This window comes from Candidatus Xenohaliotis californiensis (assembly GCF_963930935.1).
In the GTDB taxonomy this organism is placed as follows: domain Bacteria; phylum Pseudomonadota; class Alphaproteobacteria; order Rickettsiales; family CAWVOK01; genus Xenohaliotis; species Xenohaliotis californiensis.
On sequence record NZ_CAWVOK010000006.1, the window covers coordinates 1 to 57,671 of the forward strand.

51 protein-coding genes and 1 tRNA gene (1 of these 52 running past the window's edge) are annotated in these 57,671 nt (G+C 31.2%); 25 read left to right on the top strand and 27 right to left on the bottom strand.

Annotated elements, in window-relative coordinates; genetic code table 11:
* Nucleotides 1-755 precede the first annotated feature (755 nt).
* Together AABI72_RS00640 and AABI72_RS00645 are read right to left on the bottom strand one after the other, a co-directional pair.
* Nucleotides 756-1,502, bottom strand: a complete 747-nt coding sequence (locus AABI72_RS00640) for an ABC transporter ATP-binding protein (protein WP_338363431.1) — start codon at nucleotides 1,500-1,502, stop codon at nucleotides 756-758.
* Nucleotides 1,499-2,275: an ABC transporter permease gene (locus AABI72_RS00645; RefSeq protein WP_338363433.1), complete on the bottom strand. Its 777-nt coding sequence runs from the start codon at nucleotides 2,273-2,275 to the stop codon at nucleotides 1,499-1,501. Before AABI72_RS00645 ends, AABI72_RS00640 begins: the two co-directional genes overlap by 4 nt.
* A 275-nt stretch (nucleotides 2,276-2,550) precedes the next feature.
* On the opposite strand from AABI72_RS00645, the gene radC reads away from it, so the two are divergent.
* The 6 genes from radC to terL all read left to right on the top strand — a co-directional run bounded on the left by radC (nucleotide 2,551) and on the right by terL (nucleotide 6,551).
* Nucleotides 2,551-3,213: a RadC family protein gene (gene radC / locus AABI72_RS00650; RefSeq protein ID WP_338363435.1), complete on the top strand. Its 663-nt coding sequence runs from the start codon at nucleotides 2,551-2,553 to the stop codon at nucleotides 3,211-3,213.
* A 110-nt stretch (nucleotides 3,214-3,323) separates the two neighbouring features.
* Complete coding sequence (locus tag AABI72_RS00655) at nucleotides 3,324-3,764, top strand: hypothetical protein (RefSeq protein ID WP_338363437.1); 441 nt, start codon at nucleotides 3,324-3,326, stop codon at nucleotides 3,762-3,764.
* Nucleotides 3,765-3,771: 7 nt separating this feature from the next.
* Entirely contained in the window at nucleotides 3,772-4,137 is a 366-nt protein-coding gene (locus AABI72_RS00660; protein ID WP_338363439.1) for a hypothetical protein, read from the top strand.
* 1 nt (nucleotide 4,138) lies between these two features.
* Complete coding sequence (locus AABI72_RS00665; protein ID WP_338363442.1) at nucleotides 4,139-4,687, top strand: hypothetical protein; 549 nt, start codon at nucleotides 4,139-4,141, stop codon at nucleotides 4,685-4,687.
* 15 nt (nucleotides 4,688-4,702) lie between these two features.
* Complete coding sequence (locus AABI72_RS00670; protein ID WP_338363444.1) at nucleotides 4,703-5,164, top strand: hypothetical protein; 462 nt, start codon at nucleotides 4,703-4,705, stop codon at nucleotides 5,162-5,164.
* Nucleotides 5,154-6,551 carry a phage terminase large subunit gene (gene terL, locus AABI72_RS00675; protein ID WP_338363447.1) on the top strand — a complete coding sequence of 466 codons (1,398 nt, stop codon included), beginning with the start codon at nucleotides 5,154-5,156 and terminating at the stop codon, nucleotides 6,549-6,551. The genes AABI72_RS00670 and terL overlap by 11 nt, the downstream gene beginning before the upstream one ends.
* A gap of 1,051 nt (nucleotides 6,552-7,602) precedes the next feature.
* Here the strand turns inward: terL and AABI72_RS00680 are convergent.
* The 9 genes from AABI72_RS00680 to AABI72_RS00720 form a co-directional block, all read right to left on the bottom strand.
* Nucleotides 7,603-7,737, bottom strand: coding sequence for a hypothetical protein (locus tag AABI72_RS00680; protein ID WP_338363449.1), 135 nt, complete (start codon nucleotides 7,735-7,737; stop codon nucleotides 7,603-7,605).
* 121 nt (nucleotides 7,738-7,858) lie between these two features.
* Nucleotides 7,859-8,605, bottom strand: a complete 747-nt coding sequence (locus AABI72_RS00685; RefSeq protein ID WP_338363451.1) for an ABC transporter ATP-binding protein — start codon at nucleotides 8,603-8,605, stop codon at nucleotides 7,859-7,861.
* Nucleotides 8,592-9,443 carry an ABC transporter permease subunit gene (locus tag AABI72_RS00690; protein ID WP_338363453.1) on the bottom strand — a complete coding sequence of 284 codons (852 nt, stop codon included), beginning with the start codon at nucleotides 9,441-9,443 and terminating at the stop codon, nucleotides 8,592-8,594. Before AABI72_RS00690 ends, AABI72_RS00685 begins: the two co-directional genes overlap by 14 nt.
* Before the next feature lie 10 nt (nucleotides 9,444-9,453).
* Entirely contained in the window at nucleotides 9,454-10,419 is a 966-nt protein-coding gene (locus tag AABI72_RS00695; protein ID WP_338363455.1) for an ABC transporter substrate-binding protein, read from the bottom strand.
* Between the two features lie 18 nt (nucleotides 10,420-10,437).
* Nucleotides 10,438-11,271 carry a phytanoyl-CoA dioxygenase family protein gene (locus AABI72_RS00700; protein WP_338363457.1) on the bottom strand — a complete coding sequence of 278 codons (834 nt, stop codon included), beginning with the start codon at nucleotides 11,269-11,271 and terminating at the stop codon, nucleotides 10,438-10,440.
* Between the two features lie 3 nt (nucleotides 11,272-11,274).
* On the bottom strand, nucleotides 11,275-11,580 hold the full coding sequence (locus AABI72_RS00705) for a YerC/YecD family TrpR-related protein (protein ID WP_338363459.1): 306 nt from the start codon (nucleotides 11,578-11,580) through the stop codon (nucleotides 11,275-11,277).
* Between the two features lie 887 nt (nucleotides 11,581-12,467).
* The gene (locus AABI72_RS00710; RefSeq protein ID WP_338363461.1) at nucleotides 12,468-13,592 is read right to left on the bottom strand and encodes a putative peptidoglycan glycosyltransferase FtsW; all 1,125 of its coding nucleotides are present in this window, start codon (nucleotides 13,590-13,592) and stop codon (nucleotides 12,468-12,470) included.
* A 243-nt stretch (nucleotides 13,593-13,835) separates the two neighbouring features.
* Entirely contained in the window at nucleotides 13,836-14,345 is a 510-nt protein-coding gene (locus AABI72_RS00715) for a hypothetical protein (protein ID WP_338363463.1), read from the bottom strand.
* 32 nt (nucleotides 14,346-14,377) lie between these two features.
* The gene (locus AABI72_RS00720; RefSeq protein ID WP_338363464.1) at nucleotides 14,378-14,917 is read right to left on the bottom strand and encodes a hypothetical protein; all 540 of its coding nucleotides are present in this window, start codon (nucleotides 14,915-14,917) and stop codon (nucleotides 14,378-14,380) included.
* Nucleotides 14,918-15,878: 961 nt separating this feature from the next.
* Between AABI72_RS00720 and pdhA the strand changes: the two genes are divergently transcribed.
* The gene (gene pdhA, locus AABI72_RS00725; protein WP_338363531.1) at nucleotides 15,879-16,850 is read left to right on the top strand and encodes a pyruvate dehydrogenase (acetyl-transferring) E1 component subunit alpha; all 972 of its coding nucleotides are present in this window, start codon (nucleotides 15,879-15,881) and stop codon (nucleotides 16,848-16,850) included.
* Here pdhA and AABI72_RS00730 read toward each other — a convergent pair.
* The 3 genes from AABI72_RS00730 to ileS all read right to left on the bottom strand — a co-directional run bounded on the left by AABI72_RS00730 (nucleotide 16,828) and on the right by ileS (nucleotide 21,294).
* Nucleotides 16,828-17,442, bottom strand: coding sequence for a cell cycle transcriptional regulator TrcR (locus AABI72_RS00730; RefSeq protein WP_338363465.1), 615 nt, complete (start codon nucleotides 17,440-17,442; stop codon nucleotides 16,828-16,830). The genes pdhA and AABI72_RS00730 overlap by 23 nt on opposite strands.
* A 230-nt stretch (nucleotides 17,443-17,672) precedes the next feature.
* Nucleotides 17,673-18,083, bottom strand: coding sequence for a nucleoside deaminase (locus AABI72_RS00735; protein ID WP_338363466.1), 411 nt, complete (start codon nucleotides 18,081-18,083; stop codon nucleotides 17,673-17,675).
* Between the two features lie 7 nt (nucleotides 18,084-18,090).
* Nucleotides 18,091-21,294 carry an isoleucine--tRNA ligase gene (gene ileS / locus AABI72_RS00740; protein WP_338363467.1) on the bottom strand — a complete coding sequence of 1,068 codons (3,204 nt, stop codon included), beginning with the start codon at nucleotides 21,292-21,294 and terminating at the stop codon, nucleotides 18,091-18,093.
* Nucleotides 21,295-21,771: 477 nt separating this feature from the next.
* On the opposite strand from ileS, the gene AABI72_RS00745 reads away from it, so the two are divergent.
* The gene (locus AABI72_RS00745) at nucleotides 21,772-22,506 is read left to right on the top strand and encodes a pseudouridine synthase (RefSeq protein WP_338363468.1); all 735 of its coding nucleotides are present in this window, start codon (nucleotides 21,772-21,774) and stop codon (nucleotides 22,504-22,506) included.
* Between the two features lie 92 nt (nucleotides 22,507-22,598).
* On the opposite strand, the gene AABI72_RS00750 is transcribed toward AABI72_RS00745, so the two are convergent.
* Complete coding sequence (locus tag AABI72_RS00750) at nucleotides 22,599-23,957, bottom strand: ParB/RepB/Spo0J family partition protein (RefSeq protein ID WP_338363469.1); 1,359 nt, start codon at nucleotides 23,955-23,957, stop codon at nucleotides 22,599-22,601.
* A 352-nt stretch (nucleotides 23,958-24,309) separates the two neighbouring features.
* On the opposite strand from AABI72_RS00750, the gene AABI72_RS00755 reads away from it, so the two are divergent.
* Nucleotides 24,310-25,074 (top strand): hypothetical protein, encoded by a 765-nt coding sequence (locus AABI72_RS00755; protein ID WP_338363470.1) that lies wholly within the window; start codon nucleotides 24,310-24,312, stop codon nucleotides 25,072-25,074.
* Here the strand turns inward: AABI72_RS00755 and AABI72_RS00760 are convergent.
* From AABI72_RS00760 to AABI72_RS00770, 3 genes are all read right to left on the bottom strand, one after another.
* Nucleotides 25,071-26,597 carry an Rne/Rng family ribonuclease gene (locus AABI72_RS00760; protein WP_338363471.1) on the bottom strand — a complete coding sequence of 509 codons (1,527 nt, stop codon included), beginning with the start codon at nucleotides 26,595-26,597 and terminating at the stop codon, nucleotides 25,071-25,073. The two genes, AABI72_RS00755 and AABI72_RS00760, sit on opposite strands and share 4 nt — an antisense overlap.
* A 574-nt stretch (nucleotides 26,598-27,171) precedes the next feature.
* Nucleotides 27,172-27,750, bottom strand: a complete 579-nt coding sequence (locus tag AABI72_RS00765) for a hypothetical protein (RefSeq protein WP_338363473.1) — start codon at nucleotides 27,748-27,750, stop codon at nucleotides 27,172-27,174.
* Nucleotides 27,751-28,981: 1,231 nt separating this feature from the next.
* Complete coding sequence (locus tag AABI72_RS00770; protein ID WP_338363475.1) at nucleotides 28,982-30,028, bottom strand: efflux RND transporter periplasmic adaptor subunit; 1,047 nt, start codon at nucleotides 30,026-30,028, stop codon at nucleotides 28,982-28,984.
* Nucleotides 30,029-30,161: 133 nt separating this feature from the next.
* Between AABI72_RS00770 and metK the strand changes: the two genes are divergently transcribed.
* From metK to AABI72_RS00800, 6 genes are all read left to right on the top strand, one after another.
* Nucleotides 30,162-31,430 (top strand): methionine adenosyltransferase, encoded by a 1,269-nt coding sequence (gene metK / locus AABI72_RS00775; RefSeq protein WP_338363477.1) that lies wholly within the window; start codon nucleotides 30,162-30,164, stop codon nucleotides 31,428-31,430.
* 761 nt (nucleotides 31,431-32,191) lie between these two features.
* Nucleotides 32,192-32,971, top strand: coding sequence for a type IV secretion system protein (locus AABI72_RS00780; protein WP_338363478.1), 780 nt, complete (start codon nucleotides 32,192-32,194; stop codon nucleotides 32,969-32,971).
* The gene (locus tag AABI72_RS00785) at nucleotides 32,955-33,740 is read left to right on the top strand and encodes a TrbG/VirB9 family P-type conjugative transfer protein (RefSeq protein WP_338363480.1); all 786 of its coding nucleotides are present in this window, start codon (nucleotides 32,955-32,957) and stop codon (nucleotides 33,738-33,740) included. The genes AABI72_RS00780 and AABI72_RS00785 overlap by 17 nt, the downstream gene beginning before the upstream one ends.
* Before the next feature lie 7 nt (nucleotides 33,741-33,747).
* Complete coding sequence (locus AABI72_RS00790) at nucleotides 33,748-35,205, top strand: TrbI/VirB10 family protein (RefSeq protein ID WP_338363481.1); 1,458 nt, start codon at nucleotides 33,748-33,750, stop codon at nucleotides 35,203-35,205.
* A 3-nt stretch (nucleotides 35,206-35,208) separates the two neighbouring features.
* On the top strand, nucleotides 35,209-36,201 hold the full coding sequence (gene virB11 / locus AABI72_RS00795; protein ID WP_338363533.1) for a P-type DNA transfer ATPase VirB11: 993 nt from the start codon (nucleotides 35,209-35,211) through the stop codon (nucleotides 36,199-36,201).
* 92 nt (nucleotides 36,202-36,293) lie between these two features.
* Nucleotides 36,294-38,312, top strand: coding sequence for a type IV secretory system conjugative DNA transfer family protein (locus AABI72_RS00800; protein WP_338363482.1), 2,019 nt, complete (start codon nucleotides 36,294-36,296; stop codon nucleotides 38,310-38,312).
* 72 nt (nucleotides 38,313-38,384) lie between these two features.
* Here AABI72_RS00800 and AABI72_RS00805 read toward each other — a convergent pair whose 3' ends face one another.
* Nucleotides 38,385-38,666: a hypothetical protein gene (locus AABI72_RS00805; protein ID WP_338363484.1), complete on the bottom strand. Its 282-nt coding sequence runs from the start codon at nucleotides 38,664-38,666 to the stop codon at nucleotides 38,385-38,387.
* 9 nt (nucleotides 38,667-38,675) lie between these two features.
* Nucleotides 38,676-38,972 (bottom strand): hypothetical protein, encoded by a 297-nt coding sequence (locus AABI72_RS00810; protein ID WP_338363486.1) that lies wholly within the window; start codon nucleotides 38,970-38,972, stop codon nucleotides 38,676-38,678.
* Between the two features lie 656 nt (nucleotides 38,973-39,628).
* Between AABI72_RS00810 and ftsH the strand changes: the two genes are divergently transcribed.
* Nucleotides 39,629-41,572: an ATP-dependent zinc metalloprotease FtsH gene (ftsH, locus tag AABI72_RS00815; RefSeq protein WP_338363488.1), complete on the top strand. Its 1,944-nt coding sequence runs from the start codon at nucleotides 39,629-39,631 to the stop codon at nucleotides 41,570-41,572.
* Here the strand turns inward: ftsH and dnaB are convergent.
* A complete protein-coding gene (gene dnaB / locus AABI72_RS00820) occupies nucleotides 41,569-43,044 on the bottom strand; it encodes a replicative DNA helicase (protein WP_338363491.1) in 1,476 nt (491 codons plus the stop codon). The genes ftsH and dnaB overlap by 4 nt on opposite strands.
* Before the next feature lie 367 nt (nucleotides 43,045-43,411).
* Between dnaB and AABI72_RS00825 the strand changes: the two genes are divergently transcribed.
* On the top strand, nucleotides 43,412-43,741 hold the full coding sequence (locus tag AABI72_RS00825; RefSeq protein ID WP_338363492.1) for a hypothetical protein: 330 nt from the start codon (nucleotides 43,412-43,414) through the stop codon (nucleotides 43,739-43,741).
* Here AABI72_RS00825 and rnc read toward each other — a convergent pair whose 3' ends face one another.
* Both rnc and AABI72_RS00835 read right to left on the bottom strand, forming a co-directional pair.
* Nucleotides 43,742-44,440, bottom strand: a complete 699-nt coding sequence (gene rnc, locus AABI72_RS00830; protein ID WP_338363493.1) for a ribonuclease III — start codon at nucleotides 44,438-44,440, stop codon at nucleotides 43,742-43,744.
* Between the two features lie 6 nt (nucleotides 44,441-44,446).
* The gene (locus tag AABI72_RS00835; protein WP_338363495.1) at nucleotides 44,447-45,307 is read right to left on the bottom strand and encodes a TAXI family TRAP transporter solute-binding subunit; all 861 of its coding nucleotides are present in this window, start codon (nucleotides 45,305-45,307) and stop codon (nucleotides 44,447-44,449) included.
* Between the two features lie 280 nt (nucleotides 45,308-45,587).
* Here AABI72_RS00835 and AABI72_RS00840 point away from each other — a divergent pair.
* Nucleotides 45,588-45,664 (top strand) — tRNA-Pro (locus AABI72_RS00840).
* A gap of 78 nt (nucleotides 45,665-45,742) precedes the next feature.
* On the opposite strand, the gene AABI72_RS00845 is transcribed toward AABI72_RS00840, so the two are convergent.
* Both AABI72_RS00845 and secF read right to left on the bottom strand, forming a co-directional pair.
* Nucleotides 45,743-45,907, bottom strand: coding sequence for a hypothetical protein (locus AABI72_RS00845; RefSeq protein ID WP_338363496.1), 165 nt, complete (start codon nucleotides 45,905-45,907; stop codon nucleotides 45,743-45,745).
* Nucleotides 45,908-46,213: 306 nt separating this feature from the next.
* Complete coding sequence (gene secF, locus AABI72_RS00850) at nucleotides 46,214-47,089, bottom strand: protein translocase subunit SecF (RefSeq protein ID WP_338363498.1); 876 nt, start codon at nucleotides 47,087-47,089, stop codon at nucleotides 46,214-46,216.
* Between the two features lie 101 nt (nucleotides 47,090-47,190).
* On the opposite strand from secF, the gene AABI72_RS00855 reads away from it, so the two are divergent.
* From AABI72_RS00855 to AABI72_RS00865, 3 genes are all read left to right on the top strand, one after another.
* Nucleotides 47,191-48,180 (top strand): polyprenyl synthetase family protein, encoded by a 990-nt coding sequence (locus AABI72_RS00855; protein ID WP_338363501.1) that lies wholly within the window; start codon nucleotides 47,191-47,193, stop codon nucleotides 48,178-48,180.
* 81 nt (nucleotides 48,181-48,261) lie between these two features.
* Entirely contained in the window at nucleotides 48,262-49,302 is a 1,041-nt protein-coding gene (locus AABI72_RS00860) for a hypothetical protein (protein WP_338363502.1), read from the top strand.
* Between the two features lie 11 nt (nucleotides 49,303-49,313).
* On the top strand, nucleotides 49,314-50,525 hold the full coding sequence (locus AABI72_RS00865; protein WP_338363504.1) for a PstA family ABC transporter permease: 1,212 nt from the start codon (nucleotides 49,314-49,316) through the stop codon (nucleotides 50,523-50,525).
* 183 nt (nucleotides 50,526-50,708) lie between these two features.
* On the opposite strand, the gene AABI72_RS00870 is transcribed toward AABI72_RS00865, so the two are convergent.
* Complete coding sequence (locus tag AABI72_RS00870) at nucleotides 50,709-51,758, bottom strand: hypothetical protein (RefSeq protein WP_338363506.1); 1,050 nt, start codon at nucleotides 51,756-51,758, stop codon at nucleotides 50,709-50,711.
* A 119-nt stretch (nucleotides 51,759-51,877) separates the two neighbouring features.
* Between AABI72_RS00870 and AABI72_RS00875 the strand changes: the two genes are divergently transcribed.
* From AABI72_RS00875 to AABI72_RS00885, 3 genes are all read left to right on the top strand, one after another.
* On the top strand, nucleotides 51,878-52,576 hold the full coding sequence (locus AABI72_RS00875; RefSeq protein WP_338363508.1) for a hypothetical protein: 699 nt from the start codon (nucleotides 51,878-51,880) through the stop codon (nucleotides 52,574-52,576).
* A gap of 4 nt (nucleotides 52,577-52,580) precedes the next feature.
* Entirely contained in the window at nucleotides 52,581-53,000 is a 420-nt protein-coding gene (locus AABI72_RS00880) for a hypothetical protein (protein WP_338363510.1), read from the top strand.
* A gap of 83 nt (nucleotides 53,001-53,083) precedes the next feature.
* On the top strand, nucleotides 53,084-54,748 hold the full coding sequence (locus tag AABI72_RS00885) for a hypothetical protein (protein ID WP_338363512.1): 1,665 nt from the start codon (nucleotides 53,084-53,086) through the stop codon (nucleotides 54,746-54,748).
* A 383-nt stretch (nucleotides 54,749-55,131) separates the two neighbouring features.
* Here AABI72_RS00885 and sdhA read toward each other — a convergent pair whose 3' ends face one another.
* The gene (sdhA, locus tag AABI72_RS00890) at nucleotides 55,132-56,922 is read right to left on the bottom strand and encodes a succinate dehydrogenase flavoprotein subunit (RefSeq protein WP_338363515.1); all 1,791 of its coding nucleotides are present in this window, start codon (nucleotides 56,920-56,922) and stop codon (nucleotides 55,132-55,134) included.
* A gap of 164 nt (nucleotides 56,923-57,086) precedes the next feature.
* Here sdhA and AABI72_RS00895 point away from each other — a divergent pair, with 164 nt between their 5' ends.
* Nucleotides 57,087-57,671: the start of an NADP-dependent isocitrate dehydrogenase gene (locus tag AABI72_RS00895; protein WP_338363517.1), read on the top strand. The gene runs 885 nt beyond the window's last position; the window shows 585 of its 1,470 coding nt (coding positions 1-585); the start codon lies at nucleotides 57,087-57,089; its stop codon lies beyond the right edge, outside the window.

Below are 57,671 nucleotides of genomic sequence, written 5' to 3' on the forward strand. Positions count from 1 at the left end.
TTAAGAGTTTAGTTGTTTGCTATAGAAAGAATTTACTATACATTTTAAGAAGACTATTGGAAGTCCTATGGACAAGGATATTGTTTAATTAATGCTAGAGAAGCATCTTTAAGAAAGCTGAGAAATATTCTACAAAAATATATTTATAAAGATAATATTATTGTTACTGTAGTAAGCACTATAATTTGTAATATGAGCTAGTATTTTCTATTCAACAGAATCTAAAGCAATAAGTGAAACACATTAATTTATAAAACATTGTGTTGCATTGGAAGATTTTGCCTAAATAACAAAGTTAATTTCAAATGGTTCAATGCTTTCTAATAATACTCTATTCATTAAAATATTAATTAGTTTATTAGTGAGATGTAAATATAATTACCATTTACTGTGATTTTTGTGTTTATAATTTTTTATTATTTATAGTATTTCATTTATTTTATAAATGAAAGAGCAAAATAATAACACCAAGCTAAACAGTTATGAGCTTGCTATTAAAAAATAATCACTAAACTTAAAAATATGCACACAATCTTGCTGATAGGTCAACACTTGTGGTTTGTGCATTGAAATAATTCAAACCATTATTCTCTTTGGAAAATTTTTTATAAAATACATTATTCTGTCACTAGTGCCCAGACCTTGATTTTTTTTGATAAAATTATTTTTTAATGGAAAAGCAGTATATAGTTGCTATATGATATTAATCATATTTGCAAGATTTCTCTTAATAGAGATTAATGTTTAACCTATTGTTAAATATTACCACTATACAGCAGTTTTTTGGTCAGCTCATCTTTAGCATTATGTATTTCCATTGTTGGACCATACCATGATATACCTCCTTTATTTAGAACAGCTATCTTGTTTGCTATCCTACAGGCACTTTTAATGTTATGTGTTATTGTTATGGTTGTCATTTTGTTGGTGCAATGATTAATTATTAGCTTGTCAATTGTTTCTGTTAAAATTGGATCAAGACCAGTTGTTGGCTCATCAAGAAAGATTATTTCTGGTTTTTTGGCAAGTGCACGAGCCAAAGCAACTCTTTTTTGCATCCCACCAGACAATTCAGATGGGTATAAATCCATAGTTTCATCCTCAAGACCAACCATTTGTAAATGTTGCTGTGTTATTTGTTGCATTTTTGATTTTGTTAAGCGTTGATAGTTGTTGAGACCAAAGCATATATTTTGTTTAACATTTAGACTGTCAAACAATGCACCACCTTGAAACAAAACACTCATTTTGCTCATAATGTTGTTGAACTCTGATTCTTTTAAGTTGTTGGTTATTTCTTTGCCATTAACAAGAATTGATCCTGTATCTGGTTTTAGTAATCCTATCATAAGCTTTATTAGTACAGACTTTCCACTACCAGAGCATCCTAGCACTGCTAGTGATTCACCTTTGTTGATATCAAGACTAATGTTATTAATGACATATTTATGCTTGATACTAAAAGATTTGTAGATGTTGTTTATAGATATTTGTGGAATCATAAGAAAAATATAGATGTTGTGATATAGTTACTTATTAATATTAGTGTTGATGAATAGACTAGTGAATTAGTGGTTGCATTTCCTACACCTTTTGCACCCTTTGTGCACTCATTACCACAATAGCAGCCAATTGTGGTAATAATAAAGCCAAATATTACAGCTTTTACCATGCCCAGCAGAACATCTCTTATTTCTAAAAATTTAAAGCTGTTTTGTATATATAAACTAGCATTAAAACCAAGTTTGTGTGTAGCAACTAAGTATCCTCCATATATACCAATTATATTTGTTATTAATACTAGAATTGGTAATGATATTATACCTGCAGCTATACGTGGTGCATATAAATAGCGATATGGACTAGTTGATAGTGTTCTTAATGCATCAAGTTGTTCTGTAACTTTCATTGTTCCAACTTCTGCAGCTATTGCAGAGCTCACCCTGCCAGCAACCATTAATCCACCAATTACAGGTCCAAGTTCTCGAGTTATTGATATTGTTACCACAGCTGCTATTGAGCTTTCTGCATGAAATCGTGCAAACCCTGAGTATGTTTGCAAAGCTAGTACTGCTCCAGTAAATATTGCTGTCATTCCTATAACTGGTATAGAGTAGAAGCCAATGTTTATAATAGCAAACCACAGTTCTTTTACATAAAATGGTGGTGTTAGTAAATATCTTAGGCTTTTTATGGTGAATGAAGTTTTTTTGCCAGCTATGCTGCATAATATGAGTGCACCATGGCCAATTTTGCTTAGGGCGTTAAGAATCATAAAGTTTGACACTATTTAATATTACTGTACTAACCTAAATATTGATAAAAAAATAGGCATAATATTGTTTTACCATTTTTTAGTTAAATTAATAGAAAAATCAGCATAGGTAATTAATTTGTTATTATAGCTACAGATAATTTGTTTCTAAGTATAGAGTTATATAAAAAATTTGTACTCATGTGTTAAGTGTGTATTAGATATAGTAATTAGCATGGCAATAATTTTGTTTACAATGTATTATAGTATTCAACATATAAATTCAATAATTTTGTATGCATATTGGTCATCGTAAACGTTTACGTAATCGTTTGCTTAACAGTGGTGGTATTGCATTGGAGGATTATGAATTGCTAGAATTGTTGTTGTTCAATGCATTACCAAGACGTGATACAAAACTAATAGCAAAACAATTATTGAAAGATAAAAAATCATTACGTGATTTATTTACTCAGAGTGAAGTTAACGATTTAATGATTAGTGGCTATAGTAGTGTTGTGCAGGCATCTATTATTTGTGTTGCTGAGATTGTGAAACGTGTTATTAGTGGTTCTTTAAAAAAATATAGTGTTTTTAACAATTGGAGGCAGATAATGGACTATCTGATAATTGTTATTGGCAATAAAGATATTGAGTGTTTCTATGTAATGCTTTTAGGAAGTGGCAATAAGTTGATTGCAGAGGATTATTATACTGGAACAGTATCAAAAGTGATGATTTATTATCGTGAGGTGTTGAAGAAAGCTATATCTTTAAATGCTGTTGGTATAATTGTTGCACATAACCATCCAAGTGGGTCAGTAGATCCATCTAAAGAAGATATTGAGTCAACTAAGGCATTGGTCAAGATGTGTCAAGTTTTAGAGATCAAGGTACTTGATCATGTAATAGTTAGTGGTAATAAATTCTTCAGTTTTAGTGCAGTTGGTTTACTTTAATTAATTATTGTCTTCAGTTTTAGTGCAGTTGGTTTACTTTAATTAATTATTGCTTACTGATTGGGTTATTCATTTTTAGAATTATGATATAGGCATTTATGGTATATATTATGGTTGATGAAATAACTCCAAATTTGAAACTACATTATTTATTTAGTCATCAAAGTCAGAAAGAAGTTTTTATTAATAAAAACTTTAAATTAATAGATAATGCTTTTTCTGGAAGTGGTACTAATAATGTAGCTGTGAATACTGGTTTTAGGATATATGTAGTAGTTTCTGATGCTGGTCATGTAATTTCTAATTTTGGCTCAGTAACTGTTAGTGCTTATTCCAAAACAAAAGGCCTTTATAGTGTTGAAATAACTGGTGGTGCAGCCTTTGATCGTTCTAAAGGTTTATTTATTAGTGCATATGTCAACGATAAGATTAGTTTGCCATATATGACTAATGTTATTTTTTCTCCAAGCAAGATAGATGTATATATATTTCATTCCAGAGATGGTAAGTTGGAGCCCATGAATGCCATGTTTAGCTTAATGTGTGGGTAGATTCATCATGAGTAGTGAGATTGAAGTGGTCAATAAGCTGGATTCATTGCTAGAAAAAGCATTGAGGCGTTTTGAAAATGATATTGACAGTATGATAAATCGTAAGATTTTATCTTTTAATGAAATCTTTGAAAAGGAAATAAGAACTATAGTTTCTGATTTGTATAAGCTGAGCATGCAATCTGCTGCTAATAATATTGTTGCACAATTAGGTGATGATGCATGGCTTAAAGAAATAGTACGAATAGTGTTTCATATTGCATTTGGTGTTGATATTGGGGGTAGCACTGGTCTTGCTGCTGCACGTCAGAGTCAACCAGGGGCAAAACAGATAGTACGTGATGTATATAATACTATTTTTTATATGGTGTGATATGTTGTTTATTGATAAAAATATTAATGATAGTGATAAAAAAAAATGGGTGACTGAGCCAATTATATCCAAGTTGTTAGGAATAGTAGCAGATAGTCAGCCAAATATTGATAAAATTGCAGATTTATCAGAGGCATTATTGTCTATTTGTGATTACGTAGAGCAATACACAGGTAGGGCAATAGTAAAAAAAACTATTACTGCTAGTGTTAATAGAAGAAACTCAGCTTTATTTAGATTACCATATCAACCTATAATTAGCATACAAAGCATTTCCAAGAAATATAAGGAAAATAAGATCCAGAGTTTACAAATACCATTAGATATAACTAATTCTACTAATTACTTAAAGGGTTATTTATCTAATTTGATGAATGATGAAATACTTACAGTTGTTTATATTGCTGGTTATAGTTCATTAAGTGAAGTGCCCTCATCATTACAGTATGCACTAGTAGGGCATTTGTATAAATTTTATTCAACTCGTCTTATGTTGCCACCAGATGAAAGTGTGGCAGTTTATAATATGTTTCGTTGTGTTTCTATTTAAATATGGGGTGTGTGAGTGGTTTATTATTTAGATGAATTGAAAGATTATTTAGTTAAAGAATTTGAGACAAAGTTGAATCTTAGAACAATTAACATGCCACTTGGTACAAAAAAGAATTTGATGCCATATGCTACAATTAATACTGGCAAAATAACTTTATGGCAATATGTTATTGGCGGCATTGGTATGAAGCATGCATTATTTATTAATTTTTTTGATAATGTTGTAAATTTTGAATCATTTAAGGCTCTTGTGTTTGGTGCAGTGGATGTGTTGCTGTCATTAGACAATATGCTGGCAATGGAAATAGGCAATCCATTAATTAGCCATGAGATAAAGAAAGTAGATTTTGTTTCTTGCTCTACAGATACTTTAGCAGACAGTGGGTTAGTAAGAGGCAGTATTGCTGCAGATATTTTTGCTTTCCGCAAGAATTGTGTGGAAAATATGTTAGATATGGCAGGCAATGAAAACTAGGAATTTTAATAGTAAGATTTTTGTAAATGCTCTGTTGCGTAGTGATTTAAAGAGTTTTATTATAAAGTCATTCCAAACTATTAATCCTGGGGTGCAATATTTAGATAATTGGCATATAGATATTATAGTAGATTATCTTAATGCTTTAAGTAGTGGACAGTTTTCAAGATTGATTATTAATATACCACCTCGTTATCTTAAATCTCTTTGTGTAAATGTTGCATGGAGTGCTTGGTTGTTAGGCATTAATCCTGCAAATCGTATTATATCAGCAAGTTATTCTGAGAGGATTGGCACTATACATTCATTAAACACTAGATATATAATGCTCTCAAATTGGTATCATGGTATTTTTCCAGATGCAATTTTACTTAAAGATCAGAATGAAAAGTCTAATTTTCGTACTACTTCACATGGTTTTCGTATAACAACTTCAGTTTTTGGCTCAATTACAGGTGAGGGTGGTGATTATTTGATTTTGGATGACCCTATAAATCCAGCACATTGTCATAACACAGGTGTCTTAAAAAATACTGTTGACTGGTTTGAGAGAGTATTTATGACTAGGATTAACAATAGGAAGAAAGGTGTGGTTGTATTGATTATGCAACGTTTAGATCAAAATGATTTAAGTGGTGTGCTGTTAAAAAAATGTGGTTGGGAGAGTTTAAGTCTGCCTTTGGTGAGTAAAAAAGATTGTTCTATTGCAATTGATAGTAAGATCTATAAACGAAAAGCTGGTGAATTATTGCATGAAAGTTATCAAGATGCAGAAGTGGTGCATAAACTTAGGCAAGAGGTTGGGAGTTATAATTTTGCAGCACAATACCAGCAAGATCCTATTATGAACTATGATGGTTTGTTTAAAAAATTTTGGATTAAGTATTATAAAGTCATAGATTGTCCAATGGGTAGAGTAGTCTTAAGTTGGGATACTGCATCAGGAGTTAATAATAAAGGTGATTTTAGTGTGTGCTCTGTGTGGATTGAGAGTAATAGTTGTTTTTATTTGCTTGATGTTTATAGAGAAAGACTTGATTATCCAAGTATAAAAAGTAGAGTGTTGTTTTTGGCTAAAAAATGGAGTGCAGTTACAGTATTAATAGAAAATAAATCCAGCGGGATGCAGTTAATTCAGGAGTTGAAAAATGATATAAATATTGTTCCTATTACCCCAGTTGGTGGTAAAATGGATCGTTTTAGGAAATGTCTTGCTATATTTGAAATGGGTCAGGTTTTATTGCCAGAAAATGTAGATTGGGCAGAATGTTTGCTAGATGAGTTATTGTCTTTTCCATGTGGCACACATGATGACCAGATTGATAGTATTACACAATACTTAATATGGAGTAAAAGCAAAATACATTTGCATATGTGTTTTTTATAAGTGTTAGTTATACAAATTTGATTTAGTTAGTTTGATTTTAGAAAAAGTTAATATTTATATCTAATTATATAGAATTAGACAAACACAGATTTATTTTATAATAAAAAGATGTTGATATAGTTAATATATAGAGAAGTTCTAAATTGTAAAAATACTTTTTATAATGTTATTTATCATTAACTTTTTTATTAGCTATGAGAAAGAGGTTTTGTTGTATATGTAGGATATATTGCATTAGTTGTGCTGCTCATATACAGCTCTAGGCCTTTTACAATTCATGGGAAGATTGTGCCTGAGGATTGACAGTTTTTCATTAGTCCTAATAGTATTTAGCACTAATTCATTCTGTATAATCTTGGATTGTTCAGTTTGTTTAGTTGTGCTTTCTGAGTTTGTGGATTTAGTTTCAATTTAGTTTTTTTATTCAAGCGCAGAAAATATTCATTGAAGAAAAAGTATCTAACCTATATCTTTATGGATTTGAGGATGTTATGTAATTAATAATAGTATTTGTATTTTAAATCACTGATTATATAGTAAAGATTAACGTTTTTGTAATGAGATTATTGAACATTTTTTATTCTTTTTTGTTTATATTATGACAAATTTTTAACACTGCCTTCATTAACAGTTATGGTTGGTAATGATATTTATAATATTTCATTATTATTACATTTTGTAAATAAAAAATACAGTTGGTGCAGCAACTTATCAATGAAAAAGTTCAGCTGTTACAGGATTCAGCCATTCATTAACCACACTCTATATCAAAGCTTTCTAAGAAGCTGCTAAGATATAATTATTTTTCATGCAATATTTATCAGAGGTAAAATATAACTTTAAGTAGATTTTTTACTTGAAATTCAACTAGATTTGAAAAATATCCACGTACCTGTAGAAAAGTTGTGAAAGACTTTTGTTGGCTGTTAACTATTGCAAGATGCTCAGCTTCTTAAAATAGCATTATAGCAAAACTATAGCATATTGTGAGTCTATAATTACAGTATTTTTGTGCACAAAGCCACTTGTAGCAATATTTCTTTTAGTTTGCTTATGTGTTGTCTTTGGCAAAAGAAAATATTCTATTTGTAGTTTTTGTAGTAGATTTTTTTACAGAACCATCAGTAAGTTTAGCATATATTGTAGCTGCATCAGGACTCTTAGGCCAAGTGATTTTCCTATTCAAAGCTATCTATTTCAAACAATACAAATATTTTTATAACTTATATAAAATACCATCAATTTATCTAACTTTGCTAATTATAAATTTATACAAAATAAACTAAATTATTTACAAACACTACTATTTAATAAATAGAAGATAACTCTATATGATTCAGTTTTTGTTTAGCATAGTAGTCGTATTCTGCAATAAAAGTACCATTTTTTAAAAAAAGTAATCTATTACCATAATTAATAGCATGATCTAAATTATGAGTAATCATAATACATGCACAGTGTTTTTCTCTAAGGATCTTTGCTACTAACTGCATAACAATCTCACTACTTTTGGGGTCTAATGCTGATGTGATTTCATCAAGCAGCAACACCTTAAAGTCAGCAAGTGTGCTCATAATAAGACTAATTGCTTGTCTCTGCCCACCAGATAAGTTACAAACTAATTTATCTATAAAATATTCTAAATCCATATTTAACATCTGTAGTTTTTCTTGAAAAAATTTTTTATTTGAGCTATTAAAAAAAGGTTTAAAACCTCTTTTTTTACCTCGTTTTAAGGCAAAGGTCATATTCTCAAAAATACTCATGTTTTCTATTGTTCCAGCTCTTGAGTCTTGCATAACTTTTGAAACTAGAGATGATTTTTTTATCTGAGACAGGCTTGTCATATTGCACCCATTAATTGTAACTGAGCCAGAATCAGGTTTCAAAAAACCAGATATTACATTAAATAAAGTTGATTTTCCAGCGCCATTTCCACCCATAATGGTAACAAACTCTCCAGTTTTAACATTTAGCGATAAATTATTCAAAACCTTATGTTCTAACTTAGTTGATTTTCCTAAGGTAATGCTAATATTTTTAAGAGATAACATATTTCCTCCTTGGAATACACATAACTACTATAATTAGTACACCAGTAATTAAATTTAAATCAAATGTTTGTAGACCCAATACATTGCTGTGTAAAGCAAATCCAATTAGTGCTCTGTATATAACAGAACCAATTACACAGCTTATTATTTTTACAGCAATATTTCTATATTGTAGTATTTTTTCGCCAATTACTATAGATGCAAGGCCTACAATAATTGTTCCAATACCACTGCCAATATCTGCAAAACCTTGATTTTGACTAAATAACGCTCCTCCTAATGCAATAAAACCATTGCTTAATGCTAGTGCTATAATTGTCATTTTCTTAATATTAATACCATTGTACTGTGCAAGTTTTTTATTTTGTCCAATGCTATACAATGCAAGCCCAAAGTCTGTAATAAATAAATAACCTATTAATAGACACACAACAACAACAATAGCAGATAGTATAGTTACTGCTAATGCTTGAGAAAAAATTGTTTGAGAAATGTTAAGAGAAATATTAGGAACTCCATTCATAATATGTAAATTCACAGAATAAAGCATAAAACTCACTAATATTCCTGACAGCAAGTTGCTTATCTTTAGATGGGTATATAATAACCCTGTTGCAATACCAGCAACACAACCAGTGCTTAAAGCTGCTACAATTGCAAACCATGGATTATAATTATTCTTAGCAAGAATACTAGAAACAGCAGCACCTAAAACAAAACTACCATCGCAAGTTAAATCTGGAAAATCAATAATACGAAATGTAATATATATACCAATTGCAACAATGCCATAAACAAGACCTATTTCAAGACTCATTGTCATTTCATCTAATGTCATTATTTCACCATTATTTAATAATTTTTGATGCCTGATTTAATATTTTATCAGGAAATTTAATGTCCAAAATTGCTGCAGCATTATTATTTAAATACAGCTCTGTTTTATTAACAAATTTTATTGGAATAGCATTAGTTTCTTTGCCATTTAAAATATGAGCAACTATGCTACCAGTTTGCAGCCCAACCTGATATTGATTTGGCCCAAGTGCAGCTAAAGCGCCAGCTTCTACAGAATCTGTATCACTCACATAAACAGGAATCTTTACTCTATTGGCTATAGCAATTATGCTTTGTAAGGCAGCAAGTGCTGTATTGTCATTGCCAACAAAAATAGCATCTACAGCATTAGCTAATTTAGTGGCTGCCTGAGGAATGTCTGCAGTTTTATTTGCAGATTGCAGTATTAATTTTATACCAAATTTTGGACATATACTTTCAAGATGTTTATTTATACTTAATGAGTTAGACTCACCAGGATTATATAATACTCCCAAGGTTTTGAGATTTGGTTGAATTTTTTGAAACAGTTCTAATTGAGGCTTAAGCTCAATAAAATTTGATACACCAGACACACTGTAGTTAGTTTCTAATAAAGAATCAACAAAACCAGCTTGCACTGGATCTGTAATAGAGCTAAATACAAGTTTAGCCTTATTTTTATAAACATACCTCAAAAAACTTTGTGCTGTTACAGTGCCAACACCGACAACTACATCTGGCTTGCTGTTTACAAATTTTGCAGCAATTTGAGATGCAAGTGCAGCATTTGCTTGTGCTGATTCTATTCTAATATCTACATTTTTATTTTTTATATAGCCATTCTCTCTTAATCCATCTATTATGCCCCTTACAGTAACATCAAGTGCTGGATGCTGTATAATTTGACTAATATATACTTTTTTCATATTTTCTGCCGCCATAATGCCATTTAAAGCAGGTATGCACAATAACAAAATAACAATTATTTTTTTCACTTTTCACCTATACTAATATTAAACTGGCAATAATAATGGAAACAAATTATCCTCCATGGGAGAGCCAATTTTCAATCTTTGATTAATCCCTGGAAAATTAGGGGAGGTTTTCCATTTACGAGGTGCAAATCTTACATCATCCCCTATAAAACGTAAAGACAGAACTCTTCGGCGCTGATTTTTTAACACCCCTTGACTTCCATGTACAGTTAACATGTTAAACACAACAACATCACCAGGATTCATTTCCCACCCTAGTATTTTATTATGCAGTCTTATTTCACTGTCTGATGGCATTTCAAGTAAGCTTCCTCTGGGAAACCATTTAGCTTCATTATCTTTAAAAGTACATGGTACATACCATGGGCCCAAATGTGACCCTGATACAAACTCTAAGATTGATTCATGGGAAACAGGATCCACTGGAATCCAAAAACTACAATGTTGCATACCATTTATATTATAATATGGTAAATCTTGATGCCATGGGGTAACTTTTTGAGTATATGGCTCTTTTACAACCATATGATCATGGTATAGTCTAACTTGTCTACTCTGCATCAATAATCTAGCAATAGCAGCCAAAGGTGAAGAAAAAATTATTTGCTTATAATATGGATTATTTTGCCATGTACAAAAATCTTCAATAAAAATACCTGTATCAAATTTTGAACTTGCAGTTTTTGACATATGGCTAAGATTTTGCAAGTTTAGCTCTATGCCTTTTTCAAGGCATTCTATTTCTTTTTTATTTAGAACACTTGGAATATATAATGCTCCAGTTTTTTTATATGTTTTGATATTATCATTGTTGATTTTTTGTGCTATACGTTCTGGTATTATAGTGTTCACTGCCTATTCTTTTTTAATTTTTTTTAATTTGTTTAATAATGTGAGATATCCATGATACGGCTCATCTTTCAAAAATCTAGCTACTCTACTAATAGTAGTTAAACTAGCTCCTGTAATATGGCTAATTTCTCTATAAGATAAGTTATCATGCCCTAGTAATTTACATACTCTCCATCTTTCTGCAATAGCAGAAAGCTCTTTAGGGGTACATAAATCACGTAAAAAACTACACATTTCATTTTTTGTCTCTAAAAGCAGCATAGCAGAACACAAATTATGCAAACTATTATTATAGTAATTATCTTCCATGTATTTTATTGTATTAATATTGTACTACTATAATAGTATAGTAGTACAAATAAGTCAATTTTCACTACTAGATATTTTAAAACAAATACATTTTTTTTGAAAAAATTGATTTATATTGAATTAATACAAGTTTTATAATATTTTTAATGTGATACTGGGCAATCATGGACAAAGCCACACACTGCTTTGGAAATGGTAAAAAATATAAACTTTACACCAACTATCATAATAATGAATTAGGAGTTCCTATTTACTGATAATGTTTTATTTGCGATACTAGCATTAAAAACATGCAAGTTGGATTAAATTGGGAGCTAATTTTAAAAAATGCAACAATGATTTGTAAAGTTTTCTACAACTTCAATCAAATACAAATTGCATAAATAGATAGAAATGAGCTAGATCTTATGCAAAAGCATAAGCATTATTTGCAACAGATTTAAAATTTATCACCCAGTATGAAATACTCCATCAAAATCTTTGATTCAATTGTAAAAAATCTAAGATGAATCTGTGAAGCAAGAAATTTCCATTAATTAATACAAAACATTTAGTGATAGAAGTAAGTCATTGGGCTATATTTTTTTTGACACTTGTTGAGACAAGGCAGTTATTTCTCCATTTTTGAACAGTCTTGCATATCTTATACCTTTTATACCTTTTTTAACCAAGAGTATAATCAAGATTGTAAGGAGGTTTTTTAAAAAGTTTTTAAGATTCATTATGTTAACTTTTATCTAAATATATTAACTATTATAATATATTTTTATAAAGAAAAACAAATAAAAGGATTTTATAGTATCTACAGAATTTCTTGCTTGAAGCATGTAAGCTTTTTTGAGGAGATTATAATTATAGTTAATATTATACCACTTTTGTGAGAATATTTATAATATTTTTAAATCTTTTATATTAAATTTTTTTCTGCCAAGTGCTAACAACATACCAAGTGTTAATCCTGTTGATAGTGCAGATGATCCACCATAGCTCATAAAAGGCAGTGTCATTCCTTTGGCTGGTAATATGCGTATATTTGCACCTATGTTGATAAATACATGTAATGCAAATTGTTCAATTAATCCACCGGCTGCAAGTATAACAAAGAGATCATTTTTTGATTTAATGTTTTGATAAAAACGGTATATGAGAATGAAAAACATAGTAATAATTACTATACAAAAAATTGAACCTAGTTCTTCTGCTATAACAGCAAATATAAAATCAGTATGTGCATCTGGTAAGTGGATTTTAATTTTTCCTTCAGCTGGTCCTACGCCAAACATTCCCCCATGTTGAAATGATTCTAATGATTTTTTTATTTGATAGTTTGCAGTACTTATTGGCGAGATAAAGCTCTTTATTCTTTGCCTAGCATGGTCGAAACTTACATATATTAGCAATCCACATACTAATAAAAATGCAAAACATGCTATCATTAGTTTAGTTCTTATGCCAAGTATAAATATTTGAGTTACCCATATACTGATAATTATTACAGACATTCCAATATCTGGTTGTATTATTATCAATGCAATGGATGGCAAGCATATTGCTGCTGATGTCAGCAGAGCAATGCTGCCACTAGCATTTATTGACAATATCCATGCATTTGTTATGGCAAGAAATGGCTTTATGAATTCAGATGGTTGTAAGGAAAAACCAAGAATTCTTAACCAGCGTTTTGCTCCTTTTACCTCAACACCAAAGAAAGGTGTTAGTATTAAAAGTATAGTAGAAAGAAGAAATCCAATTATGGCAAGTCTTCTTACAATGGTTTGGTTAGCAAAAGATAGTCCAATTGCCACAGCAAATGCAGCACTAAGGAATGTGACATGACGTGTTACAAAGTAAATACTACCAGTGTTCATTCGTTCAGCCATGAATAGACTAGCACTGCTTGTCATGAATATACCTACTAACATTAGGAATAGAATTGTCAACAATGTTATTTTGTCAACTGTCCACCACCATATGCTTATAGCATCTGTCGCAGTTCTTTTAAATGTTTGCATTGTGTTATTTTATACAATTCACTGGATTGTTTATCCTATCAAGAAAGTTACCATTAAATCAATGCTTATAACATTGAGTTTTTTGTAGATGGTTGTGTGGGAACTGGGCTAGATTGTAGATAAACCAACATTAATACTTGTATTATATGCAGTTGGCATAATCTTATTTTAGTATACTGAATATAGTTGTCATAATATTTATTATATAAGCTAAAAAGGAAAGGCACAATTATACAAAATTGATTAATATTTTATATTTTGATCTATTTCATTTTCTCTAAGATTACTTGTTAAAGCCTTGGAAAGCATAGGGTTAGGATAGTTATATTGTGCTTTTTTATCAGCATCTTTCTCTGCCTTAGAAGTTTTTGTTTGAGAAGTTTGCTGTTTAGATGTTTCTGCTTGCTGGTTGTTGCTAGAATAAGAATTCTGCAAATTATCTATTAATGGCACGTGACCTATGTCTGGTCTATGTTCTTCTTCTTCAAGATCATCTGATATTGGCATGCCATGATCTTCTTCCAGATCATCTAATTCCTTTGGCTCATTCTCTTTTTCTTTTGACTGCAATTGTTTATTGAATAAGCTTTTTACATTGTCTTCTACATTTTTTTCACTATCTTTTATATTTTTAACATATTGTTTAGCATTATTTGTATTTGAAGCAATAGCAATACCAGCAACAGTCCCTACAGTAAACATTAAACCTGCAGTACAAATTGCTGCAATTGTAGGAATACTTATGCTTAACATAGATATAGCCATTAAGATTGCTATTCCAGCACTTAGCCACCCCCTGTACCTATTGCAACTCCAACAGCAATCTTATCAGCAACACTACCAGTAGTTTTATAATATTGATCAAGAACTACACGTTTTTCTTCAAGCATATTTGTCATGTTATACATAACTTTAGTTATGAGTGTTTTATTTAGTGCATCCTTTCTAATTTTTATGTTATAAGATTGACTATCTTTATTATATTCTACTAAAGCATTACCATGATGTTTTAATAAATGTATTAGCAATGCAATATCTTGCTCACCTTCTACACTAAGAGTATTATAATTTTTTATTACAACACTTTCATAGTCATCTGTATCATTTGATGTTTCTTGGATGTTAGTTCCAGAACATAATGATGCTTTCATTAGTTTCAATAAAGATATATGTTTATCTGGTTTCTTACCTATTAGTAAACTATATATATCTTCCATCTCTCCTTTTTTTATTTGGGCAATGATTGTATCTTGTATTTCTTTATTTTTTGTTTTTTTGAGTTCAGCTATTTGTTTAAGCAGAGAGAAACTGACTTGTATGCACAATATTGATCATCAATAATTATATGAGCTACATAATTTTTATCAGGGACACTATTGGTATATAGATATCCATCGGTATAGTTAATAACTTTATTTTATACTACCCTGAGCAGCATACATTTGTTTATAAGACAATCTTTGATATAAGTTATTTGTAGGGTATTCATATTGTTGCATTATAGGACACACTTATTGTTAATTTATTGCACTATATTGCAGTATTTTATTTAAATATTAATTAATTTATTAAATATATGCTTACTATTTTTTGTGCAGATTTTTGTTTTATTGCTTGTCTTAGGTGATTGTGATGTTTGTCCTTAATGCTGCAAGAATTATATCTCTTTGTTATATTTAGAACATGTTATTTACTACAGATTTTATCTTGAAAATAGAGCTTGCTTTTTTGTAATAAGTAAAGAGGTTGATATCTGTCATCTGTCTTATAATAATTTTATTAATTATTAATTTTATAATAATTAGAAATGAGTGGTTCATAAATTAAAAGAATGCTTAACAGATAGCATTATTGTCAACTTGGTGCACGAAAGAGTGTTTTTAGCATTAAATTATTATATGTATGTTTGTTTATGGATTGCCTTCAGAGTCTATTTAGTGGATTGCTACAGGAGAAGATCTTGGATTCTAAGTTAGCAGATCTTAGATTGGTTGCTGTAGTAGAGGCTGGGTAAAATAATTTGTATCAAAATAATAGTGAATAAAAATATTTAAATACAACAATTTATTATTGGAGTTAAAGCTAGTGGTGTACTCCATGGTTTAATATAATTTAATGCAAAAATTTAATAATTGACAATATATCATTTTTTAAGCTAGAGCATTTTTTCATTTTTGTAAGATTTTTGTTTTTTGCAATCTGTGTGTTTAAATATGCTGTATTTGATAAATTTTATTAAAAAATATATAATATTTTTTACTTTTGCTAGATGTGAGTGACTTAGTTATGAAAAAAGTTGATGATTCCCTGTTGTTGTCACTATACAAAAAAATGCTTCTTTTGCGTAGGGCAGAAGAAGCTATAGGGAAGTTGTATACTATGCAAAAGATAAATGGTTTTTGTCATTTGTATATAGGGCAAGAAGCTGTAGCAGTTGGATTATGTAGCGTGAAAAATGAGAAAGATGTTGTTATAACTAGCTACAGGTGTCATGGGTTGCTTTTAGCTTTGGGTGTAGAGCCAAAATTTATTATTGCAGAGCTTATGGGAAAAGTTGGTGGTATATCTAAAGGTAGAGGTGGTTCAATGCATATGTTTTGTCCAGATAAAGGTTTTTATGGTGGACATGGTATAGTTGGTTCACAAGTTTCTTTAGGTACTGGTATGGCATTTGCTCATAAATATAAAGGTGATAATGCCTTGTGTTATTGTTTATTTGGCGATGGTGCTTTAAATCAAGGGCAAGTTTATGAATCTTTTAACATGGCTGCTCTTTGGGGATTGCCAGTAGTATATATTGTAGAAAATAACGTTTATGCCATGGGAACACGCATGGAAAGAGCTTCAGTGAATAGTCATGAGCTTTATAAACGTGGTGAGAGCTTTGGCATTAAAGGTGTTGTTGTAGATGGTATGGATGTTTGGGCATTTAGAGAGGCAGTAAAAGAGGCATCAGTAGAATGCCAACATACTCAAAGACCTATGCTTATAGAAGCTAGGACTTATAGATACAAAGGCCATTCCATGTCAGATCCTGCACTATATAGAGCTAAAGAAGAACTGTCTCAGTATAAGGAAAAAGATCCCATTAATGTTTTAGAGAAGCATATAGTTGAAAGATTAGGTGGACAGAGTGTTGTTGATGACATAGAAGATGATATTAGTGCAGTTATAAATGAGGCAATTGCATGGTCTGAACAGTCAGAATTTCCCATTTCAGAAGATTTAGGTAATTTTATCTATTCTCCAAGTTTTTGATTCCTAAATTGAGATTATGGTTATTTTTTGCAACATTTAGCTCTTCTATTCTTCTATTCTTCTCAACAGCAACTTTCACTTTGGCAATGATTTGCTCAAAATCTTCATGTGCACATAATCCTAGCACTGCTGGGTGCTGTGGTTTTATGTTGTCCATGTTCCAATGTGTTTTGTTGCGTATTGCTTCAATAGTGTTTTTAGTAGTGCCAATAAGTTTTATTATATGGTTATCATCCATTTCAGGGCAGTTTTTTAAGATCCATGATATTGCATTAGGTTTATCTTGCCGTCTTAGTATAGGAATATATTTTCTTTTTTGTTTGTTTTTCTTGATAATTTCCTTATTTGCAATAAGTTCTAATGGTCTGTTTGGATCTTTGGTGCATAAGTCAATTGTTTCTTGTGATATTTGTCCAGTTCTAATTGGATCAATGGCAACTAATTTTTCTTCATCATCAGCCATAGCCTTTACTTCACTTATTTGCAGTTTGCAGAAATTAGCTATTTGCTCAAAAGTTAGCGCTGTATTTTCTACAAGCCACATTGCTATGGCTCTGGGCATTATTAAAGCTGGCTCTGTGCGTAGTAACATTCACAAACCTCATTAAATTTTAACTCTAATCTATATTGATAAAGATTAACATAAGATTAAGTGAGGCACTATTCAAATTTATAAGTATGTTGTATGTATTATTACAACATGATAGTACCATAAGATATATTATTGTATATACTTATTATTATTTTGACAATCATTTTTGTTGTTTCTTAATCAATGATAGTACTGTTTTGCCCAATGATTGGCAGTAAGCAATAGTTATGTTATGAATCATTATTTCCTCTTTTTTGTTGGAAAAAATTAGTTAGTAGTTTGGCACATTTTGTTGCAGATATATCACTATAGATCATTGGTGTGTGATTATGAGTTATGGTTGTATTGTTTGTTTTTGCACTTGTGCCAAAATAGATTCCCCGCATTTTTACCAGAGAGATTGCATAGTAACACATTGGGCATGGTTCAAGTGTTACGTATATATCACAATCAGACAAATTCCTTTTTTGCAAGGCTTGCAATGCTTTTTCTATTGCTATTATTTCAGCATGTGCTAATGGGTTATTGGAGTTTGCATTGTGTGCTTCTGCAATTATCTTATTGTTATGCACAATCACAGCTCCAATTGGCATCTCTAATTTTTCTATAGCTTTTTGCGCAATTTCAATGGCCACAGACATAAAATCATTAAACATCTTTTTCTAATTGTATTCCAATTGTTTCATTCAGCATTTTATACTTTAGCTCCAATTCTTTGGTTTTTGTGGTTATTGATAAACTACTTCCAAGGGTTTGTTCTTTAATATAACTACTCCATTGTTGACAGGTTTTGCTTATTTTTTCATCTTTAGCATTTATAGTTATTCTAATCATGTCAGTAATTTCAAAACCCATTTGTTTACGACTTTCTTGTATAAGTCGTACGAGATCTCTTGCAATTCCTTCTATTAGTAAGCTATTGTCAATTTCTGTTTCTAGGGATACCATTGCCATGTTATTTGGCAATGCTTTTGCATTTGTATTGAGTGGCTCTAGTGTTAATTCATACTCATCACTTAATAGAGTAATGTCAGCAATATTCAATCCATTATCTGCTAGCTGCCATTGTCTTTTCTTGATACTATTTACTATATCTTTTACTTTTTCTGGTATGCGTTGTGCTATTTTAGAGAAAATAGGTTTAAGATTGTGCTGTGCTAATGTGTCAAGATTGTTTGATATGTTGAATTCTTTAACGTTTACCTCATCACATATAATGTCTTGTAGATAGATGTTGTTTAAAAATGTTTTAGTATCTTTGCCAATTATATAGATTAATTTTCTTAGTGGCTGGCGTATTCTTATGTTGTATTCATTGCGCATTGCTAGTGCTGCAGTGCATACATCTCTTGCTTCATCCATTGCATTGATTAAGTTTTTTAATTCTGTGTTAGATCCTGTTAATATTGTTTCATGGTCAGGAAAATCTGTTAAATGAACTGACTTATTCATAAGATTTTTGTATATGAATTCACTGAGTATTGGAAGCACAGGTGCAGCCACACGACACATGATTGTTATTATGGAGAACAGAGTGTTATATGCTGTTTGTTTGTTTGCATCATTTTGTTTTTTCCAAAATCTTTTTTTATTTCTTCTTATATACCAGTTATTTAATATATCAAAGAATTTATTAAGCTCTTCACATGCTTTTACAGTGTTGTAATCCATTAATGATGTTTTAATGATTTGTACTGATTTACGACACTTGCCTAATATATAAAGATCCATTTTATTTTGCTCTTGACTAGATTGTTGTGGATTTATATCAAATGTTGGTGTGATTTTATCTGCATTGGCATATACAGCAAAGAAGTAATAAGCATTCCATATTGGTTTAATTGTGAGGCGTAGTACATTTCGAATCATTCCACCATCTTTATCTAACAGTAAATTACCTCCTTGCATAACAGGAGAGGATAGCATAAGAAATCTTAATGCATCTGAGCCATATTTATTCATACTTTCCAGTGGATCAGTATAATTATTTAGGCGTTTGGAGAGTTTTTGTCCAGTTTGGTCTAGCACTACTCCATGACATATGCAATTTTTAAATGGAATGTTATCAAAAATGGCTGTGGATAATGCCATTAATGTATAGAACCAGCCTCTAGTTTGTGCTACATATTCTGTGATAAAGTCTGCAGGAAAATTTTTTTCAAACCAGTCTTTATTTTCAAAAGGATAATGTTTTTGAGCATATGGCATAGAACCAGATTCAAACCAGCAGTCAAAAACATCTTCAACTCTATGCATTAATGATTTACCAGTTGGATCATCTGGATTTTTTCTGGTTAAGGTATCTATAAATGGCTTGTGTAAGTTATCTATTTTGACATTAAAATCTTGCTCCATTTCAGCAATTGATCCATAAACATCTATTCTAGGGAATTTTGGATCAGTTGATTCCCATATTGGTATTGGCGTACCCCAGAAGCGTTGTCTTGATATAGACCAATCATGTGCATTTTGTATCCATTTACCAAACTGACCATTTTTTATGTGTTTTGGTATCCAGTTTATGTTTTTATTTAACTCTACCATTCTATCTTTTATGCTAGAGACTTTTACATACCAAGATGGTAGTGCTTTGTATATAAGTGGCGTATCTGTGCGCCAACAGTGAGGATATTGATGTAAGTATTGCTCAGTTGCAATCCATAGGTTTTTATTTTTCAATGCTATGATTATATCATCATTAGTTTCAAATACATGTCTATTTGCATAATTAGCAACTTGTGTTGTAAATCTGCCAGAATCATCAACTGGGCATATTGTTGGTATTTTATGCATGTTACATAGATTGAAATCATCTTCTCCAAACCCAGGTGCACAATGCACTATTCCTGTACCATCAACATCAGTAACAAAATCAGCTTGTAATACCTGAAAGGCATTAGCAGTATTTGAGAAATAGTTAAATAAAGGAGTATATTTTTTTCCTATTAGGCTTTCACCATTGAATTTCACATCAATTACATTTGAATTCCCAATGTTTTTGCTCATTATTTTTGTAATTCTTTTTGCTTGTGATAATGCACATATATATAGTGAATTATTGTTTCTTATTGCTGTATATATTGTTTTCTTATTAATTGCTAGTGCCATATTGCTAGGTAATGTCCATGGCGTGGTAGTCCAGGCAATAAAATAAATATTTTCGTGAGGTATATTTGCTAATGCATTTATTGAACCTATGGCCTGAAAAGCAAGCGTTACTGCTTTGCTGGTTTTTTGTCTATAAGAGTTGTCCATACGTGTTTCAAAATTTGACAGAGGAGTCTCGCATGCCCAACTATATGGCATAACTTTAACACTTTTGTACACTAATCCTTTTTTATAGAGTTCTTTAAATCCCCATATCACAGATTCCATGAAGTTTTTGTCCATTGTTTTGTAATCATTGTCAAAATCTACCCAGCGTGCTTGTCTGTCAATGTAAATACGCCAACTTGATGAGAATTGCATTACAGACTTTTCACAGTGTTTATTGAATTTATCAACACCAAAGTCTTTAATTGCTTTTTTCCCAGATATATTAAGCTCTTTTTCAGCGCCCATTTCAGCAGGGAGGCCATGGCAATCCCAGCCAAAGCATCTTTCAACTTTTGCACCTGTCATTGTTCTGAAGCGTGCTATACTATCTTTAGCAAAACCAGTAAGCAGATGACCATAGTGTGGCATGCCATTTGCAAAAGGTGGCCCATCATAGAATACAAATTCTTTTGAATTGTTGCGATTTTTAATTGATTGCTTAAATGTGTTGTTTGTCTTCCAGTAATGAAGAATGTCTTTTTCAATTTCACTAAAATTTGGATTTGCACTTATTTCTGGATATCTGGTTTTATTCATTGCTAACCTATACAGTAAAGCTATTATTTGCTAATTATATTTCTTATTAGGCAATTTGATCAAGTTAGGTGTACTAAAAATTTTATGATAATAATATTTATGCTACATGAGAGTTATTTTGTATTAAGCTATACTTAATGTTTATTTTTTAAATAAAAAAATATTTAATTATTAAATAAAAATTTTTAATGGTAAAATAAATATAATAGTATTTTATATTTAGCATATTTTAGCAGAGTTTGCACACTGTAGCTAATATTTTAATTGTTGAATGTTGCATGTTTCTAAGTTGAAGTTAGATAAGTATGTGATATTTATTTTTTTAATAAATTGGTTTGTATGCCAAAATATAGATTTTATTTTAACATTGATGTAATTGTTTTTTATATAGTTTAAGATATACAATTAAAATTATCATAAGTTGAAATTTAATACACTAAAATACATTAGTCTATTTAATAGATTTAGAGATGCATAATGAAATTAAGGTTGGCTAAGTTTATATCAAGATCTGGTTATTGTTCTCGTAGAGAGGCAGAAAGACTCATTGCAGCTGGCATGGTAACTGTGGATGGGGCTAGAACCAATGTTGATGAGGTTTATTTTATTGATCAGTTTAATAAAGTATTGGTTTGTGATAATTTGATCAATCATTCACCAATAAAGACAAGGCTTTGGCTTTATCATAAGCCAAGAGGAGTATTGGTTAGCAAAAATGACCCATTTGGCCGTTCAGTGGTTTTTGATCATTTGCCATCAGATATGCCACATACAGTTGCTATTGGCAGATTGGATTATAACAGTGAAGGGCTGTTGTTGCTAACAAACAATCCTTTGTTTGCACACTATATGTCTTTGCCAAACAATGGAGTGCTTCGAGTATACAAAATTTTATCTTATGGCTCATGCCTCAACAATCTAAAGTCTTTTGAGCTGGGAGTAAAAATAGATGGTGTTATTCACAAGGCACATAAAATTTATATTAAAAGCAAAGATGGTAAGTTAGGAACTGTTGTTTGCAAATTGCTTGAAGGAAAGAATCGTGAAATACGCAAAGTATTTAATTTACTTGGTTGCAGTGTTAAAAAATTGTTGCGAGTATCTTATGGTGATTTTCAGTTAAATGGCATTGCACCTAATCATATTGTAGAAGTTGAAAATAAGAAGCTACAAGTTGTTTGCAATAAATTAACAGGGTATCCTCCAGTTTGATGGAAGCATATGTTGTTTTATATTTTTGCCTGATTTTATAATCAGAACCTTAATTATCAATGAGGCTTATTGCATACAGTATTTGACATCAGTTATGTAGTATGCTCAAAATTTTGACTATCACTGGAGTTGATTGTGTTATTTTGTATCACCATCTCACAATATATTCTTGCCTGATTTAAGGCAAGTGCTGCAATGCTACATGTTTTATTAATAACGTATTTTGTATTAATTTGCTCAATCCTGCAATATTGTGTTTGTGCCTCTTTTATTTTGGATTTGCTATAGTTGTTAATAATATCATTTATATGCTTAATGTCAGAATAGATATTATCTACTATTAATTTACTGCCTGAATTATTTTTGATAATTTCATGGAATTTACTTATTGCAATTTCTAATGTGACTTGTTCAGATATCACGTTGTTACCATTGCATTGTATACACATGTTCAACACTGTTTTAAGGATACATCCTATGTGTTCAGTGAGTTCACCAGAATATCCACCCAGTATATTTGATACATACATATTGTGTATTATATTTTCTGCTTTATGGATAATTTTTAACCATGATGTTGGTATGCTATATAGTGATCCACTATTTAGCAGTAGACTACTTTCATTCATTAGTTCTGTTAGGTCTATGCTAATAGTTGCAAGATCTGCATTTGGCAATGATTTTTTTAATGACTGTATTGTGTTAGCAAATTTTGTGTCATTTTGTGTTTTTTTTACTGCTGTTTTTTCACTGTTTTGATTTTTATCTAAAGTGTTATTGTGACTTTTATCCGTGTTTTTTACTAATTGTTCTGTTTGACGCACATTTAACTTTTTAGAGACAATAGTATGTGCAAGCTTTTCAATATTTTGAGCATTGATTAGAGCTCTGGCATGACCAAAAGATAATATATCATTTTTTACTAGCTCTATTATACTTTTTGGCAGTGTTAGTAGTCGCAGCAGGTTGCTAATGTGACTTCTGCTTTTGCTTAATGCTTCTGCAATTTGTTCTTGTGTATATCCAAATTCTGATGCTAGTCTTTCATAGCCTTCTGCTTCTTCAATTACGCTAAGATCTTGACGTTGAACATTTTCTATTATGGCAACTCTTAGTGCTGCATGATCATCCAAATCTCTTATTATAACTGGCACTTGATCAACTTCTGCCATTATTGCTGCACGCCATCTTCGTTCACCAGTAATTATTTCATATGAATTATCCATTGATTTTCTAACTATAAGTGGTTGTAAAATACCATCTTTTTTAATAGATTGAGCCAAGTCTTTTAGATCATCTTCTTTGAATGTTTTTCTAGGTTGTAGATTGTTAGCATGTATTATGTGTATAGGAATAAATCTGTGCTCATCCGTCATTTTTGTTGTTATGTTGTTGAGGTTTGTATCACCCATCAGGGCTGACAATCCCTTTCCTAAAGCTTTGTTAGACATTGAGTACAATTCAGTAAATATTTTGCATATGATATTGATATTTTTACTATATAGCAATAGTTGCTAAGTTGATTGTTAATAATTCTAATCAAGATGGTTGTATTTAATTGCACTATTTTGATTACTTAAGTTGATAATATAAAATTTGTAATTATTATTTTGTGTCTATTATGCAACATATAGGTGTTTATATATAAATTAGCTATATTTTGTCTTGTTATTATTTTGTATAAAGTTGCTGAAAATAAGGTGATTGTATTAGTTTGCATATTAGTTTGCATTGAATTGTGATATTGACCTTTGTGTTGCATAGCAATACTATTTGCATAAAAATAGAGTCTTGGTTTATTTAATGCATAATGTAATGAGATTGTTGTTTTTGACTATTGCGGCTATTGTTGTAATGGCTTTTTTATTGTTGATTGTTTCACCTAGCTTGATGGTGAGCAGTCTAATAAATAAACATTCTGAGAGTTTGTTTGGACTTAAGGCAAAATGTTCAAGTGTTAAAATATCTGTTTTGAATGGCACTGGAGTTGTTAAGGGGCTGAAGATTTATAATGTTGCTGGTGGCAATGACTATCATTATAATACACTTATGTCACTTAATAGATTGTCATTTAAAATAAATAGCAAAGAATTATTAAATAAAAAAGTTCATTTTAAATCAATAGAGATTATTGATCCAATAGTTAACTATGAACAGCATGCAAAATATTCTAACATAACCAGAGCAATTTCTGTTATTAAAGATAAGTCTAAAGATAAAAATCCTGAGGTATTATCAAATCAAGTGAAAGATAAAAGTAATTATTCTGTGGTGATAGATGATTTGTTAATTAAAGATATGAAGGCTAATGTTTATTTAGCAATGATAGATGAAGAAGTTTTAAGTGTTGCAGTTCCAGATATTAATTTGCGTCATATAGGTGGTGCAGATGGAGTAAGTATCAAAGCTTCTTTTGGGGATATAATGTTTTCCTTAAATCAACATTTAATGCATAGTGTTGTGGGAAGCAAGATGGATGCATTGAAACGTAATATACACAACAATGCAGGTGATGCAGTAGAAAAAATTAAAGAATCTTTCTCTGATTTTGGATTTGATGGTCTTTAGTTATTTTCATTTTGTTTTGTAGTTGCTAGAGTAATATCTATTTGGAAATCTTTATTATATACAGAATGATTTGTGATAAATTTGATAATGATATTAAAGTCAGACTCTAGTTGGGTAATATTGCCATGATGCTTATTGAGTATGTGTAAAATTATTTCATTAGAAGTGCTAACAGTTACTATGCTGATATTTTTGTTGTTAAGTTTATGCACTTTTGCTTTTATTGATCTTATTATGGATAGCATTATTGATGATACATTACGTATTTGACCACTACCATCACATTTGTCACAAGTAGCAAGTAATGACTCCATTATGCCAGAATTAATTTTTTGTCTAGACATTATCAACACTCCAAAATCAGTATTTATGTTTCCAATTTGGATTTTTGCTTTATCATTTTTAGTTTCTTCAATAAGCAGCTTTTCTATTTGGGTGCGCATGCTGGTTGCTGGCATGTCAATAAAATCAATAATTATAAGGCCAGAGAGATTTCGTATGGATAGCTGTTTTGCTATTTCTTTGGCAGCTTCAAGATTTGTTTTTAAGGCTGTTTTGTTTAGATTACGTTCACAGGTCATTTTACCTGAATTGACATCAATTGCAGTTAATGCTTCTGTTTTGTTGATTACTATATAGCCACCAGAGTTTAATAGTACTTTGTTGTTACACATTTTTAATATTTGTGACTCAATATTATAATATTCAAATATAGGTATTGATTTTTTATGTAGTTTAATTTTTTTGTAGGTGTTGGGTAGTGCTTTTTTGCACATTTGTTTAATAGTATTGTATGTCTTACATCCATCTATAATGATTTCATCTATATTATTTTCATCTATATCACGCAGTGTGCGTTTGATAATATCATCCTCTGCTTGTATAAAGCATGGACCAGTAGATTTTGCTGCCTTTTTTTTGATTTCATTCCATAGTTTTGCTAAATATTTGTAGTTTGCAAGAATTTCTTGGCTATTCTTTCCTTCAGCTTTAGCTTTAATAATTAATGATGATTTTTTAGTGATTTTCATTTCTTCAAGAATTATTTTAAGTCTAAGTCGTTCTAATGAACTCTCCACTTTGCTTGAAATAGAGCTGTGATTTTGCATATTAGGCATAAAAATTAGATATTGACCAGCTAGATATATGTATGAGTTTAAAGTAACACCTTTAGATCCTCTTTCATCTTTGACAACTTGTACTAATATTGTTTGCCCAGGCTTAATGCATAGATTTTTTTTTTGACTACTACTGGAGTTTGTTTTTTTTATCTTATTGTTTTTTGAATGATAATCTGAATGTATATTGGTAAAAGGAATAAAACCATGTTTTTTGTGACCATAGTTGACAAATGCAGCTTGTAGTGAAGCTTCAACCCTAGATACAATGCCAAGATATATATTCCCCTTTAGAGATTTGTTGTTAGCATCTTCGTGTTCAATGCTTTCTATTTCATTGTTTCTAATTCTAGCAATTCTTATTTCATCTGTGCATGCACTATCTATTATTAGGCTATTGACCATTATTGTTATTCTTAATTTATTTTGTTAGTAACTAGCATAAAATATATTGATGAACAAGATAAATTGATTTAATGCAATTTATATTGGTGTGATTGAAAATATTTTAATTACATAATGTAGTATAGAATGTTGCATCATTGAAATGAAATGCTACTGATGAGCTGTACTAAGTGGATTGATGCAGCAGGGAGTGTTTTACAAGATTTCTTAATTGATAATACAAAATATTTATTGATGGAAGCAAGTCACATTATTTTTTGGAATTTAAAATGTTATTTTTCTGAAGCAATAACAGAGTTTTGATATGAATTTTTATAATGGTAGTATGAGCATTTTTTTAAGCCAATTAAGATGATGGGTTTTGGGTTATATTTTGACTAGGATAAGCTTTGGACTATTTGTTTATCCTTGTTTACCCTCTTTACAATGATCACTATAGATAGCTTGCTATCAAATGTGGTAGATATTGTTGTTAGGGCTTTTAGCTATGCAAATACATTGACAGATCTAAAAGTTCCATCAGTAATTTAAATTTATGACTAGGATAGAGAGTTGATAATTTTTAATATATTGTTTAGATTTGCTTGATATATATTGGCTTAGTGTAATTAATTTTTGCACAAAAAGATTTTATATTATTGTAGGAGCTGAGTAATTTATCTACTTGTTTTTTTGGCAGGTTATCATAATAATCATTTTTGATTGGATTGAAGTTTTTATGATGTTTCATTAAGATAATTAGTATGTTCTTTTGAGATTTAGTGCTTTTCTTCAAGGCTGGTATTTTGCACCATTTTAAGTAAAAAGCTAGAATATCATTCAATTTATATCTTCTTATTGATTTTCTGTATTGTGGTTCTTTTATGTATTTTTCTAGTGTTTTTTGCAGTTTAGCACAGACTTGTGAATAGATATTATTTTCATTAATTATCTCTTTGGAAAAAGGTATACTCAGCTTTCCATTAATACATTTAGTGTATTCATTGTTAGTAATTGGTGATAATATTTGATATGGAATTGCTGATAATATTGATCGATCAAAGATATAACCTTTGGCTAAGCAGTCATATTCAGAAGAAAAAAATAGGTAGTTATCATACAGATTTAGTAAGAGGGCAAAGTGTTGGTCAATCTCACCATTTTTGGTTAGCATATGGATAAATTTTCCTACTGCATTAGATGCACCAGGAAATTTTATGTATTTAAATTTTTTGTATTTATTTTTCTTAAGCTGTTTGCTAAATAGGTTTTACCAGCTCCATCAATACCTTCAAGTGTTATGTTAGCTATTTTTTTACCATAGCTCATAGTATGATTTTTTTTTAATTAAAAATAAAATTGGAATAAATATTGTTAATTTTAGTATAAAATTATGCAAAATGATTTAATATCAATCCTAAGATTATATTATTTTTAATAAAAGTTTACTACATTAATGATTTAAGAGCAATTAGCAAGTTGCTGTGAAAAATTTATCTTCAATTAAACTGGCCATGATTAGTAATATTCCTTCATATTAATGGATTTTTTATTGAGGCAAGCATCAAGGTTTTAATTATTTATGAGCAACCAGCCAGTGTAATGGTTTTAGTTAAAAAGAATTGCAGGAAATGCTATCCAACAAATATTTGCCATTAATGTTGCAGGTTTTAATAGCTAGGATGCTACATTTCAAATTTTTAGTTGGTGGGTTTTTGAAATTAGAACTAACTGCAAAAGTATTGTGGTTGTAATTGGTTTTAATAGCAATTCTTGTTTGAAGAGCCAATTTTTTTGCAAGAATTAACTGCTGGGCATGTAGAGGAGTGTGTCTTATTTCTAATTAATAAATGTTTTGTATTATAGCAAGAGCTTTTTACTTTATGGAATTTTTCAGTTTGCAATAGAAGCACTAATATTCATGGCATAGTGTATTTTTCTGTTGGTTTGTTAATAAATTTGGCAACTTGGAGAATGATTGTATTAGTGAAAATTTTTATGTTCAAAAGTGACATAATATAGTTTTTAGTGATATTAAATTGATTTTTTTATAATCAATAAACCTAGAGTAGTATTTTATAATATTGTTAAATTGTTTATTTATTAAATTTAATTAGTATTTTTATAGTTTAATTAATAAATATATTAGTAATTGTTAAAAATTGAAAGCCAATATGCTACAAACATTAGAAATTTTGTTAGAAAGAATTTATTTATTAAGTATCACTAATAAATATTAATGGTATATGACTATGGATATGTATTTACGATAGCTTAGGGAAATAATTAAGTTATTAATTAACTTTTACTATTTTTCATTTTATTGATATATTACTTTTATTTTATAATCTTTATTTTTAGTTTTATTTTTTACTTATATTATATTAATGTAGTTAATACTAATACTAGGAAAATTTATCACCAGATTTTACTTGTGATTGTCCATAAACGATAACCTCTAGCTTATCATTAGGTGCTTTTATTGTAACATTGCCATTATTTTCATAATTTGCAATGTTTATATCAATTTCTTTTATTAAATTTTCTTCAATAATTTTGATGCTGGGATTGCCAGAATCATCTAGAAACAGTGCAGAGAATGGTATAGAAATATATTTTGCTTTACCGGTATTAATTACTAGATTGGCAAGTTGACCAAATAGTGCTTGCTGGCTGTTATCTGGTTTGCACAGCACTTCTACTAAGTGTGATGTTGAGTTTGGCATTGGCTTAGGATTAATAAATTTCACTACACAAGGCAAGCTTTTTCCATATATTGGTTTTACTGTGGTTTCTGCGCCAACTTGTATTTCCAGCAATTCTTTTTCTGATGCATATCCAGCAAATTCTAGGTTATTGTTAGTTATTGTTGCCAAGATTGTGTTGATCATAACAAAATCACCATGGTTGACATAAATTTTTCCTACTGTACCCTGAAATGGTGCTTTAACTATATTATTTGCAGCATTTATTCGTGATAGCTCTAAATGTGATCTAGCAGATTCTAGGATGCTTTTTGCCTGTAGGTAAGATGCTTTTGATGTATTATTATTTTGTAGTAATTTTGATGCAATAGAGTATTCAAATTCTTTTTGTTCTAATGTAACTTCTGCATCTTTAACAATTTGTTCTAGACCATTATCTCCAATAGTAAGTAAAATGGTATTTGTTTGTACATTTTTTCCTTCTACTGGTTTTATATCTTGGACAACTCCAGAGACTCGTGCCTTAATTTCAATGTTTTCACTTGATTGTGAGGTTCCAGTAATAATTATCTCAGTATTATGCATAGTGGCATAAAATGTTTTTGTTTGCACTATAGGTTTGATATTAGTTGCAGTTTTTTGTTCTGGCGTGTTTTTGGTAAATGATAGTGTAATGAATACAGATAATATGGCAGTTGTAAGTATGGAAATTGTAATACTTATATATTTTTTGCTTATTTTTCCCACAGTAATCTAGGTGTGTTGTTCTCTAAATTAGATCATATTGTATGTTTGTTAAAAAATACTGTAGACTTTTGTAGTAGTAATTGATAAAATTTAAATAATTATTTTAGAGGTGGGTGCATATCCTCTTGAATTTATGTTTTTTAGTGAGAAAATTAATTATAGAATTAGTGAATATGTTGCTAGTGGGCATCCAGATAAGATTGCAGATCAAGTTTCTGATGCCTTGCTTGATGCATATTTATTAAAAGATTGTTATATACGTACTGCTATTGAGTGTTTGATCTCTAATAATACATTAATTATTGCTGGTGAGGTTAATGATAAAAATGTATTGAGCAATGCTGAGATAGATACTATAGCACGCAATACTTTAAGAAGACTTGGTTATTCAAAAAATTTGCTTAATCCTGATTTAATCAAAATATCTATTTTAATAAACTCACAATCTAGTGAAATATCTAATAGTGTTGGTAATGATTTAGCTGGCCATAAGATTACAGGTGCTGGTGATCAGTGCTTGGTTTTTGGTTTTGCAACTAATGAAACTGCATGTTACATGCCATCAGCTATATATTTTGCTAAGTCTATTATTAATAATGTTATGTGTGCTTCAAAAACCAAAAGCATACCTTTTACTCTTGGGCCAGATGGTAAAAGTCAGGTAGTTGTTAAATATAAAAATGGCAATCCAATTGGCGTTAATAGTGCTTTGCTTTCCATGCAGCATCCTGAGGGAGTTGAGTTAAATGAACTTAGAAATATGTTATTGCCATATATACTAAGCTCCTTTCCATCTAATTTTAATATTTCTGATAATAGTGTAATAATTAATCCATCGCAAAGCTTTATTGTTGGTGGGCCTATAGCTGATTGTGGATTGACTGGTAGAAAAACTGCTGTTGATACCTATGGCTCATGCTATTACAATGGTGGTGGTGCCTTTTCTGGCAAGGATCCATCTAAGCTTGATAGATCTGGAGCCTATATGGCTAGATATATAGCAAAAAATATTGTTGCAGCTGGATTGGTAAGATCATGTGGTGTACGTTTGGGTTATGCTATTGGGATAAGTGAGCCAGTTTATTTTGATATTGAGACCTTTGGCGCCTCTGCAATGTTAAATAAAAAGATTATAGAAGAGATAAAAAATCTTGTACCATTAGATCCACAAGGTATAGTTGATTATTTGGGGCTATTAAAACCAATTTATGGGCGTACAGCTATGAATGGTCATTTTGGCTTGGATCCTGATCTTGATGGTGGATATTCTTGGGAAAGGTTAGATTTATCTGACAGTTTAGCAAAAAAAGGCTTAAGGGGCTCTGTTACAATGAATGTATTGCCAATGCAAAAAAAATTGAGTGTAGTTAGCACTAAAGCTAATAATAGTGACATGAAATAAGTTTTATTATAATAATTTTCAAATATTTTAGCATTGGGTTGATAGTTTTAGTTCTTCTGAGCTGTCTCTATAGCTTGATAAGTTCTATAGATTTTATGAAGAAGTGTCAGAAGTTAAAAAATTTGATAAAAAAGTTATATATTTTAGCAAAATTCAGATTGATTAAGCATTTTGAGAAAGTCAGAATCATACTAGTATCTGTTGTATTAAACAATGATTCAAGATTTAATGCTATGAAAATTTGTGATAAACAGTAGTTAGAATTGCTCACTACAGAGCACAGAAGGTGGTCCACTATTAGATGTGGATTTAATTAACTTATTAGCATGTTTTATTTATGTAAAAATTTACAATAATGATTCTATTTTACTAGTAAGCTGATATTTTTTGAAAAATATGAAAATTGATGCATAGAATTTACTTATGTATAAATACAATGTTACTGCTAAAGCAACCAAAGCCTATGCTGTAATAATTTAGCAGCAATTGTCTCTTCAATAACTAGTAGTCTATTTTTATATAGTTATGTAGATTTTTATTGTATGTTAATAATGCTTAATAATTAAAAAATTATTTTATGATTATGAAAATTTTTAGTATTTTTTCTATTTTTAGATTATTAAGAGTTTTAATAATAGTTTTTTTTACTGTATTAGCGTATATGTTAAGTTAATTTTAATATTTTGTGATAAATTAATTGTAATTCAAATTTTTATAAAATATAATCCAATGGTTTTCATGGCATACTGTTTTCTGTTGTTATGCAAATAAGTCAAATTTTAGACAAGTTCAGAAAACAGGGTAAAAATGCTGCAGGTGCAGTAAAACAAAAGCTTGTAAAGAATGCAAATGATGTTAAGTCAGATACTGATGAAGGATTAGTTAATGATAAAAACACCAAAGGTAATAAAGAAATTCATGGTAATTGGTATGATGATAGATATCATGTTGCTGTAACCCAGCGTAATATACTTTTAATTCTTCTTACAGCTTGCCTCATAGGTATTGCTGTAGCTGTGTTAGTTGTGATGTATATTAATTCTGCTCATGTTATTGAACCTTTTGTAATTGAAGTTGAGAAAAAAACTGGTGTTGCCACGCTTATCGATACTTCTGGTGTTAAGCGTTTTTCTGCCAATAAGGCAGTTAATGATTATTTTTTGGTTAAGTATATAAATGCTAGAGAGCTATTTGATCGAAATAGCTATGCATATAATTGGTATACTGTGGTGCGTTTGCTTTCTAATGGTACTGTGTATAGAAAATTTTTATCTTTGGCTAGCTCAGATGATGAAATGCATAATTATTTAAATACTGATAATGCTGTGCTAAAAATTAGATCTATACAATATTTATCAGAATCATCAGTACAGATACGTTTTGCTATAGAGCCTGAGGGAGAAAGAAGAAAGGTTTATGGTAAAGTTGCTCTTGTGAATTTTATCTATGATGATGAATCTTTGACAAGAGAGCAGCGGTACGTTAATCCTCTTGGTTTTTTAGTAACATCTTATAGGGTAACAGATGAATTTGAACAATAAATTATTATCAATGGCTTTCCTGCTGTTGTTTGCTGGGTTGGCTTTTGCAGATAGGCCAATAGCAGTGGATAGTAGAATTAAAGTGTTTGTTTATAATGAATATGAAGTCTTTAGGCTCACACTGCATTATGATCATCATGCACATATAGATTTTGGTAAAGGTGAGATAGTACGATCAGTTTCACTTGGCAACAGCAGTGACTGGCATATTGAACCAGTAGGTTCAAGGCTTTTTATACAGCCATATGAGAAAGATATTTATACTAATATGACAGTTATTACTAATAAAAGAACTTATGAGTTTGATTTAATTGCTAAAGATCCAGACGATCTAGATGGCTTAATGGACAAAGACTTGATTTATGTGGTTAAGTTTTTTTATCCACCTGATGATAATTATAATAATTTATCATATAGTTCTAAAAAAGTTTTTAATACTAACGTTGAGACACATAATAAATTACCAACAATGATTACTCAACCACATAATAAGGTTGATAGTAAAGCTGCATCAACTATTAACAATAAATATAGTTTTATTGGTGATAAATCTATAGCACCACTAGAAATTTTTGATGATGGATCAATGACATATGTGAGATTTGTACAAGTGCAATATCCACCTGTAATATATGAAATTAATGAGCATAATGCTAGCAATCTATTGCAGACTAGCATTTATAAGAATTATTTTGTTTTAAATGGCGTGTTTCATAAGTTGCGATTAGAAAAAAAGAATAAGGTAGTAGAAATTTTTAATGATAACTAGGTGTTTTATGGCTGACAATGACCACAATAAAGATAAAAAATTTAAAGATAATGTAGATGATAAAGATAAAAAACATATTGTAGATGATGAAGATGAATATGTTGACAATGCTCCTAGTATTGTACTAACTTCAAAAAGAAAGATGTTAATTATATTAATGCTTCTTTCTGCAGTGTTTGCTCTATGGTTTTTGTTTAAAGAGGATAAAAGTACTGAAGAAAGAGTGGATAGCACATCTGATAAAAATATTGTTGTTGGCAAGTCAGCAGAGGTAGGCATTCCAGAAAGTGATCGTATCATAAATAATGTTGTTGATGCAGTTGGTGCTGAGCAGTATGCTGGTATAGACAGTCTTCCAAAGTTAGATATATCAGAAAAATCTGTAACGCCACCACCATTGGTTATTCCATCTGTTCCTGTGCCAGAACCTGTACAGCCATTAGATGTTGGCAATTTAGATGTGCCCTCATTGCCTGTGGAGCCAGAACCTATTGTTGCTCCATTGGCACCACCAGTTGTTATTCCTTCTAGCCCCAGCAATAAACCATTAATTCCGCCAGGTTTAGACATTGGTGGTGATAGTGGTAATAGTGGTGATAATGGACGTAATTCAAATATGATTGTTTTTGGCGCTGGATCTGGATCTGGTGTTGGAAGCGCTTCTGGTGCAATTGCCAATAACGCTTTTCCTGGTGGTTTTGACCCATCTAATCCTTTATCTGGTGCCAAAGGATTAGTTGATAGTATTGCTGCAGATAAACAAATTTCTGTTAATGATAGCATTCCACCAGCTCAAACTAGTGCAGGTCAAATAATGGCTACTGCTTATGGTCGTAGAGAAACTATGGTTGCTCAGGGTAAGGTTGTTGATATCGTGTTAGAGACAGCAATTAATACTGATCTGCAAGGTACTGTTCGTGCTGTTGTAAGTCGAGATGTTTATTCTGAGGGTGGTAATAATGTATTAATACCAAGAGGATCAAGAGTTATAGGTAATTATGCCGCTAGTGGTGACAATGCACGCACAAGATTGGATATAGCTTGGACAAGAGTAATGCGTAGTGATGGAATAGATTTAATAACTGATGCTAAAGCTATTGACAATCTTGGTAGAAATGGTGCCAGTGGGGAAGTTGATTTTAAGATTATAGAAGCAATAAGAAATGCTTTGTTAGTTAGTTCTATAACAATTTCAACAGCAGCATTAGCACAGAAAATTGCTGGTAATGATAAAGTTGCCACTACTCAAGATCAAGATGGTAAAGTTTCTATTTTAGCCCAGCCTATTGATTCTGCTATTAAAGATTCTTCTCAGCAAATATCAAAAGCTTTAACAGATGCTGTAAAAAGAGGTGTTTCTACTAAGCCTATTATTAAAATTGATCAGGGCACTAAACTTAAGATATTTGTTAACCAGGACATAATATTCTCAAGAAGTATTGCTAATTTGAATAAAGTAAATTAAATGATTAATTATGCAGCACTAGAGACTTACTTAGAGCCACTACAACCATTTTTTAATGAAGATGGGGTTAATGAGGTGCTGATTAATAAACCTGGTGAGGTTTGGGTGGAGAACAAAGGTAAAACTAGAATGATTTCAGTTCCAGTGATTGATATGAAACATATGCGTGGTTTGGCAAAATTAGTTGCTCAATCTACTGAGCAGAAAGTTAGTGAGGAAAAACCTTTGCTTTCAGCAAGTTTACCTAATGGTTATCGTATACAATTTGTTTTGCCACCAGCTTGTGAGGCTGGAAAGATTGTTGCAGCAATAAGAAAACCATCAACTGTTAGTTTTACTCTTGATGATTATGAACGTTTAGGCATGTTTGATGATGTAGTAATTGATAGTGCAGTTGATACTGTTATTCCAAAATTAGAGCAGCTATTAAAGAATAAGCGCATAAAAGATTTTTTAACTGCGGCAGTTTTAACAAAGAAAAATATTATAATTAGTGGTGGTACTTCTAGCGGTAAAACAACTTTTACTAATGCTGCTTTGCGCTCAGTGCCTGCTAGTGAGCGTTTAATAACTGTTGAGGATGCGCGTGAGGTTGTTTTGCCAGATCATGATAATCGTGTGCATCTTTTAGCATCTAAAGGTGGTCAAGGAGTGGCAGATGTTACAACACAAGAATTGATAGAAGCCTGCTTGCGTTTACGACCTGATAGAATAATAGTTGGAGAGTTGCGTGGTGCAGAGGCATTTAGTTTTTTGCGTGCAATTAACACTGGTCATCCAGGGTCAATTTCCACTTTACATGCTGACACACCAAAAATGGCAGTTGAGCAGATGAAATTGATGGTTATGCAAGCTGGTCTTGGTATACCATCTGATCAGATTAAGGGATATATATTAAATGTTGTTGATGTAATCATACAGCTTAAGCGTATTGCTGGTGGGAAACGTTGCATTACAGAAATATGTTTGACAAAAAATTTACGTAAGTCATCCTAATGATACATAGGTTGAACTTATTACTTGATAAATATGCTAAAAATATCTACAAAATTATAAATGCTTATGTTTAATAAAAATATTTGTGGCTTATGAGGAACATTAGAAACATTATAGTCTTTTTATTAATTGGTTTTGTGCTGATAGAGATATGCTTTTATTTTTCTGCAGTAATCTTTATATTGTTGCAATGGGGTCCAGCAAAGCTGAATTTTAGTGCTATACGTCCTAATTTGCATAATTTTCCAGCCAATCTTGTGCCAACTATGCTAAATTACATTGCACATTGGTTGAAATATGGCAAGCAATACTCAGATTCTACAAGAACTAATATGCTTATTGCACTGATTGCACCATTTGTTTTTACACTTGTGTTTTTATGGGCATTTAAAGCTAAGATAATGTCTTGGAGACCGTTTAAGAAAAAAGAAGCATTGCATGGAGATGCTAAGTGGGCAGGAGAGCGTGCTATTGTTAAGGCTGGTTTGCGTTCTAAGAAAGGTATTTTGCTGGGCAAAGATAGTCATGGATACTTAATTGCTGATGGTTTTCAACATGCCTTATTGTTTGCCCCTACTGGATCTGGTAAAGGTGTTGGTTTTGTTATTCCAAATCTTTTATTCTGGAATGATTCAGTATTTGTGCATGACATTAAATTAGAAAATTATGAATTAACAAGTGGTTGGCGTAAGTCTCAGGGTCATGCTGTGTATTGCTGGAATCCTGCTGATCCCGAAGGTATGAGTCATTGCTATAATCCAATAGACTGGGTTAGTTCAAAACCTGGTCAGATGGTTGATGATGTGCAAAAAATAGCTAATCTGCTTATGCCTGAACAGGATTTTTGGGTGAATGAAGCTAGAAGCTTATTTTTAGGTGTTGTGCTTTACCTGCTTGCAGTTCCTGATAAGATTAAGTCTTTTGGTGAAGTGGTTAGAACAATGCGCAGTGATGATGTTACCTACAATTTGGCAGTTGTGTTGGATACAATAGGGAAAAAGATACATCCAGTTGCATATATGAACATAGCAGCATTTCTGCAAAAGGCAGACAAGGAGCGTTCTGGTGTGGTTTCTACAATGAACTCTTCCTTGGAGTTATGGGCCAATCCACTGATTGACACAACAACTGCAACTAGTGATTTTAACATTATGGAATTCAAAAAAAAGAAAACTACTGTATATGTTGGACTAACTCCAGATAATTTGTCGAGACTACGTCCTTTGATGCAGGTCTTTTATCAACAGGCAACTGAGTTTTTATGTCGTCGCCTACCAACTAAAGATGATGTGTATGGTGTATTATTTATGATGGATGAGTTTCCAACTTTGGGAAAAATGGAGCAATTTAAAACAGGAATTGCATATTTTCGTGGTTATCGTGTACGTTTGTTTTTGATTATTCAAGATACTGAGCAACTGAAAGGTATATATGAAGAATCTGGCATGAACTCTTTTCTTTCAAATTCAACATATCGTATTACATTTGCAGCTAACAATGTTGAGACTGCTAATTTAATCTCACAGTTGGTTGGCAATAAAACAGTTGAGCAGGAATCAGTAAACAGACCAAAATATCTAGATTTAAATCCTGCTTCTAGATCTGTGCACGTTTCTGAAGCACAGCGTGCATTGTTACTGCCTCAAGAAGTAATTATGTTGCCTAGGGATGAACAGATACTGCTTATTGAATCCACCTCACCAATTAAATCTAAAAAAATTATTTATTATAAAGAGCATTTTTTTAAGAAAAAGCTTATGAAACCAACTTTTGTTCCTGCACAAGAGCCATATGAACTGAACTCTAATGATGAAGACAGTGACTCAGATAGTGATTCCACAGATGCACCATCGGCATTGCCGCCAGGATCTGATTCATCAACATCATCTAATAATGAGAACAACTCTGATAGCACTGAAGTGGCAGATACTGATGAAGAAGATCATTATGAATTTGGTAATAATGATACTCAAGATGCTATTTATCAGGATAGTGGTAAGCAAGACTCTGATCAAGAAGTTGATGAGCATACAGAGGAGCAAAAAGAGGAAAAACACAAACATAAGAAAAAACATAAGCATCATAAGAAACATCACCATGATGGTGAGTAAATAGTATAATAAGACTACCAGTGCAGGGGATGCTGATTTTAGGAGAAATGCAAACCTGGTAGCCTTATTATGCTATCCTAAAGGCTTATTGTTTTTATTTATTGTGCTGCTATTTTTTGTGTTTTCTTGGTGTATTATATCAATACTTGATCCTTCCATTATATCATATATTAAAGCAGTAATGCTTTTTTTAAATCCAGTTATTTGATGATATAAATTTGCACATATGTTTATAATATCTTTTATTTCATTTTTACCACCAAGAACTAGCAGCAAAAATGCTACTAATAACAGTTCATATATTGAAACAGTTAGCATAACTATTGATTTTAGTACAATACACCTAGCATACATTAAGCTTCATTAATTTAAAAATGTTTTCTTAAATGAACCATCTTTATTTAAATAAGATTCGCATATGTTACATATTTGTACTGATGGTACATTGTTTTTATCTAGCATATGTTTTTTTTGCATAAAACTAATTGTATTTTTTGGTAATTTTTGCATTGCACCATTTACAATTGCTTCTCTAAGTACTGCCATTTTATTGGGATGTTGTGTTAGGAAATGTACCATCAGTTCAAATAACTGGTAGTGTGCAATACATAAATCTTTTTCAGAGATGGTTGTATTATTGGCTAATTTAAGTTTACTCATAAGATTTACCTAAATTTTTATTTACATCAGTTATATTTTATTTATTTTTAGTTAATTTTTTATGTACTAATTTTTAATATAATGTAGTTAAATTTTATGGATGTTAAATAATTGTTTTTTATTTAATTATTTTAAATTACAAAAAATCCACTAGAAATGAATAATAAATTGGCTTATATTTGATTCTCAACATCAGAAAGTTGATATTGAAGTTCATTTCACAAAGAAAAATTTTATCACCCATGATTGATGACAATTATATAATATAATTGGTTTAATTATAGCACACATGTCAATGTTTTCATTTTTTTGAGAAGAAATTCAACTATTCATTATAGAGAAGCAGGATCTTTTGCTAAATAGACAATGTCTGGCATTGAGGGCTGTCAATTAATTTAAAAAATCAAAAATGAGAAAATTACAAAATATTTTTTAATTGATTGCTGTATTGAATAGATTATATTTGTGTACTAATATTTCTTAACTTTGTTATATGATATATGGATTTTTTTATGTAAATTGGTTGAGTTTTTATTTTAGAATACTAAAATAGTATAATTATGATGCCTGAGTTGTTACTCTGATAATGTTTATGTGTGATTTAAGTATTATTTAATAATGGAATGTTAAGTTGAGGTTCTTGTGGTTAGTAGACAATGAAAAAGATGCATAAACTGTTTATTTGGTTAGCTATATTGTTAATTCTTGCACTTAGCTATGGGCAGATTGAGTCTATAGGTGGTGCAGGTGCCAGAAGAATAGCATTTTCGGAGTTTTTAAAGGCAGTTGATGATGCACGTGTTGAGAGTGTTGTATTGCGTGGCAGAGAAATTAGTGGTTTATATAGAGATGGTGCACGTTTTTACTCTACTGTTATTCCTTCTGAAAGCATGATAAGCAAAATGAATGATAACAATGTTAGATTTGAGGTTGCATCAACAGATTCTTTTTTAGGTACTTTATTTAACATACTATTATCTTGGCTACCTATATTATTTTTTGCATTGATTTGGTTTTTGTTTATTAGGCAAATGCAATCTGGGGGTAATAAGGCATTAGGGTTTGGTAAGTCCAAAGCTAAATTGTTTATGAATACTCAAGGTAAGGTTACTTTTGAAGATGTTGCAGGAATTGAAGAGGCAAAAGAGGAGCTTATGGAGATTGTGGATTTCTTAAAAAATCCACAGAAATTTATTAATTTAGGTTGTAAAATTCCCAAAGGATGTTTGTTGGTTGGCTCTCCTGGTACTGGAAAAACTTTGCTTGCTAGATCTATAGCTGGTGAAGCTAATGTGCCTTTTTTTAGTATATCTGGCTCTGATTTTGTTGAAATGTTTGTTGGGGTTGGTGCTAGCAGGGTTCGTGATATGTTTGAGCAAGGTAAGAAGCACTCACCATGTATTATTTTTATAGATGAAATAGATGCTGTTGGTCGCCACAGAGGTATTGGTCTTGGTGGTGGAAATGATGAGCGTGAGCAGACACTTAATCAACTCTTGGTGGAGATGGATGGGTTTATTGCTAATGAAGGTGTGATAATTATAGCTGCTACTAACAGGCCAGATGTTCTTGATCCAGCATTGTTGCGCCCAGGTAGATTTGATCGTCGCATTAACATACCAACCCCTGATATTAAAGGCAGAGCAGATATATTAAATATACATATGAAAAGATTAAAGAAAGCACCAAATATTGATGTTTCCATTTTGGCAAGAGCAACTCCTGGTTTTTCTGGTGCAGAACTTTTTAATTTAAGTAATGAGGCTGCTATTTTAGCAGCTAGAAGAGGGAAAAAGGTTGTAACCATGGAAGACTTTGAAGATGCAAAAGATAAGGTTATGATGGGCGCTGAAAGGCGTTCTATGGTTATGAAAGAAGAAGAGAAGCGTTTAACAGCTTATCATGAATCAGGCCATGCAATAGTGGCAGCTAGTATGCCTGCATCTGATCCTATACATAAAGCCACAATTATGCCACGTGGTAGAGCATTGGGATTGGTGATGCGTTTACCAACTGATGATAGGCTTTCTCTAACTAGAGAAAAAATGTTGGCAGATTTGGCAGTAGCTATGGGTGGTAGAGTTGCAGAAGAAAAAATATTTGGCAGTATGAAGGTTACAAGTGGAGCTTCATCAGATATTCAGCAGGCAACACAATTGGCTAGGGCAATGGTCATGAAATGGGGAATGAGTGATGTGGTTGGGCCATTGTTTTATGATGATGAGAGCAAAGATCAATACTCATCAATACATAAAAATACTGCTATTTCTGATGCTACATCTGACTTGCTCTCAAAAGAGATTAAGAAGTTGATTGATGATGCATACAATTGTGCATCTAATATTTTAGATAAAAATATGGACATTTTACATAAGATTGCTAAGGCATTGTTAGAATATGAAACATTAACTGGTGCTGATATAGACAAAATTATGGCAGGAAAAGAGTTAGATAAGAAATCAGATAATTCTAATGTAGAGTCAGTTTCTGCTTTTTCAGCTTACTCTGCTACAAATAATGAAGCATCTAAGGATTTATCAAATAGTGATAAAAATGATAAAAAAACAGATAAGATGAATAATGATGATGATAAGTCTTAATTTTTTTGGTAGTTACGAAATAGTGTAGTGTTTCTATCAAAAAATAACCTTCTAAATCCTATTGGACCATTGCGATGCTTTGCTATGATAATATCTGCTTGGTTCATTATAGACTCCATTTTTTCTTGCCATTCCATGAATTTTGCACTGCTTTCTTCAGGTTTTTTACGTTCTTCATAATAAGCATCTCTGTACAGAAACATTACAATATCAGCATCTTGCTCAATGCTACCAGATTCTCTTAAATCAGATAATTGTGGCTGCTTGTCATCTCTTAGCTCTACAGCACGTGAGAGTTGTGATAATGCAACTACAGGCATATCAAGTTCTTTGGCTAATGATTTAAGTTTTTGTGTTATTTCTGCTACCTCTTGTGCTCTATTAGCAGTGTTATCAGATTTATTTTTTAGTAGCTGTAAGTAGTCTATAAATACACATGTGATGTTTTCTTTTCTTTTTAGCCTACGTAATCTTGCACGAAGTGTTGACATATTCATAGCTGAGGAATCATCAATTATTAGTGGTAGGTTCATATTTTGTTTACCTAGCTGTTCTATAGTGAATAATTGTTCTTCTGTGAGTGTTCCTCTGCGGATAGAGTGTATATTAATCTCAGCTTGCATAGCCAATATTCTTGTCATTAGCTGTTCTGCTGACATTTCTAATGATATAAATACTACATGCTCTTTTATTTTATTTGAGTCATCTAGAGCCTTTTGCTTAAGTTTATTGGCAATGTTTACTGCTATGTTGATAGCTAATGCTGTTTTGCCCATTGATGGTCGTGCAGCTAGAATAATAAGATCAGAATTATGCAAACCATCAAGCAGACTATCTAAATCTATAAATCCTGTTGAGAGACCAGTTGTTGAATGTTTTTTGTTTGCATTAATTTTGATTTTTTCTATTGATTTGTTAATTAGCTCAGTTGATTTGTATATTGTGTCACTTTTACCAGAGCCAAGTTCAAACAGATTTTTCTCTAAATCTTCTATATGATTGATTATATTATTGCTATCATTTTCATCTTGTATATTGCTAATGGCTTTTCTGCATGTGCTTTCCACACTACGCATAAGAAAAAGGTTTTTTATAGAATGAGATAATTGTTTTATATTTATAAGCATTGTTGCTGTGCTTTCATTCACTAGTCTTATTAAATGCTGAATTCCAGCATCTGGGTTTTGTTTATGTGCCTCATCATTTTTAATGAATAGTTTTAAAGAAATAGGACTAATTTCTAAGCCCATATTATGCATTTCTGTTATTTGAGAATAGAGTCTTTGGTGAAATTCTGTATAAAAATGGTTTGGTTCAATTAACTCCATAACACCATCTATATTCTCATTATTGTATAATAATGCACCAAGTAGTAATTGTTCAGCACGAACATCATATAAACTAGATTGTTTTGTTGTTGTTTCTTGCCCTCCCTTGTTTGTTTTTGGCAAAATAGTTGTATTGCTACCCATGGTGTGCTCCATAATTATTGGAATATTATTAGATTAAGTAAATATTCCAAGTACTGTTATTTAAGTTAGCACAATATGTGCAGTATTGCAGTAAAAATTCTATTATCTTATTTACATAGATTCTAATATTATGCATCTTGTAAAATAATGACATGCAATAAGTGTTCATTTTTGCATGTAATAACATAAGGCTAAGTTTTCAAAAATGAAAAAAGTTAACTAACAGTAGATTTTTTTGTAAAAATATCCTATGAAAAAGTATGGGTTTGAATTTTTTTATTTTAGTTTTTTATTGTAAAAAATATTAGTGTTTTATAATTTTTGATAGTAATTATTAGTATTAAGTGTTTTTTAGTTAGATGGGAAAATGAGCAAAATTATTATTATGTTATTGGTAATGTTGACAATCATTGGCTGTGCCACTACTGTCAGATATGAGGCTAGCTTAGCACAGTGGGTAGGTAAACCTGAAGATGATTTATTATCAGCTTTGGGTGCTCCTAACTCAAGTTATAATGGCAGTAATGGTGCAAGATATTTAACTTATATAACCAATAAAAAAAAGAGCATCTTTACATCTGCTAGTTATGTTTTTACCAACTCTAGTGTTTATGAAGAAAAATGCAGCACAACTTTTACTATTATAGATGGTAAAGTAGTAAGTTGGAGCTATGTTGGAGCTAGTTGTAGGTTGTAGTTATTTTTTGCTATATTTAGTTATAGTTTCATTAATTAGTGAGAGAATATTTTGCGCAGCCTTAACCTCTGCTTTTTGTTTTGAGCTTGCAGTACCATCTGCACTAATGTTTAAGGTAGCTCTGGCTGTAAATATTGGTTTATGTGATGGACCTGTTTTTATAATGGCATATGTTAAATCCTGTTTGCTTGCTTGAGCAATTTCTTGCAATATTGATTTTGGGTTCTGTGGTGGGATAGCATCTTTTATAATGTATGGTTGCCAAAGTTTTTTTACAATGTTTTCGGCTTTTGGCAATCCACCATCAATGTATATTGCACCTATTATTGCTTCAAGCGCATTTTCAAGATTATGCGTAGTATTTTGGCCATGATTTTCTTGCTCAGTGGGCGACATACTAATTATCTTACCTAGTTTTTTTTGTCTAGCTATTGCTGCAATAGTGTCTCCAGATACTAGATAAGCTTTGCGTTTGGCTAAGTCTCCCTCATTTTCTAATGGAAATTTTTCTAATAGTTGTTGTGTTATAACTAGCGATAATACAGCATCACCCAAAAGTTCTAATTTTTCATAGTTGAATTTTGCACTAACATTATACATTGCATGACTTGGGTGAAGCATTGCATGGTTTAACAGTTTATGATCTTTAAATGTATACTGAAGTATTTCATATATATATTGAGATGTTTTAGTGTTCATTGTTCATTAGTTTTGTTGTGATATTGGACATTTTATGTCTCGAACTTTTTTTTCTAGATATGTGTAATGTTTTTTTGACACAAGTGGTAAATTTTTTGTAATGCTATCTTTTGTATTATTGATAACTTGTTCTGATAATTCTTTGCTGCCCATTAGCACTGTGGCAATGCCCAGTGTTCCAATATCATTTGGCGATCCTGGATATATCCCGCCAGATATAGTAGTTGCTATATATGCATTATCTTTTTGCACAATTGATTGTAGTGTTGGTTGATTGATGCTAGATATTGTAAAAGTGCATGTTTTGCTAATGTTGAGTATATCTTGGTTTGCATGGCTGGTTATAGTTGCAATTGCATCAACTTTGTCTGAGCATAGATATGCAGCATATTCTTCTGGCATTATTTTTTTTGTGGAGATTTGTGATGATATGTCAAGTGCCTTGGATATGAATTTTATTACATCTACTGCTCTGTCATCATCTATTGCTATCTTAATTGGATTGATAAGTATATTTCTTATATTTTTTTTACTATTACCTTTTGTTATTATGCTTAATTTTTCTATATAAAGTGGCATTATTGCTTGCATACTGTTTAGATCTTGTGTGTTTTGTTGATATCTATCACACTGTACAAGCTTTAACCAATTGTCCATAGCTGGTTTAGTGGTTGGACTTATTTCACATATAAAATTGTTTTTATCATGATCTCTGTTGATTGCTTTGCATATTGAGTGTGCTACTTTAGTTGAGTTTTGTTGCCATATGTCTGTTGTAATATATATTTTTTTTTGATTTGCAGTATTATTCTGAGCATTGACTTGAATACTATAGCAAACTAGAAAATATATTATAAATTTTTTCATTTTATACCTATTATTAGCAGTTTAGCAGTTTTACTTTATGCCTTGGAATTGTATCGACACACATCAACAAATATTATGTAAATTTATATTTTCCAATCTTGATATTCTATAGTGTTTGTTTAGCTTAATATAACATGTTTGTTCAAGCAATTGTTAGTAATTATTAAGATGTATATGTTTATACTACAGCTGCAAGTAAGTTAATTTGTCTAAGTTGATATTTGTTAATATGCTTTGTTGACATCACTATAGTATATAGTGATAATAATTTAGATTTATTCGGGATGTGGCACAGTCTGGTAGCGCGCCTGGTTTGGGACCAGGAGGCCGGGAGTTCGAATCTCTCCATCCCGACCATTTTTGTCTATGTTTATATAACAACAATGATTGATTAGAGATCATTGTGCAAGCTGTTAGTGATATTATACATAAAGTTTAGCAATCAGGTATTATTTCCACAGCTGTTTTTATAAAAACAACAAACTTCAATGAAATCAAACTAGAGTTAACTAAGGCATTGGTTAATAATAAAATAGTTAATTTTGTTGACAGTACTATAGTAATCACTGGCTCAATAAGCAGTGAGTTAGTAAGTCTCATTTTTTGACAATAAATATAAGCAAATGGGTCAATCAGCTAAAGAATATTAGAATTGATAGCATTAGTGAAAACATTTCTTATATTTATATGTGAGCAATATTCTGTTGGACAGTCTAAACAATAAAGTTTAGCAGCATAGTATGTATTATTTTAATATTCTGAATCAATTAATTGATGATTCTTTTAAGATTTTATTTGCCATGAGGCTGTAGAAAACAAAGAATTAGCAAAATTTTTTGTTTTATTGTTTTATTAACTGTGTACAATTCTATTTAAATAAATTTTTTATATTTATATCTTATATTTTTAGTTTATATTGTCAGTTTTTAATGTATTTTTGCTGTTAATTGAGCATTTGATTGGGATTAATGGTGCTATAAATACAGATGAAAATGTTCCTGTAATAATTCCTACAAACATTGGCCAGCTGAAATTTGATATGGTTCCATGGGTAAAAAATATTAGTACTGCTACTGCAAATAAAGTGGTTAGAGATGTTAGCATTGTTCTTTTTAGTGTTGAATTTAAACTATCATTTATTATTTCCATAGTATTTTTGTGTCTTTTTTTTAGATTTTCTCTTATTCTGTCAAATATTACTACAGAATCATTTATAGAATATCCAATAATTGTTAGTAATGCTGCAATAGATGGTGCACCAAATTCTATGTTGCTTATGCTGAAGAATCCAATAATTGTGATTATGTCGTTAAAAAGTGCCTGTATGCCTCCAATTGCAAAGTACAGGTTAAATCTTATGGTAAGATAGATAAACATTCCAAACATTGCACAAAACAATGCCACAATACCAGAAAACATTAAATCTCTTCCAATGCTTGGGCCAACATACTCAATACGTTGATATGATATATTGTTATATGTATTCTCTAGGTTATGTTTTACATTTTTTATAAGTAAGTCTATATTAGTATCTGGTTGTGCTTTTAGATGTATAAGCACATGCTTGTCATCAGTAATATTTTGAATACTGAAATTTTTGGGCATTATTTGTTTCATATGTGACAATTCTATTGTATCTGTGCTTGATAACTCAATTGTTATGCCACCAGTAAAGTCAATTCCCATGTTAATTCCATGTATAAATACTAAACCTAGGATAAAAATTATACAGATATAGTTTGCTATTATAATTTGTTTGCTAAATTTTGAAAAATTAATCATAATACCATGTTATTTATGCAAATTATTTTGTTAAGTTATTTTAACAAATTTAATAAACTACATAATACCATAATTACCATGTAACACAACATAGGCAGAAAATGGCTGGCTTAAAAGAGCCATGTTTCAAAAAAGATGATTTTAGCTTTTTATCGGCAGATCTTGCTGAGATTGAGAAAATGATTCAAGTGTTTGATGAGAATACTCCTTTTGCTGTTAAAAAGGCTGTGTCTTATATGGTTGATGGGGGTAAGCGCATTAGAGCTATGTTTGTTTGTTTGGTTGGCAGGATGTGTGGTTGCAGCAGAGATAATTATATAAAAATAGCTGTGGCTATAGAGTCATTGCATAATGCAACCTTGTTGCATGATGATGTAATAGATGATGCTTCTATGCGCAGATCCAAAGATGCTGTGTGTAGATTATGGGGCAATAAAGTTAGTGTTTTGTCTGGTGACTATTTGTTGAGTCGTTCTTTATGGTGGATGAGTGCTACTGGCAATGTTGATGTTGTTAAGATTTTATCTAAAGCATCATCTGTGATAGTGTCAGGAGAAATACTACAGCTTTCTACAGAAGGTGATTTAGTTAAGGGTTGTGAATCTTATTTTAATATTATAACTGCAAAAACTGCCGTGTTGTTTGCTGCAGCTTGTGAAGCAGTAGCAGTAGTTGCTGGTAGCAGTAGTGAGACTTGTAAGTTGTTTAAAGAATTTGGATTAAACACTGGTGTTGCATTTCAGATAAAAGATGACATTCTAGATTATGTGGGTGGTAATGAAATTGGTAAAATTGTTGGCAAAGATTTTACTGAGAGAAAAATTACACTACCAGTAATTATAGCTTATAATGAGGGCTGCGAGGAAGAGAGATATTTTTGGAAGTGTTATTTTAGTGGTGGAATGGATACAAAGGATGATTTTAGTAAAGCACTTTCTTATATTAGCAAATATGATGCAATAGATAAGTCAACACAGATTGCTAAGGTGTATAAAAATAAGGCTAGTTGCTCTGTGGTAAATTTTGCACACAATGCATATTACAGATATTTAATTAAGTTGGTAAATATTATAACTGAGCGTGAATGTTAGTTTATTTGGCTTTTGGTTTTCTGATTGCACGACAGTAAGCTTTTTTATAGAATATTTTTGTGTATCTAGTATTTTTTTGTTATGCAATTCTTTAGAAAAAGTAGTTTGTGGTTGATAGTGCTTAATATCTTGCTAGCACTTGCACTATTGATTATGATTATCATTGTTAGAGGTGGTTTATTTGAGGCTAGAGGAATACTGGCTGTTAAGAGTAAGCAACGTGGTGTATTTCAGCTTGCACAAAACATTATTGCTAGTGGTAAGTTACCACAAGCTGAGTTCAGTGATATTAAAATGGCCAGTAATTCTTTTGTGGACAATGCACATTCTAATGATTCTTCTGATAATGATGATATTGGTATTAATATTTCTGCTCAAGTCTCTGACTCTGTTTCAGCAAACATGGATCAAGTATATAGTGACAGCAATGATGATGCATTGACTCATTATAAAGTTATTAATCCGGCACAGTCTGTGGAGAATCAGGTTTTCTCTCTTGCTATTGTTGGTCTTGGTTTTGATTTAGAGCTTACAGAAAAGGTTCTACAGAGTGTTCCTGCAGAAGTTGCACTTGGTTTTGGTATAATTAATGAACAGTATTTAAGCTTACTATCTAATCTTCCTAATAAGGTGTTTGTGCATGTTATGGTTAATGATAATACTGATGCCTTTAATGTTTCAGGTGTTAGCTCAGTGCTTTCTGATAGAGAAAATATGAATAGAATAAGAAAAAGTATTAATTCTTACAAAAGGCTTGATGGTATATATTTAGATATGGACAGCATGATTAATAGTGGCAGTAGTGTGCTATCTTCAGTGTTAAGAGTAGCAAAAGAAAATGATTTATCTATTTTGAATTTGAACACTGCCACTGATTTACAAATTATTAACAAGCTTGCTAAATCATCCCTAAAGTTTATTAATAGCAACTATTTTATGGGATATGTAAAAGATGATCCAATGGCTTTCTTAGAAAATATTTGTCTTGCAAAGAATGACACTAAAGTCTTAACCGTAGTTGCTACTGAGCGTAATGTGGATAGTTTGATTAAATGGATTAATGCAAGCAAAGATCAGGGAATATTTTTAACTGATTTGTCTAATAATATTGATAATAAATGAGGCTTTAGCTAATGTTTAGAGTAGTGAAGCACAATAATGGTTACTACATTTGGCGTAAATTGATATCAGCTGGTTTCATTTCTATTTGTTTTTTAGCACTATTATCCATCATCTTATTTGTTTTATTTTTGCTTGCAGAAATATTTGTTAGTGGTGCAGATGCTTTATTGACAAGAAGAATTTTTGTGCCTGTGGCTAAAGAAAGTCAGTTACTAGATACTCATATAGACTATCTGCAATATAAGAAGATTGTTTATAATGGCATGAATATATTATTTAAGGAGTCTAGTTATGATAAAAAATCTACTCAAGAGATAGCTGATAGCTTGGTAAGTGATTACTCTATAAGAGAAATAACTTCTTCTAACATTGTTATGCATAAAGGATATTCAGGAGTTTGGTTGTTAGTTTGCAGAAAAATGCTTGTTGCTGAAGCACCAAAGCTTGTTAAAGATGCACTATCTTATCTAAAAAATAGAGATTTATTTAAAACTTCATTTAACACCAAATTTTTTTTTGGTAATGATTCTGCATACCCAGAGGCAGCAGGTATTGCAGGTAGTATTGTTGGCACATTGTTGTCTATATTGGTTGCTATGGCTATTTCTATTCCTATAGGAATGGCTGTTGGTATTTATTTTTCAGAGATTTCTGCTGACAATAAGTTAAACAGGTTTGTTTTTGCTGTCATAGTAAACTTAGCTTCTGTTCCAACAGTGGTTTATGGTTTGCTTTCATTTGCTATGTTCATTTCTTTTTTAGGTATACCAAGATCAACAGCACTGTTAGCTGGCATGACGCTTGCTTTAATAGCAGTGCCACATGTTATAATTACAGTTATAGATGCAGTGCAACTAGTCCCAAAGGGAATAAAGCATTCTGCATTGGCTCTTGGTGCATCTAGGATACAGGTTGTTTTACATCATTCATTGCCAATAGCATCACAGAGACTAGTTGCTGGCGTGCTACTTAGCATGGCTAGAGTTATTGGTGAGACAGCTCCTTTGGTAATTATTGGTATGCTGGTTTTTACTACAGAGAGATCTTGGTATTTAAGTGATGTGAGCACAACATTGCCAATAAGAATATATTTATGGTCAAAAAATCCTAATGGAGATTATCAAAATATGGCCTCAGGCACAATATTAGTTTTAGTGCTAATTTTAATGTTAATTAGCATATTGGCACGTATTTTGAAATATAAGTCTGTGATGCGGAATTAATAAAAATTCTAACAGTTTGTGTTTTAGTAGTTGAGTGTCTTTAGTTGAGAATTTACACACAGTTTGCTTATAAATTTTCTATATGCAAAAAATCTCATCAATAAGTGTTTGGAAACTGAAATAATTATTTGTGTTATTTGCATTTAATAAAAAATACAATGAGTTATTCTTTGAAAGCTATTTTTATCCTTTGCCTAATTCTTTGTTGCCTTGCTTTATTGATTTAGTCCATAATTTTTTAGGAGGTTGTTGATTAGACACTGCTGTATGGCTAGGTTTTTTTAATTTTTGCTCATAGCGTCTTTGGCTTGCACTGCTTGAATATTGTATGCTAGGGGTATTTATGCTAAAGCCTTTGGTTGTTATTGTATCAATTTTTTTATCATAAGCTTTTTTTAATTCTGGATTTTCATCTGTTGCACTAAATACTAATAATAGTGCTTCATACTGTTGTACTGGCTGTTCACTGAAAGCATGATTTGTTGGTTGAAGTGCACTTGCTACAATTCCAATTCCTGGTTGATCTTTGATGCCGGTGCTTCTGCTTCTGCTTATTGCCTCATTTGGTGCTAGACTATTCATTACATATGCCTTGAAGTCTTTGTAGCTTCTGTTTTCTTGATGTTGCTGTGTTGCAATTGCATAATCTCTTACCATTAGATCCATTAAAGAAGTTTTATATGTGCCATGCTTTGTTTTAAGAGCTACATCTCTCATTAAATCAGATGCAAGTTTGTTAGCTGCATTATTTTTTGTAGTTAAAATTTCTAGTATATTTTTTGTGCTACGCCCTAAAGTAGAGAAGAGTTGTGTTTTATGGTGTTGATGTTGTGCACTTCTTTGTTGTGATGATGCAATTGATAGCATGGAGTGAACAATTGATGTGATATTGTCTTTGCTAATTTGTGCCCCTGTATTAGATAAACTACTTCTTATGAAAGATGATACTTCTTCATATGATTTATTCATTTTAATATTGTGACCACCAACAAGAGGTTTATTTTGCAAAGCATTACCAATTGCCTCTAATACTCCTCCTCTAATATCATCCTCTGTTTTCTGCATTGCAAAAAGGTCTTGTATTGCACTGTGCAATACAATTGTAAAGTATGCTTCTTTTGTTAAATTTGGGTTAGTTGATTTTTTACTAAAGTCAAGTATTTTTTTATTTTTTAATATTTGTTCATAAACTACATTTATTAATGGTTTAGTTCTTTTTTCAATGCTGGGCATTAGCTATTTTTTATATTTATTTAGTATTGTATAAAATATTTTTTGAAAAAATGTTAAGCTAGAATGTATTATGCATTATTATATTGTTGTATTTATTTTGTTCTGCTGTGCATAGATATATGTTAACCTGTTTAAGGATTATCATTTTAATATTGTTATTTAGTGGTTATAGATGTTTATCATTTGACTATAAAATTGATATTTTTTTAGATAGTGAAGCTATATACTCAGTGTCAGAGTTGTTAAGTGAGTATAGTCAAAGCAATAATGTTAGAATGTATATTAATATTGGCAATAGTGATATTGATAATGTTGAATTACTGAATAAAAAAGATGTTTTTTTTGTCACTTCAAAAGAGTTGGCAGCAATATTGTTGAATAAGATGGATTTAGATGGCTATAAGACTATTCCTATGGGCAAGCTAGTACTGGTTGGTTATGCTCAAAACAAATTAATACAAAGTAATTTATTTGACTTGGATTTACAGTATAAGTTACTAGAGATAGCAAAATATGGCTATTTATCAATTGGCGTCAGTAGTAATAGTTATGGTAATGCTTGTGTAGAATTATTAAATGAATTAGGTGTTTATCAACAAATAAGTGATAGTTTGGAAAGATATGCTAGTGGTGAAATGGTACTAAATTCAATTATGCAGAAAAATGGGTTTGGTTTATTGCCTATGAAGTTGTCAAATGATAAAGATTTGGTGATCATTGATAGTATATCAGGTATAAAAAATGCTAGTTTGTATCTATATGCCATATATTCATCAAAAGCTTTAGCTCTGGTTGATTTTGTGGCTAATGGTTTTTAATGCAATGAGTATTTTTAATAATTATTATTTTTTAGCTATTATAACAATTTTACTGTTGTTGTTTTTGTTATTTTTCATACAAACAGCAAAAAAGAGAACTGAGAAAATTGTATCTAGCATGCAGATGAAACGCTATAATGAAGATAAGGCAAGAGTTATTAAAGAGCAGAAAGCATATGTTCGTACCATTGACAATAATTTGGCAGCTGATGGTGAGTTTGAGGGTATAGTTGATGTTGTAGTTAAAGGATCATGGACTAAATATGTTATAGCACGCAAGTTAGATTATTTAAAATCAATAAAATATTTAATCGATAACCGTGAAGAGATTGAAAATAGGAAAGGAGTTAAACTTGGTTATTGGCAGATTATAACAATGGCTTCAGGGCAATCACAAGGAAAACATAAAGGAAAAGGCCGTTAGAGCATTATGTTGTTTTAGTAAGTAAAAATTAATAAAGATTGTATATATTCTTAGGTAGTGCTTAGTATTATTAAAGATTATATATGACTGGAACTGATCACTCAGCAGAGTCAACTAGAAAATTTCTTGAAGCACGTTATGGTGTTTTAAGTAATAAGATTGAAGATTTAAAGACTGCTGTTGGTGTAACACATTATGGTGTGAGGACTGCTGGTAAGACTGTTGATACACTAGGAAGCAAGAATTCTGTTTATTCTACTGAGTCAGAAGGTGTGCAATTAGATCCCAATGTTAATCAACCTATACCTGTTGCTAATGCATATAATCCTATGAATAGCTCTGCAGTGGGTGCTGATGGTGATTTTTCACAAAATAAGAATGCTAGAGAGTTGCACATTAATCCTAATAACAGTGATAATAAGTCTACTGTTTCAAGCAATGATTCTTATAATACTGCACCTAACATACTACATGCTTCTGATGTGAGAGGCAGCAATAAGTCTACCCACTATTCTTCAAAGAATGACTCTGTGTCTGATGTATCATCTGTTGCTTCCAGCTTAAAAGACAGAAGTTATGATGTTAATCCATCTTCTAATGATGATTTTCAGATTAAGCCTTGGCGTTTAATAAGAGCAAAAAATGATCTTGAATTAGCACAGCAATCTGTTGATAGCATAATAAGATCAAATGTTCTTCATGTTTCTTTGAATGAGAAGATAAATGATTTTTTAGAAGATGCAGGTAATGAGTTGCATAACTATACTATAAGTTTATTACAGAATGCAGAAAGTGACTCATTAGAAAGTGTAGTGACAAGTGATAAAGAGAATAGTTTTATAGTCATGGCACAAAGAGATTTTATGCAAGAATTGCTGCATAATGCAGCTCAGAGAATTAGCAATCGCTCTTTATCTTGGAAAGTACAAGAATTGTGCAATTTATTAGCAGATAAATCTAATGGATTTGGTTTGATTAATGAGAAATTTAATGAATTGAGTACAGCTAATGCTCAAATTGCTGGGAATGATAGTAGTTTTATAGAATGGCTTCTTGAAGAAAATAACAGGTGTATAAATAATGCACTTGGCGTTTTGCATAATATTAGAGCAGTATCAGTAGTTGTTGAGCTGCAAGATAGTGCTATAAGTAGATTAACACGTTCTTTGTCTCGTATGCAAAAAAGGGATCAGGGTTATTTTACTACTACCATAGCACAACCTGTATTAGAAGATTATGCATTACAGAGTGATGTTGCTGTAGATATTTGGAACAAGGTAAGCAGATTAGATGACCATGGTTATGTAATGCCGTTAAAAGAATCAACAAAATTTGATGTGAGTTTAAGCCATACAGATGATGGTCCAAGTGAATTTATTAATAGTGATGATATACAAAGTATTTCATCTGGAAATTTACAGGTTAAAGATGAGGTATTAATGCAAGAGGCAGAAGATAATATTGATGTAAATTCAGAAATTAATCCAGATATTGATGAATCAAAGATGGATAAAACTTCAGATAAGTTTGTTAATGATTACTTAAATACTAGGCCATACCTTGCTGGCATGGTAGGTGATGATGAATTAATGCCAGATATTAAGAAAGATGATGAGCATAGAGATGATATAAAAGTCACTAAAGCAGCAGAAGATAGTTTGAGGGATGATTTTAGTTTAGACAGTGATAATATTCACATTGACTCTGCAAGAACATTAAATGATAGCAATATGAGAACAAGAAAATAGATTGTTAAAACTTCTCTTTTCATAGTAATTTTGTTTTGACAGCACTTAATTTGATGTGTATTTTTCAATAATTGAATAATATGAAATACTCCATCAAAATTTTTCATTTAGTTATAGATGGATAGTGCTAAGCTATTAACAACAAATGTGAATATTTTTAGTTTATGTTTTAAGTAATGAGGAGTTGATTATCTTGCACAGCACAGCACAGCACAGCACAGCACACAGCTGAAGCTTATTAAGATAAACTCATGAAGCAAAAAATTTTTATTATAGCAAACATTAATACAGTGTTATTTAATTCACAGTTATTTAAAATTGTTTAATTTAACACTGTTTTAGTAGTGCTGCATAAGATTAATGTTATAGTCAAACAAGATATTTTAATATGTTCTGATTTTTGGTGGTATAGATGCAACACTATCACTCATTGTATTCATAGTTACTGGGCAGTATGATATACTTACATTATGGTTTTGATCTATGGTAGTTAGACTGTGTTTCATCCATTTGTCATCATTACGCTCTTTATAGTCTTCTCTAGTGTGTGCACCTCTGCTTTCTGTTCTATTGAGTGCAGCTGTAATAGTTGCTAATGCTTGTGGTAGTAGATTTGTTAACTCTAATGCTTCTATTAAGTTAGTATTCCACACCATGCTTTTATCAATAACATTAATATTATCAATAGAGTTTGCAAGTTTTTTAATGATTTCCACACCTTCTTTTAAGGTTTTTTCTGTTCGAAATACTGATGAGTGTTTTTGCATTGCTTCTTGCATTGTTTTTCTCACATTAGATACATTAAATTCTTTATTGCTAAATCTAATTGAATGAAAGCGATCTACAGCTTTTTTTAATGCATTTTTTGGTATTGATTTAACAGGTGTGTTAGGGTTTAGTTTTTGTAATATAGTTTGAGCTGCTGATGTAGCAAAGACTATTAAATCTAGTAAAGAATTTGACCCAAGCCTATTAGCACCATGAACCGAAACACATGCTGTTTCCCCAATTGCCATTAACCCTGGTACTGGAATTTTTGTATTATTTTTTATAGTCATTGCTTCAGCATGGTAATTAGTTGGTATGCCACCCATGCAATAATGTGCAGTTGGGATTATTGGTATTGGGCTCACAGCAGGATCAACTCCAGCAAATATTTTTGCTGTTTCTGCAATGCCTGGTAGTTTTTCTTCTATTTTTTTTACTCCTATTTTTGTTAGATCAAGATATACATGATCTTTTTTTAATCCTACACCATTGCCATTTCTGATTTCCATCATGATAGCACGACTTACTACATCTCTAGATGCTAGATCTTTTGCATGTGGTGCATATTTTTCCATAAATCGTTCACCAGATGCATTCAAGAGATAACCACCTTCTCCACGGCATGCTTCAGTCATTAAACACCCAGCGCCATATATACCAGTTGGATGGAATTGAATAAATTCCATGTCCTGTAATGGAAATCCTGCTCTACTAACCATACCATTACCATCTCCTGTACAGGTATGTGCAGCTGTAGTGGAGAAGTATACTCTGCCATATCCACCAGTGGCCAAGACAACTGTGTGGGCATTAAAGCAATGCAGTGTGCCATCCATTAGATTCCATGCTAGAGCTCCCTGGCATTCTCCTGCATCATTTATTAATAAGTCAGTTGTGAAGTATTCAACAAAAAATTTAGCATTTACCTTTAAGCATTGCTGATATAATGTGTGCAGTATTGCATGACCTGTTCGGTCTGCTGCTGCACATGTTCTGAGTGCCTGAGGGCCTTCTCCATATTTAGTTGTCATGCCACCAAAAGCACGTTGGTATATTTTGCCATCAGCAGTGCGAGAGAATGGTACGCCAAAGTGCTCAAGTTCTATAATTGCTGTTGGTGCTGCTTTGCACATATATTCAATAGCATCTTGATCACCTAGCCAATCTGATCCTTTGACAGTATCATACATATGCCATCTCCAGTCATCTTCTGCCATATTTCCTAATGCTGCACTTATACCACCTTGTGCAGCTACTGTATGGCTTCTGGTAGGAAATATTTTACTAATACAAGCTGTATCCAGACCAGCTTTTGCAATATCGTGAGTAACTTTTAATCCAGCACCACCAGCACCTATAACTATTACATCATTTTGATGATGAATTATTTGATATTCCCTAGTCATTTTTTATTCTATGGTTGAAGCTTTTTTGAATCCTAACCTTACAATAGCTGTTTTGCAACTTTATTATGGATTAATTATTTAGTACTACATGTTATTATGAAAAGCTATGCTATATTTTATTTTTATGATATTGAAATATATAGAGTTTAATTTATAGGTTGTGTATGGTAATTCCCATAGCTGTTGTTTATGGTGATGGTGTTGGTCCAGAAATCATGGAGGCTACACTTTTAATTTTACATCAAGCTAAAGTTAGCTTGGCAATTGAGAGTGTTGAGGCTGGAGAAAAGGCATATAAGAAGCATTGGGTTAATGGTGTTGCTGATTCTGCATGGTCAGTATTGTCACGTGTTAATGCTATTCTTAAAGCACCAATATATACTCCCAGTGGAACTGGCTACCATAGTGTAAATGTTAGCATGCGTAAAAGATTAGGATTGTATGCCAATATTAGGCCAGTTTTGTCATACTATCCATTTGTTAGCAGTGCAAAGCCAAATGTTGATGTGGTAATTATTAGAGAAAATGAAGAAGGTGCATACACTGGAGTGGAATATAGGCGTTCTTATAATTTATTGGAAAGTATTCGCTCTATTACAATTTTTAATTCAATAAGAATATCATCTTATGCATTTGAATATGCCAAGACTTTTGGTAGGAAAAAAGTAGATTGTTTGGTAAAAGATAACATTATGAAAATGACAGATGGATGTTTTTATGAGTCATTTCAAGGTGTAAGCAAAAGATAT

Coding starts and splice junctions, on each gene's coding strand:
- AABI72_RS00885 (WP_338363512.1), top strand. CDS start 53,084: ATGACTGGAACTGATCACTCAGCAGAGTCAACTAGAAAATTTCTTGAA.
- terL (WP_338363447.1), top strand. CDS start 5,154: ATGAAAACTAGGAATTTTAATAGTAAGATTTTTGTAAATGCTCTGTTG.
- AABI72_RS00880 (WP_338363510.1), top strand. CDS start 52,581: ATGAGTATTTTTAATAATTATTATTTTTTAGCTATTATAACAATTTTA.
- AABI72_RS00860 (WP_338363502.1), top strand. CDS start 48,262: ATGCAATTCTTTAGAAAAAGTAGTTTGTGGTTGATAGTGCTTAATATC.
- AABI72_RS00835 (WP_338363495.1), bottom strand. CDS start 45,307: ATGAAAAAATTTATAATATATTTTCTAGTTTGCTATAGTATTCAAGTC.
- AABI72_RS00660 (WP_338363439.1), top strand. CDS start 3,772: ATGAGTAGTGAGATTGAAGTGGTCAATAAGCTGGATTCATTGCTAGAA.
- AABI72_RS00715 (WP_338363463.1), bottom strand. CDS start 14,345: ATGTTAAGCATAAGTATTCCTACAATTGCAGCAATTTGTACTGCAGGT.
- AABI72_RS00855 (WP_338363501.1), top strand. CDS start 47,191: ATGGCTGGCTTAAAAGAGCCATGTTTCAAAAAAGATGATTTTAGCTTT.
- AABI72_RS00640 (WP_338363431.1), bottom strand. CDS start 1,502: ATGATTCCACAAATATCTATAAACAACATCTACAAATCTTTTAGTATC.
- AABI72_RS00825 (WP_338363492.1), top strand. CDS start 43,412: ATGAGCAAAATTATTATTATGTTATTGGTAATGTTGACAATCATTGGC.
- AABI72_RS00755 (WP_338363470.1), top strand. CDS start 24,310: ATGCATAATGTAATGAGATTGTTGTTTTTGACTATTGCGGCTATTGTT.
- AABI72_RS00705 (WP_338363459.1), bottom strand. CDS start 11,580: ATGGAAGATAATTACTATAATAATAGTTTGCATAATTTGTGTTCTGCT.
- AABI72_RS00655 (WP_338363437.1), top strand. CDS start 3,324: ATGGTTGATGAAATAACTCCAAATTTGAAACTACATTATTTATTTAGT.
- AABI72_RS00685 (WP_338363451.1), bottom strand. CDS start 8,605: ATGTTATCTCTTAAAAATATTAGCATTACCTTAGGAAAATCAACTAAG.
- AABI72_RS00800 (WP_338363482.1), top strand. CDS start 36,294: ATGAGGAACATTAGAAACATTATAGTCTTTTTATTAATTGGTTTTGTG.
- AABI72_RS00745 (WP_338363468.1), top strand. CDS start 21,772: ATGAAATTAAGGTTGGCTAAGTTTATATCAAGATCTGGTTATTGTTCT.
- AABI72_RS00790 (WP_338363481.1), top strand. CDS start 33,748: ATGGCTGACAATGACCACAATAAAGATAAAAAATTTAAAGATAATGTA.
- AABI72_RS00780 (WP_338363478.1), top strand. CDS start 32,192: ATGCAAATAAGTCAAATTTTAGACAAGTTCAGAAAACAGGGTAAAAAT.
- ftsH (WP_338363488.1), top strand. CDS start 39,629: ATGAAAAAGATGCATAAACTGTTTATTTGGTTAGCTATATTGTTAATT.
- AABI72_RS00805 (WP_338363484.1), bottom strand. CDS start 38,666: ATGTATGCTAGGTGTATTGTACTAAAATCAATAGTTATGCTAACTGTT.
- radC (WP_338363435.1), top strand. CDS start 2,551: ATGCATATTGGTCATCGTAAACGTTTACGTAATCGTTTGCTTAACAGT.
- AABI72_RS00645 (WP_338363433.1), bottom strand. CDS start 2,275: ATGATTCTTAACGCCCTAAGCAAAATTGGCCATGGTGCACTCATATTA.
- AABI72_RS00845 (WP_338363496.1), bottom strand. CDS start 45,907: ATGAGACTTACTAACTCACTGCTTATTGAGCCAGTGATTACTATAGTA.
- AABI72_RS00665 (WP_338363442.1), top strand. CDS start 4,139: ATGTTGTTTATTGATAAAAATATTAATGATAGTGATAAAAAAAAATGG.
- AABI72_RS00710 (WP_338363461.1), bottom strand. CDS start 13,592: ATGCAAACATTTAAAAGAACTGCGACAGATGCTATAAGCATATGGTGG.
- metK (WP_338363477.1), top strand. CDS start 30,162: ATGTTTTTTAGTGAGAAAATTAATTATAGAATTAGTGAATATGTTGCT.
- secF (WP_338363498.1), bottom strand. CDS start 47,089: ATGATTAATTTTTCAAAATTTAGCAAACAAATTATAATAGCAAACTAT.
- AABI72_RS00870 (WP_338363506.1), bottom strand. CDS start 51,758: ATGCCCAGCATTGAAAAAAGAACTAAACCATTAATAAATGTAGTTTAT.
- sdhA (WP_338363515.1), bottom strand. CDS start 56,922: ATGACTAGGGAATATCAAATAATTCATCATCAAAATGATGTAATAGTT.
- rnc (WP_338363493.1), bottom strand. CDS start 44,440: ATGAACACTAAAACATCTCAATATATATATGAAATACTTCAGTATACA.
- AABI72_RS00875 (WP_338363508.1), top strand. CDS start 51,878: ATGTTAACCTGTTTAAGGATTATCATTTTAATATTGTTATTTAGTGGT.
- AABI72_RS00735 (WP_338363466.1), bottom strand. CDS start 18,083: ATGTCTGTGGCCATTGAAATTGCGCAAAAAGCTATAGAAAAATTAGAG.
- AABI72_RS00785 (WP_338363480.1), top strand. CDS start 32,955: ATGAATTTGAACAATAAATTATTATCAATGGCTTTCCTGCTGTTGTTT.
- AABI72_RS00865 (WP_338363504.1), top strand. CDS start 49,314: ATGTTTAGAGTAGTGAAGCACAATAATGGTTACTACATTTGGCGTAAA.
- AABI72_RS00750 (WP_338363469.1), bottom strand. CDS start 23,957: ATGTCTAACAAAGCTTTAGGAAAGGGATTGTCAGCCCTGATGGGTGAT.
- ileS (WP_338363467.1), bottom strand. CDS start 21,294: ATGAATAAAACCAGATATCCAGAAATAAGTGCAAATCCAAATTTTAGT.
- AABI72_RS00730 (WP_338363465.1), bottom strand. CDS start 17,442: ATGTTACTACGCACAGAGCCAGCTTTAATAATGCCCAGAGCCATAGCA.
- dnaB (WP_338363491.1), bottom strand. CDS start 43,044: ATGGGTAGCAATACAACTATTTTGCCAAAAACAAACAAGGGAGGGCAA.
- AABI72_RS00760 (WP_338363471.1), bottom strand. CDS start 26,597: ATGGTCAATAGCCTAATAATAGATAGTGCATGCACAGATGAAATAAGA.
- pdhA (WP_338363531.1), top strand. CDS start 15,879: ATGAAAAAAGTTGATGATTCCCTGTTGTTGTCACTATACAAAAAAATG.
- AABI72_RS00765 (WP_338363473.1), bottom strand. CDS start 27,750: ATGCTAACCAAAAATGGTGAGATTGACCAACACTTTGCCCTCTTACTA.
- AABI72_RS00810 (WP_338363486.1), bottom strand. CDS start 38,972: ATGAGTAAACTTAAATTAGCCAATAATACAACCATCTCTGAAAAAGAT.
- AABI72_RS00690 (WP_338363453.1), bottom strand. CDS start 9,443: ATGACATTAGATGAAATGACAATGAGTCTTGAAATAGGTCTTGTTTAT.